Below are 56,865 nucleotides of genomic sequence, written 5' to 3'. Positions count from 1 at the left end.
AGGCACCGGTGATGAAGAGGGTCTTTCCGGAAAGGCTGGGCATTTCAGGCATCCGTCTTAAGCGATGGTCCTAGCGTACCCGTAGGGCGCGATAGCCGCTGCCAGCGGCGTATCGCGCCCTACGGTTTGGGCCCTTGGCCTTCGTTGTCTTCCCACATGAGGATGCGACGGGTGACGAACCGGTACACCGGCTTGCCGGTGGCGAACCAGAGTTCGCGCACCCAGGAGTGGCGCTTGAGCACGCGCCGCTCCACCGGGGTGAGCGCGTCCCGGCAGTAGGTGCGCTTGTGCTTGAGCAGGTGGCGCAGGTCCTCGCGGGCCAGCAGCCGCATCCAGCGCGAACGCGGATTTCCGCGCACGGCCAGCTGGAAGTCGATGATCGCCGGGGAGCCGTCCTCCAGCACCAGCCAGTTGGCCTCCTTGGCCAGATCGTTATGGGCCAGTCCGCGGCGGTGCAGGGCCTGCAGCTGCCGCCGGGCGCGCCGGAAGTACGCCAGGTCGCCATGCGGCGGGCGCTGGTACATCGCCGCGCCGGCCATGTAGCTCCGATCCAGGCAGCGCCCGTCCCAGCGCAGCAGCTGCGGCACGGCGGGCAGGCCACGCACGGCCTCCAGCGCGCGGGCCTCCCGGCGCGCGAGCAGCCAGGCGGGCAGCCGCAGCCACAGCGGGACATGGCGCAGGTCGCGGCGCACGAAAGTGCCATCGCCGTCGCGCATCAGGGCAATGCGGCCGAAGCTGTCGGCCTTGAGCGCGGCCACTTCCACGGGCGGGTCGGTCGTCGGTTGCATCGGCGCGCAGTCTACGCGAGCCGCCGGGGTGCGGCCGGCGCCCGAAGTGCCGCCGCGGCCCTGCATAATTGCCCGATGGACTCGGCCTGGATCGAAAGCGCGACCGCGTGGATCGGCGCGCACCCCGTTGCGGCCGGTGCGGTCATTTTCCTGATTGCCTTCTGCGACGCCCTGGTGGTGCTGGGCATCGTGGTCCCCGCCCTGCCGCTGCTCCTGGCCGCGGGTGCGCTGGTTGGGCTCGGGCACGTCAACGGACCCTATGCGCTCGCCGCCGCCGCTGCCGGCGCGTTCTGCGGCGACGCGCTCAGCTACTGGGTCGGCCGGCGGCTCGGGCCCGGCATGCGCGACCGATGGCCCTTCAGCCGCTATCCGCAGTGGCTCGACCGGGGCGAAACCATGTTCCGCCGCCACGACACCAAGGCGATCGTGATCGCCCGCTTCGTGGGCGCCATCCGGCCGTTCGTGCCGGCGATCGCCGGCATGCTGCAGATGCCGTTCCGCCGCTATGCGGTCCCCAGCTTCGTGGCGAGCATCGCCTGGGCGGCGCTGTTCCTGCTGCCCGGCTGGGTGCTGGGGGCGAGCTACGACGCAGTGGCGGCCGTCGCCGACCGGGTGGCGCTGGTGCTGCTCGCCCTGGCGGCGGCGCTGGCGCTGGCGTGGGCGCTGGTGCTCTACACCTGGCGCTGGTTCGCCGACAACACCGATGCGCTGCTCGGCCGTGCCCTGCACTGGACCCGGGCGCACCCGCGGCTGGGGCGCCATGCCGCCGCGCTGGTCGACCCCAATCGCCGCGGCGCCGCCTCGCTGCTGGTGCTCGCGGTGTGCCTGCTGGCGATCAGCTGGGCCTGGTTCGCCTGGCTGGCGATGCTGCTGGCCAACGGCGGCCCGCTGCGACTGGACCACTCCATCCACCAGGTGCTGCTGGAGCTGCGCCACCCGCTGGCCGACCGCCTGATGGCCGGGCTCGCCAGCCTGGCCGATCCGCTGGTGCTGGGCTCGGCGGCGCTGGTCGCGCTGGGCTGGCTGCTGTGGCGGCAGCGCTGGATGGCGGCGGCGCACTGGCTGGCGGCGCTGGGCTTCGGCGTGGCACTGACCGCCCTGCTGGAGGCGGTGGTGGAGCTGCCGCGCCCGCCGGGTGCACCGGCCGGCTTCGGCTTCCCCTCGATGTCGGTGACCATGGTCACCATCGCCTTCGGCTTCTTCGCGGTGCTGATCGCCCGCGAGCTCCCCGGCCGCAAGCGGGTGTGGCCCTACCTGCTCGCCGGCGTGGTGACGGTGACGGTCGGTTTCGCGCGGCTGTACCTGGGCGCGCACTGGCTCAGCGACCTGGTGGGCGGCACGCTGTTCGGGCTGGTGTGGCTGCTGGTGCTGGGCATCGCCTACCGCAGCCATGTCGCGCGCTCCTTCTGGATGCGCCCGCTGGCGGTGCTGTTCTACGGGACCTTCGCGGTGGCGGCGTTCTGGCAGGCACCGCGTGCCGCCGACCACCTGCTGCAGCAGCTGGAAGCCACCGCGCCGGCCCCGCGGGTGGTGCCGCTGGACTGGTGGCGCGAGGGCTGGGCCGACCTTCCCGCGCACCGCAACGAACGCGATGCGCGCCTGCGCTGGCCGCTGGACGTCCAGGTCGCCGGCCCGCTGCAGCCCTTGCAGGCTGCGCTGGAGGACGCCGGCTGGCGCACCCAGCCGCAGGCCGACTGGACCGACACGCTCGCCCTGCTCGACGAGGACGTCCCCGACGAGGACAAGGTCGTCCTGCCGGCGACCCTGGACACGCGCGCCGAGTCGCTGCTGATGCTTAGGGAGGGTCCCGTACCGGGCGAACGCTTCGCCCTGCGGCTGTGGCCGGCCCCGGTGGCGCTGGCCGATGGCACGCCGGTGTGGCTGGGGAGCACCCAGACGCTGCGCGTGGTGCGCCCGTTCGACATGGCGGTGCTGTGGCGGCCGGAGCCCTACGACGGCCGCGCGCACGAGCTGCTGCGCAACGACCTGCGCGGCCTGCACGCGATGGAGGGGTCGCACCCGGGGAGCGGACTGCCGGTGCTGCGCGTGCACACGGCGGACGAGACTCCCGTCGAAGGCATCCCCGTGGAAGGCACTCCGGTCGACGCCGACCGCGCCGACTGAGCTGTTCCTGCGGCGCGTCAGTCCGCGTCCGGCAACAACCCGAGCAGGCTGTCCAGGCGGACGTGGGGATCGTCTTCCTGCAGCAGCTGCTGGCGTTGCGTGTCGCTGAGCGGAAGCATCTCGGTCAGGCGCCAGCCGACCCAGGCGGCATCGTCCGAACGCTGGTCCAGGCTGTCGGCATGCTCGCCGCCGACCTGCTCGAGCAGGCCGCGCAGCAGCATCGCCAGCAGGCCGTGCTCGGGACGCAGGGGCTCGACCGGATCCGGCTCCAGCCACTCCACGGTCGCGACCTGCAGGCCATTGTCGCGCACGCGCACGGTGTCGGCGCGGAAGCGGCGCCGGCCACGCACGGTGATCGTCAGCAGGCCGTCGTCGCCGGTGTCGAAGTCCTCGATCACCGCCTCGGTCCCGAACGCCGCCGCCGCGGAAGCCTCGCCCGAGCCGTCATCGACCAGCAGGCAGATGCCGAAGCCGGACTGGTTGCGGCTGCATTCGCGCACCAGGTCCAGGTAGCGTGGTTCGAAGACCCGGAGGCCGAGCGCCGCACCGGGCACCAGCACGGTCGGCAGCGGGAACAGGGGCAAGGACTGGGATTGCATCGGGACGAGCCTAGCGCAGGCAGGTCGAGCCGTCAGTGAGCGTCGCGTCCATCGCGAAGCGCCTGCAGGAAGCGGCGCGGCGCACCATCGAAGCCGCCGTTCGACATGAACACCACGTGGTCGCCTTCGCGCGCGTGCTCGCATAGCCGGGCGACCAAGGCATCGCCGTCCGGGACGGTGAAGCCTTCGCCCGCCAGGGAGCCGACCACACGTGCCGCATCCCACGACAGTTCCGGACGATGCAGGAACACCACCAGGTCGGCCAGGTCCAGCGAAGGACCGAGCGCATCGGCATGCGCGCCCAGGCGCATGGAGTTGCTGCGCGGTTCCAGCGCGACCACGATCCGAGCGTCCCCCACCTTCGCGCGCAGGCCTTCCAGGGTGGTGCGGATGGCGGTGGGATGGTGGGCGAAGTCGTCGTAGACGGTGATGCCAGCATGGCTGCCGAGCAGTTCCATGCGGCGCTTGACGCTGGCGAAGTCGGACAGCGCCGGGAGCACGGTGGCGACGTCGACGCCGACGGCCGCCACCGAGGCGATCGCGGCCAGGGCGTTCATGACGTTGTGGCGCCCAAGCAGGGGCCAGCGCACTTCGCCGAGTGGCTTGCCACGGTGCAGTACCTCGAAGACGCTGCCATCGGCCTGGAGCAGGCGTGCCGACCAGTCGAAGGCCGCCCCATTTGCCCGGCACGGAATGTCCGCCGCTTCGGCGCCCTCGATGCCGAAGCTCTCCACCGGCGTCCAGCAGCCCATCGCCAGCACCGCCGCGAGGTTGTGGTCCTCGCCGTTTACGATGAGCCGCCCGCGGCGCGGCACGGTGCGGACGAAGTGGTGGAACTGGCGCTTGATCGCGTCCAGATCCTCGAAGATGTCCGCGTGGTCGAACTCCAGGTTGTTCAGCACCGCCACCAGCGGGCGGTAGTGCACGAACTTGCTGCGCTTGTCGAAGAAGGCCGTGTCGTATTCGTCGGCCTCCACCACGAACTCGCGGCCGCCACCGACCCGCGCCGACACGCCGAAGTCGTCCGGGACGCCGCCGATCAGGAAACCGGGCTCGCGTCCCGCCGCCTGCAGCAGCCAGGCGAGGATGGTCGTGGTGGTGGTCTTCCCGTGGGTCCCGGCGACGGCCAGCGTGTCGCGGCCGGGCAGCACGTTTTCGGCAAGCCACTGGGCACCGGAGGTGTAGCCGCGGTCGTCGTCGAGCACCTGCTCGACCGCCGGGTTGCCGCGCGAGAGCGCGTTGCCCACGACCACCTGGTCGCAGTCGGCGGCGATGTTCGCCGGGTCATAGCCCTGCGCGAGCGCGATGCCGAGCTTCTCCAGCTGGGTCGACATCGGGGGGTAGACGGCCTGGTCGCTGCCTTCCACCTGGTGGCCGAGTTCGCGGGCCAGGGCGGCGACGCCGCCCATGAAGGTGCCGGCTATGCCGAGGATGTGGATCTTCACGGTTGGCGGGCCCTCACCCCGGCCCTCTCCCGCAAGCGGGAGAGGGGGAAGAGCGGAGAAGCGGAGAAGCGGGTTAGCCGATGGGGGGGACGGGGCGCAGGGTTTCGATGATGCGGGAGAACACTTCGTCCATCGAACCCACGCCGTCGACGACGCCGAGCAGGCCTCGCTGGCGGAAGAAGTCCACGACCGGCGCGGTCTGGTCCTCGTAGACCTTCAGGCGGGTGCGCACGGACTCGGGCGTGTCGTCGGCGCGGCCCTCCGCCTGCGCGCGGCCGGCGATGCGCTCGACCAGCATCTCGGTCGGCACTTCGAGCTGCACCGCCTTGTCGACCGGCTGGCCGATGCGGTCCAGCAGCGCGCACAGCGCGTCGGCCTGGGCCAGGTTGCGCGGGTAGCCGTCAAGGATGAAGCCGTCCTTCGTGTCATCGCGCGAGAAGCGGTCCTCGAGCATGCCCAGCAGGATCGCGTCGGACACCAGCTCGCCGCGGGCCATGACTTCCTTCGCCTCCAGCCCCAGCTTGCTGCCGGCGGCCACCTCGGCGCGCAGCAGGTCGCCGGTGGAAATGTGCGGGACCTGCAGGTGCTCCTTCATCCGGGCCGCCTGGGTGCCCTTGCCCGAGCCGGGCGCGCCGAGTAGTACCAGTCGCATCAATGTCTCCTTGTTGGAACCCGGCGATCACCGGTGTGTATACCGTGCCTCGCCGGGCCGGCGCTACACTCGCAGCACCTGTCCATTGCCGGGGCAGAACGGCGGCAGCTTAACGCAAACCGCGTACCTGCCCGAAGCATCGCGCGGCGCGGTTTCCCGCCTCCCCGGCACCAATGCATGGAGCACCAATGCCCTCCGGAACCCTCCTGTACGCCCAGTCGGGCGGCGTCACCGCCGTCATCAACGCCACCGCCTCCGCCGTCATCCAGGCCGCGCGCGCGCGCCGGGTCAAGGTGCTCGCGGGGCGCAATGGCATCCTCGGCGCCCTGCGCGAGGAGCTGATCGACACCTCGAAGGAATCGCTCGCCACCATCCGCAGCCTGGCGCATACGCCCGGCGGCGCGTTCGGCTCGTGCCGGGTCAAGCTCAAGTCGCTGGACGAGGACCGCGCGAAGTACGAGCGCCTGCTGGAGGTGTTCCGCGCCCACGACGTGCGCTGGTTCCTCTACAACGGCGGCAACGACTCGGCCGACACCGCGCTGAAGGTGTCGAAGCTGGCGAAGGAGTTCGACTACCCGCTCACCTGCGTCGGCGTGCCCAAGACGGTCGACAACGACCTGGCGGTGACCGACTGCTGTCCCGGCTTCGGTTCGGCGGCCAAGTACACCGCGGTGTCGGTGCGCGAGGCGGCGCTGGACGTGGCGGCGATGGCGGACACCTCCACCAAGGTATTCGTCTATGAGGCGATGGGCCGCCACGCGGGCTGGCTGGCCGCGGCCGCCGGGCTCGCCGGCAACAGGCCGGACGAGGCGCCGCACATCATCCTGTTCCCGGAGCGCCCGTTCGACGAAGCGGACTTCTTCGCCCGGGTTAAGGCGGTGGTGGAGCGCGTCGGCTACTGCGTGGTGGTGGCCAGCGAGGGCATCCGCACGGCGGATGGCGCCTTCGTCGCCGACGCCGGCGGCGGCAAGGACTCCTTCGGCCACACCCAGCTGGGCGGCGTTGCCTCGCACCTGGCCGGCCGGGTCAAGGACGCGCTGGGCTACAAGGTGCACTGGGCCCTGCCCGACTACCTGCAGCGCTCGGCCCGCCACCTGGCGTCCAGGACGGACCTGGAGCAGGCGATGGCGGTGGGCGAGAAGGCCGTCGAGTACGCGCTGGAGGGCATGAACTCGGTGATGCCGGTGATCGTGCGCACCTCCGACAGCCCGTACCGCTGGAAGATCGAGCCCGCGCCGCTGTCAAAGATCGCCAACAAGGAAAAGACGATCCCGGCCAGCTACCTGCGCCGCGACGGCTACGGCATCACCGACAAGGCCCGCCGGTACCTGCAGCCGCTGATTGCCGGCGAGGCACCGCCGCCCTACGGCAAGGACGGCCTGCCGAAGTACGTCTCGCTGAAGAACGAAATGGTCACGCCGAAGCTGGACCCCTGGAACGCGTAGGGCGCCAATAGCCGCCCACCGGCGGCGTATTGCGCCGGATGGCGACTATCGCGCGGCGCAGGTGCCCACGGTTCGCAGGGTCGTAGCGTAGCGCTGCAGTCGGCTGGTGTCGGGGCGCTGGGCCTGCTGGCCTTCCTTGAAATAGATCCGCGCCTTGCCCTGGGCGTCGAGCTCGGGCGGCGCGGCGGTGCCCGGCAGGCGCCAGACCTCGACCATGGCGGTCTGGTCGGCGCAGGCGGCGCTGGGCACGGTGATGCGGTCGTTGAGGATCCAGCCCTCCCCCGCATCCGGTGCCGCCTCCCCATCGAAGCGCGCCCGCGGCTGGCACCCCGGCGCGCTCTGCACGGCGCGGATCGCGTACGGCGGCTCCTCCTTGCCGGTGAACACCCCCTCCAGCCGCGTGCACGCCTCGGTGATGGTCCGGAGCGTGTGCACGGCACCGACCGCCTGCGGCGCCGCGGCCGGCCGCTCGATCTCAGGCTGCTGGGCGAGAGCAGGCACGGGCACGACAAGAACCGCGGCGGCCAACGTAGTCAGGAGCTGCTTGTGCATAAAGGCATTCCGGTCCGGGGCGCCGCCAGCCTGAAACCCCACCCCTGAACGCCACGTCCACGCGCGCATCCGGGCCGACCGCCTGGGCCGCCGCCACCCCGCGCCACCGATCCACGGGGCCCCATCCGGCGCCCCGCGCCCTCCCGTTCCCTGTTCCCGGTTCCCCGTTCCCGCTCCTCTCTGCTCTTCATGCCATAGTCATACCCGTCGCCACAGGGGGCCACACGGCGACCACAACAGGTTCGTAACTCGGAAATTCCATGTAAGTCCACTTCTGCTGGGAGGGGTCCATGCTGGAGCAGTACGGTTTGTCCCTGGCGCTCGCCTGCGCCGTCATCGCGATCCTCTACGGGGTCGTCTCCACGCGCTGGATCAGCGCACAACCCGCCGGCAACGAACGCATGCAGGAGATCGCCGGCGCGATCCAGGTGGGCGCGCGCGCCTACCTCAACCGCCAGTACCTGACGATCGCGGTCGCGGGCGTGGTGCTGCTCGTGCTCGTTGGGCTGTTCCTGGACTGGTACACCGCGGGCGGCTTCCTGGTCGGCGCGGTGCTGTCGGGCGCGGCCGGCTACATCGGCATGAACGTCTCGGTGCGCGCCAACGTCCGCACCGCTGAAGCGGCGCGCCGCGGCATGCGCCCGGCAATGGACGTCGCGTTCCGCGGCGGGGCGATCACCGGGATGCTGGTGGTCGGCCTCGGCCTGCTGGGCGTGGCCGGCTACTGGTGGGCGCTGGGGGCGATGGGCATCGTCGGGGAGGAGGCGCTGCATGCCCTGGTCGGGCTGGCCTTCGGCTCCTCGCTGATCTCGATCTTCGCGCGCCTGGGCGGCGGCATCTTCACCAAGGGCGCCGATGTGGGCGCGGACCTGGTCGGCAAGGTCGAGGCCGGGATCCCGGAGGACGACCCGCGCAACCCGGCGGTGATCGCAGACAACGTGGGCGATAACGTCGGTGACTGCGCTGGCATGGCGGCCGACCTGTTCGAAACCTACGCGGTCACTGTCATCGCCACTATGCTGCTGGGCTACCTGATGGCCGACGTGGTGGGCACCAACGGGGTGCTCTACCCGCTGGTGCTGGGCGGGGTGTCGATCATCGCCTCGATCATCGGCGCGATGTTCGTGCGCGTGAAGGCCGGCGGCTCGATCATGGGCGCGCTGTACAAGGGCGTGATCGTGTCCGCGGTGCTGGCCGCGATCGGCTTCTGGCCGGTAACCATGGCGCTGATGGACGAGTTCTCCACCGGGCCGGTGAACCTGTTCCTGTGCGCGCTCATCGGCCTGGTGCTGACCGGGGCGATCGTGTGGATCACCGAGTACTACACCGGGACCCAGTTCAAGCCGGTCCGGCACATCGCCTCGGCCTCGACTACCGGCCACGGCACCAACATCATCGCCGGGCTGGGCATCTCGATGAAGTCGACCGCCTGGCCGGTGATCGCGGTCTGCCTGGCGATCTGGGGCTGCTTCGAGCTGGGCGGGCTGTACGGCATCGCCATCGCCGCCACTTCGATGCTGTCGATGGCCGGCATGATCGTGGCCCTGGACGCCTACGGCCCGATCACCGACAACGCCGGGGGCATCGCCGAGATGGCCGAGCTGCCGCCGGAGGTGCGCGACATCACCGATCCGCTGGACGCGGTCGGCAACACCACCAAGGCGGTGACCAAGGGCTACGCGATCGGCTCGGCGGCGCTGGCGGCGCTGGTGCTGTTCGCCGACTACACCCACAACCTGCAGGCCAACAACCCGGGCGAGGTGTTCGCCTTCGAGCTGTCCGACCCGGAGGTGATCATCGGCCTGCTGATCGGTGGCCTGATCCCCTACCTGTTCGGTGCCATGGCAATGGAAGCCGTGGGCCGCGCTGCAGGGGCGGTGGTGGAGGAAGTGCGTCGGCAGTTCCGCGAGATCCCAGGGATCATGCAGGGCACCGGCAAGCCGCAGTACGACCGCGCCGTGGACATGCTGACCCGCTCCGCGATCCGGGAAATGATCCTGCCCTCGCTGCTGCCGGTCGCGGTCCCGATCGTGGTCGGACTGCTGCTGGGCCCGCGTGCCCTGGGCGGGGTGCTGATCGGCACCATCGTCACCGGGCTGTTCGTCGCCATCTCCATGACCACCGGTGGCGGCGCCTGGGACAACGCCAAGAAGTACATCGAGGACGGCAACCACGGCGGCAAGGGCAGCGAGGCGCACATGGCGGCGGTGACCGGGGATACCGTGGGCGATCCCTACAAGGACACGGCGGGGCCGGCGATCAACCCGTTGATCAAGATCATCAATATCGTCGCGTTGTTGATGGTTCCACTCCTGTAACCGGAGACCTTTCCCCCTCTCCCGCTTGCGGGAGAGGGTTGGGGTGAGGGCCCGCGCATGGCAAGGGCGCCCGGTGCGCCACTCCTTGACCCCGATCAATGCCGGCAACCGATGGCGGGATCATCCTTCGCGGCATTCCCCTTCCGGCCACGAAGATGCCCAGTCCGCGCCGCGCGCCACTCCGCCCCCGATTGACGCCGGCGCGCCCCGCACGCTGGCTGCTCGCAAGTGCCTGCCTGATCGCGAGTCTCGGCGCCGTCGCCGGCGCAGCAGAACCAGGCGAATGGGCCTTCAGTGGTGACTTCCGCGGCGGCTGGTTTGCCAGCGAGCGCACTGCACGCGACGGTACCGAGTCCGACCAGGATGCGTTCAATGCCCGGCTTCGCCTCGCCCTGGAGCGCCAGCTGGATGAGCGCTGGAAGCTGCGCACCCGAGTCGCCGGGCGCTTCAGCTCCGACCAGGACGGCAGCGACGTCTACCTTCGTGCGTACGCGCCGACCCGCACCGGCGCCGCCTTCGGTGACGTCACCCTGGATGAGGCTTACCTGGGGTACCAGGCACCCGACGACGGATTGCGCCTGCGGGTGGGCCGGTTCCAGACCGCGTTTGCCTTGCCCGGCGTGGCCTCGAAGGGCCTCGACCGCAACGACAGCCCCAACATCGACATCAACTGGACTGACGGTATCCACCTGGACGTGCCGGTGGCCGAGGGCTGGCGCGCGCACCTGGTCGCGCAGTACCGGCACCGGGAGGGCAGCGGCAGCGTCGCCCATGCCCCGCTCGACTTCCACGACAGCGACAGCCGCACCACGCTGTTCGCCGGCCTGGAGAACACGCGTCCCCTCGGCCCGATCGTCCAACGGATGGTGTCGGTGACGTGGATGCCGGACAGCCTGGCCGACCAGGGCTTGGGCCACCCCTCCCGCAGTGACTACACCGCCGTGGACGCCCGCATTGCCGCGGAGTGGCCGTTGCGCGAGGGCGGCCCGCGACTGGTGGCCGGGGCGGAAGTGGCCTATGCGCTGGAAACGCCACTGGAGGTGGCCACCGGCACCGGGGGCACCGGCGATGCAGACGGCCTTGCGTGGCAGGTGCTCGGGAGCATTTACGACTTCGTGCCCGACCACAACATCGGCGTGGCGATCGGTCGCGCCGACGCCGGCTGGCTGCTGTCGCCGGACTACCGGCCCAACGACAGATCGGCAGAGATCCGCTACCAGTGGAAGTTCACGTCCGCTACCTCGATGGAGGCGCGGGTGCGCGAGCGGAGGGAAATCGGGCATCCGGTTGGCACGCGTGAGCGGGTGGACCGGGACGTGTATGTGCGGGTGACGCACAAGTTCTGATCTGGGGGAGCTTGGGGGGCGGGAGAAACGGAACGGGCGGCACGCGTCCTTGCGTGCCGCCCGTCTTTTCAGGGCGTCCTGCCCTGCCGTCCTTACAGTGCGTAGCTCGGGCGGTCCGGCAGGCCCATCTCGCGGCGGATGCCGTTCTCGGTCAGGTGGATCGGGTTGTGGGTGGTCGGCGGGGTGGAGGGGTCGCCGTCGAAGTCGAAGGGCTGGGCGGTGGTCTCCAGGCCTACCGCCTGGCGCTCGGCATTCGGCACGCGGGCCTGTGCGTCAGGACCTTCCCCGCTGTAGGTGCCCGGCAGGAAGGTGCCGTTCACGCCGTTATAGGCGTGGGACATCTCGTGGTAGAGCACCACCGAGGGGGCCGGGAAGGCGTCCATGTGGAAGGTGGGGTTGTAGGAGATGTCCACGTCACCGCCGGCGCCCGGACGGCCGTTCACGATGTCGGCGTCACCGCTGAAGGTCTGCGCATAGCCGTTGTGCTCGTTGGCCAGTTCCTTGATGGTCACCGAGTTGCCCTTGGCTTCGGCGGCCTTGTCGAACTCGGCCAGCATCTGTTGTCCAGCCGGGGAGGCACGGAAGAAGTCCATCTCCGCCTCGACGCGCTGGCGGAAGGCATCCGAGCCGGTCACCTCGACGCTGTGGCCCACGTCCGGGTCGATCTCCACGTTCACCACCGTCGGCTTATCGACGCCGAGGCTGTTGATCAGGTCCGAAACCTGGGCGTAGACCTTGTCGGCACCGGTGGCGCCCTCGACCGTGTCACCGCCCTGGCCGGTGTAGACGTGGCTGCTGCCGCCGTTGAGGTGGACCACGTCGTCGCCCAGGCCGGCGGAGATGATGTCCTCGCCGCCGGCACCGTGGATCACGTCGTTGCCGGCGCCGCCTTCGACGAAGTTGGTGCCCGTACCGGCGTGCAGCACGTCGTCGCCGTCACCGCCATGGATGATGTCGACGTGGCCGCCGCCGCGGATCTCGTCGTTGCCGGAGTTGCCGAACAGGTCGTTGCGGCCTCCTGCGCTGGCGATGTAGTCGTCCCCGCTGCCCCCGTCGACGCGGTCGTCGCCGTTGCCAGTGGTGATGCGGTCGTCGCCCGCACCGCCATCGACCACCATGTTGACGGTGACGTTGGGCGTGGCCTCGATCACGTCATTGCCGGCGCCGGTGCGCAGGGTCAGCTCCTGGCCCTGGGCCAGGCGGACCTCGTAGGTTTCGCCGTTGACGCTGATGTCCAGGGTACCGTCGTCACGCTGGTCGACCTGGACGGTGTCGTCGCCCTCGCCGGTGGTGAACACCACCTGGTCGTTGCTCACCGCCTGCTGCCAGGGGCTGTACTCGACGATGGTCTGCTCGCGGGTGACGGTCGCCTGCTCGCCCTGGTGCAGCTGGCCGCGCACGATCTCCTTGCCGTCGGGCGTCTCGCCCGAGGGGAGCCGGGTGCCGCTGGAGCTGCCGCTGATCTGCACCGCCTCGCCGGCCACCGGCGGGGTGTCGTCGATCGGCATCGGGCCCTCGACGTCGGGCAGCTGCGGGCGCTGCTGGAGGGCGTCGGCGGGATTGTCCCAGTACGCCCGCGTGTCGGGCTGCATCAGGGACTGGGAAACGGCGGCATCGAGGTTGAGGGACATGGGGGGCCTGCTGTCTGTTGCGGAAATGTGACCGCAATGGATACGCCAGCGGATGGAGCCGTCCAACTGGGGCATGCCCCACCCTCGGGTCCGCCCCAGCCCATGCCGTCGGGTAAAATGGCCGGCTTCCCCACAGAGCCGGGCCGCTGCCCGGCGCCACCGGAGCCGTACCCCCATGGGCCTGGACCACGTCAGCACCGGCAAGAACCCGCCGGAAGAAATCAACGTCATCATCGAGATCCCGAAGGACGCCGAGCCCGTCAAGTACGAGGTGGACAAGGAGTCCGGCGCGATCTTCGTCGACCGCATCCTGTCGACCCCGATGCGCTACCCATGCAACTACGGCTACGTCCCCAACACCCTGTGTGGCGACGGCGACCCGGCCGACGTGATGGTGGTGCTGCCGCTGTCGCTGATCCCGGGCTCGGTGATCCGCTGCCGCCCGGTCGGCGTGCTGAAGATGAGCGACGAGGCCGGCAGCGACGAGAAGCTGCTGGCGGTGCCGGTGGAGAAGGTGTTCGCGGGCTACGCCCACATCAACGACATCGACCAGGTCAGCCCGCACTGGCTCGAGCGCATCGGCCACTTCTTCGAGCACTACAAGGATCTCGAGAAGGGCAAGTGGGTGAAGCTGGAAGGCTGGGGCGATGCCGCCGAGGCCAAGTCGATCCTGGTCGACGCGATGACGCGCCACCAGCGTGCTCCGGAAGAGGAGCGCCACGGCCCCTGACGGGACCGTGGCAAGGGGCGGCCGTCAGGCCGCCTTGCGGAATTCCGGCTGCTCCGGACGCGGAGCGGCCGTCGCCTGCCCGCCCCGCAGCGCGTTGCGGTAGGCCGAGGCCGACGACCCGTGGCGCGTCCTGAACGCGCGAGCGAAGCTGCACGGGTTGTCGAAGCCGCAGGCCGCCGCGACCTCTCCGATCATCATGTCGGTCTCGCGCAGCAGGTCCGCCGCGTGCTCCAGCCGCAGCCGGGCGGAGGCCTCCTGCGGGCTCTCGCCATAGACCTGGTGGAAGGTCTTGGAGAAGTACCAGCTGGAGAAGGCGGTCAGCTCCGCCAGCTCGGCGATGCGGACCACGCGGTCGCGGTTGCCCTCCAGGTACATCCGGGCACGCTGCAGGCGTCCGAACACCTGCTGCTTGCGCCCGCGCGAACGACCCGGGCAGCGCGGCAGGTGCTCGGCAAATGCGTCCTGCAGCCCGGCGATATGGGTCACCAGCGGGCGCAGCGCCGCCGGGTCCATGGTCGCGCCCGGAGCCGACACCCGGCGCCACAGGCGGACCAGGGTGCGCCGGTCGCCGTGGGCGATGGTGCCCTGCCCCGCATACAGCTGCGGCCCACCCGCACGGGCGAGCTGGGCCAGCACCGACGGACCCAAGGCCAGGCCCACGCAGACCCCGCGGCGGTCGGCCTGCAGCTGCGGCCGCGAGTCGCGCTCGAATGCGATCCACTCACCGGCACGCAGGCGGAAACGCCCTTCCCGTGCCTCGATCCAGGAACTGCCACGCAGCTGCACCCAGAAGGTGAACAGGCCGGGCAGCGGCTGGACCGCTCCCATCCGGGAAACGCCCATTGCCTGGACGCGCCCCTCGGCGCCTGCCGGCACCGGCTGCAGCAACTGACCACGATCCGCCCAACGCATCTGTTCCATGTCCAACTCCGGGTTCGTGCTTGATGACCCGAGCCTCGCCCGGCCTGCAGGCCCTGTCCGGAAGTTGTGCGGAAACGGTGGCGAAAATTTGCCGAATCTGGCGGCGAAAAAGATCCGAAAGGAACTTTCCGTTAAGTATCAATCAGTTGTGCGGATGCGTCGCCCGGCGCTCCTGCACCGCCAGCGGCTCCGGAAGCGACAGGAACCCGATGTCCGCGCCGTCGCGGACGGCCATCGGCAGGTACAGCACCTCGCCGGACGGGTCGATGCTGAAACCGCTCGCCGAAGGCAGCCGGCCCAGCCCCAGGCAACGCGGCGCCTCGAGCGGGCCATCGCCGATGTAGCTCAGCCGGGTCCGGCAATACGGGCCCTGGTCGATGTAGGCGATGCGGCCCTCGCGGTCCACGTCCCACATCCGCTGGCGCGCCCGGGTGGGCAGGGACGGCTCGACCACGCCCACGCTCGCCGGGGCCAGGTCGAGTCCGGCCTGCCAGAGCCCATCCCCGGACTGGCGGGTGAACAGGATCCGCTCGCGGGTGGCGTCGACCCGGGTGTGGGCGACGTCCGGCAGGCGCGCGAGCTCGCGCCAGTCCGCCGTCTCGTTGCGTTCGAACAGGACCAGGTCGCGGGTCCCGTCCGCCTCGCGGGTGCCGACGAGCACCCTTCCCGGATCCGGGAGGTAGAGGGCCTGGGTGGGCTCGTCCACCGGGACCGGCAACTGCACCACCTGCCCGCTGGCGGCGACGACCTCGTAGACGCCCGGCTGCCCCGATGGGTCGAGCCCGACCAGCATCACCTTCCTGCTGTCCGGGGACCACTCCGGCAGGCGGCGCGCCTGCGGGTCAACGCCCTCGATCAGGCGCAGCGAGCCCGGCGAGCCGAGTTCGCCCCACCACAGCCGGTAGCTGCCTGAACGATCGGAGGCGAACACCAGCTGGCGGCCGTCCGGTGCAATCGAGGGCAGCATGTCGCGACCGCTGGAGGCGAACACCTGCTCCGCCGGCCGGCCCGGGATCTCCGCGCTGGCGCCGCGGTCGACCGTCTCGCCGAGCGTCGACACGTCCGCCGGCCCACCGCCTCCGGGCACCACCCCGCCCGCCCGGTCGATGGCGTAGATGCCGAACTGGGGATGCCGCTGGACGAACGCCAGCTTGCGCGCCGTGCGAGAGACCGCCGGCGAGTGGGCGTCCTCGATGCCGACATCGGTCATCACGCCGGTGGCCAGCTCCAGCCGGTACAGCCGCCCGCGCGCACCGGCGCGACCGGCGAACACCACGTTGCCCGCGTCCAGCCAGTCCCAGCCGCGGATCTCCAGGCTGCCGGAAGTCAGCGGCTCTGCGACGCCGCCGTCGACCGGAATCCGCCACAGCCCGCCGAGCTGGGCGTTGCGCGCGAACACGATCCACTCCCCGTCCGGCGAAACCCGCGGCAGGGTGTCGATGTCGCTGGGCGAGCGGGTGTACTCCAGGACCTCCCAGCGCCCGCTGTCCAGATCGAGGCGGCGGATGCCCGTGTTGCCTTCCGGGGTACGGGCGCTGGCGAACAGCAGGCCGTGCCCGTCGGGCGTCCAGGCGAACACCTGGGAGGCGCTGCGTTCGCAGTCGCCAACCGAGCGCGCGCCGGCGCCGCTGGCCGCCATGACGACGATCCGGCAGCGCTCGTCCGGGCCGGCGCGGATGAAGGCGATCTGACGGCCGTCGGGCGACCACTCGGGGTTGCGGTCGGCCTCGGTGATGCCGGGCCGGGTCAGCTGGCGCGGCGTCGACGGCCCGGTCGTCTGGACCAGGATCGCGGTGCCGCGGCGCCCGCTCAGGCTGGCCGCGTACGCGACCATCGACGCGTCCGGCGACAGCGTCGGGCTCAGTTCGAAGCCGGGCGCGGACGTGATCAGGGTGTAGCTGGGCGCCTGGGTGGCGGCGGGGAGCGTCGGGGCCGGGGCCGGCTCCGGCTCGGCCACCTCCTGCGGGGTGGTGTCGCCCGGGAGCAGCAATGCCCACAGCAGCGCCGCCAGGATCGCTGCCAGCGCCGCGGCGACCAGGCCGGGGAACCAGCGCGGTCGCCGGGTCGGTGCAGGTGACGCCGGGCGCGCGGGGCCCGGCGCCGTGGCCGGTCCCCCGGCGGCATCCACCGCCTCCGTAGCCGGAACGGGTGCGGCAGCCGGTTCGCGGGCGATCCACTCCACCGGCGCGAGCAGCCGGTAGCCGCCCTTGGCGATCGTCTCGATGTACGGCTCGCCCTCGGCACCCGCAAAGGCCTTGCGCAGCTGCGTCACCGCCTGCGTCAGCACGTCGTCGGTCGGGAAGGTGTCCGGCCAGACCCTCGACAGCAGCTGCTCGCGGCTGACCACCCGGCCCGGGCTCTCCGCCAGCATGCGCAGCACGCCGACCGCCTTGGGCGTGATGCGGCGGGCACGGCGCGTGCCGGGCACGTGGACCTCGCGCAGCGGCAGGTCGACCACGCACGCCCCCACCCGCAGTTGTTCTGCAGGCTGGCTGGTGCTCGGGTCGGGCCGTTCGGTCATTCTGCTCGCTTGCGACGCACGCGGCACCAGCGCCCGCGCGCGCCAGGGACGCTCACGGGCGGGCGGGCTGCGCACGCCGCCATTGGGTTCCCGGGGAACATCCCTCTCGGGAGGGTTCATACCGGACCCTCGCCCCCCTGTGAACCCCTATTACAGTCCAGAACGCCCCCTCCGCGCCTGCGCACGGAGGGTTCCCGTTCAGGGTGGACTCAGCGGCCTCTGCTAGCGCCCTAGGGTCAGCGCCAATGTTGCCGCGCCGGACCAGTCGCCAGACTTCCCGGACCTTTCCCCCTCGGAGTCCCTTCCCATGGACTTTGGATCCGTGCAATCCGGGCTGTCGATGCTGCAGTCGCCGGCCCAATCCGTGCTCTTCGATGCCCTGCGGGGCAACGGCGGCTTCGACCTGCAGGCCGCCTCCAGCCTCGCCCGCGAGGCGATCGACCTGCCCACCCACATCGGCCAGCTGGCCGAGAGCGGCCAGCTCGGCGAGTTCCTCGACGCGGTGCTGGACGCGGTGATCCTGGCCGACCGCAGCCCGGTCTTCTCCGAACAGCTCCTGCCGCTGCTCGGGGACGTTCGCAGCGCGCTGCAGGAGCTGCCGGCCGATTCCCTGTCGTACACCGATCGCGAGGCCGTCGAGGCGACCGTTGGCGAACTGGATGCCCTGCTCGGTCCCGTCGAAACTCCGGATGCCCCCGAGGTCCCCGGCGGCGGCCTGCAGGCCCATGAGGACGCCGGCGGCCACCTGATCGAGCGCCACGTCGGCAAGAGCGAGCAGTGGCTGGTCGACCGCGTCAACCGTGACAACATCAGCGCCGCATCCAGCTTCATCGACCTGCCCGAGGCCGAGCGCCTGGTCGCCGAGACCCTGATGGAGAACCAGGACCGCGTAGACGCCTGGCTTGACGGCGCCGGCGGCAACCGCCTGGTGATCGATGCCAGCTTCGACTCCAGCACCGGCATCTCGGTGGTGCGTGGCTCGGACTCGGCCCAGGACGTGTACTCGGTGAAGCTGGTCCTGGAGCGCTCGGACCGCATCGAGGACATCGGCTTTAGAATCGTCACCGGATACCCGACCACGCCGTGACCTACATGAGCGAATACCCCGCCCTGCAGAACTTCCTCTCCGCCTACTTCCACCAGGACTGGGCGATGGAGCACGACACCCCCGGGGCGGTGGCCGAGTACTACCGTGACAGCGAGAAGCCCGAGCTCGTGGCCGGCACCCGCAGGGAGCTGACGCAGCTGCTGGCCGCCGGGCACGACGAAGACGCCTTGGGCGCGCGGGTGCGTGCCCTGGGCGCGGAGTACGACCCGACCGCGAACGGCGGTACGTGGCGCGCCTGGCTGGAAGACGTTTCGGCGCGGCTGGAGGCCTGACCTCCCCCTCACCGTCACCCCCGCGTACGCGGGGGTCCAGGGACGTCCCTGTGTTCCCGCGTCCGCGGGAACGACGAAGCGGTGGATTCCCGCGTTCGCGGGAATGACGGGCTTGGGCGTTACAGGGGGTTGTAGACGTCCGCGCCAGTGGCGCGGAACTCCTCGGCCTTGGCCTTCATGCCGGCCTCCAGGGCGGTGGCATCGGTGAGGCCGTTCTCGGCCGCGTAGTCCCGCACGTCCTGGCTGATCCGCATCGAGCAGAACTTCGGGCCGCACATCGAGCAGAAGTGGGCGCTCTTGTGCGCTTCCTTCGGCATGGTCTCGTCGTGGTACTCCATCGCCCGCTCGGGATCGAGCCCGAGGTTGAACTGGTCCTGCCAGCGGAACTCGAAGCGCGCCTTGGACAGTGCGTTGTCACGCGCCTGCGCGCCCGGGTGCCCCTTGGCGAGGTCGGCCGCGTGGGCGGCGATGCGGTAGGCCATCAGGCCTTCGCGCACGTCGTCCTTGTTGGGCAGGCCCAGGTGCTCCTTGGGCGTGACGTAGCAGAGCATCGCGGTGCCGTACCAGCCGATCAGCGCCGCGCCGATGGCGCTGGTGATGTGGTCGTAGCCCGGCGCGATGTCGGTGGTCAGCGGCCCGAGGGTGTAGAACGGTGCTTCCCCGCACTCGGCCAGCTGCTTGTCCATGTTCTGCTTGATCAGGTGCATCGGCACGTGGCCGGGCCCCTCGACCATGGTCTGGACGTCGTGCTTCCAGGCGATCCGGGTCAGTTCGCCCAGGGTCTCCAGCTCGGCGAACTGGGCGGCGTCGTTGGCATCGGCGATCGAGCCCGGCCGCAGGCCGTCGCCGAGACTGAAGGCCACGTCGTAGGCCTTCATGATTTCGCAGATCTCCTCGAAGTGTTCGTAGAGGAAGCTCTCGCGGTGGTGGGCCAGGCACCACTTGGCCATGATCGAGCCGCCGCGGCTGACGATGCCGGTGACGCGCTTGGCCGTCAGCGGCACGTAGCGCAGCAGCACCCCGGCGTGAATGGTGAAGTAGTCCACGCCCTGCTCGGCCTGCTCGATCAGCGTGTCGCGGAACACCTCCCACGTCAGCGCCTCGGCGACGCCGCCCACCTTCTCCAGCGCCTGGTAGATCGGCACCGTGCCGACCGGCACCGGCGAGTTGCGGATGATCCACTCGCGGGTCTCGTGGATGTGCTTGCCGGTGGACAGGTCCATGACGTTGTCCGCGCCCCAGCGGATCGCCCAGACCAGCTTCTCCACCTCCTCGGCAATGCCAGACGACACCGCCGAGTTGCCGATGTTGGCGTTGACCTTGGTCAGGAAGTTGCGGCCGATGATCATCGGCTCGCTTTCCGGGTGGTTGATGTTGCACGGGATGATGGCGCGGCCGCGGGCAACCTCTTCGCGGACGAACTCCGGCGTGATGCGCATCGGGATGGCGGCGCCGAAGGACTGGCCGGGATGCTGGGCCAGCAGCCCGGCGTCGGTCAGCGCGTCCAGCCGCTGGTTCTCGCGGATGGCGATGTACTCCATCTCCGGCGTGACGATCCCGCGCCGGGCGTAGTGCATCTGGGTGACGTTGGTGCCCGGCAGCGCGCGGCGCGGACGCGGCCGGTTGGCGAAGCGGATGGCGTCGAGCTTCGGGTCCGCCTCGCGCTGGCGGCCGTAGTCGGACGTGGGGCCGTCCAGCTCCACCGTGTCGCCGCGCTCGGCGATCCACTGCGCGCGCAGCGGTGCAAGCCCGCGGTTGAGGTCGATGGCGACGTCCGGATCCGTATAGGGGCCGGAAGTGTCGTAGACCGCCAGCGGCGGATTGTCCTCGCCGCCGAACAGCGTCGGCGTGCGCTCGAGCACCACCTCGCGCATGGCCACGCGCAGGTCCGGCCGCGAACCGGCCACGTGGATCTTGCGCGAGCCCGGGATCGGGCGGACGACATCGGAGGAAAGCTGGTCGGCCTGACGGGCCAGATCGGAGGTCACTGCATTCATGGCGTGGTCCCGCTTCAAGAGGAGAGCCGCAAACTGCGGACGCACGAAGCAGGAGCGCACGGACCTCGGGCATGCCGTGGCCACGCGAAGCTTCCCTACGGCGGTATCAACCGCATCAGGTTCGAAGGGTGTGTCTCAACCGGGCGCCGGACAGGCGCGCGGTACCCCCGCTTCGGGGCGTATTGGAGCATGGGGGTGGGAGGAAGGCCAGTGCGGAGCCCCGCGGCTCGGGCGTGGCTCCGTGGATATCACCCGACTTTTGGGGTGATAAGACATAGCACCCAAAAAGTCGCACAATCGCCGGAGGGGTGCCTGCGGGGGCGGGCGGACAAGGGTGAAGCAAGTGGCTGATCTTGCGGTCGTTTTCCGTGCCGGGAGTCCCTAAGGGGGGGCGCGTGCCCGGTGTTTATACGCCAATTTTTACATCTACTAAGTGTTAGAGCTCTGTCCATGACATCCAAGGCAATTGAAACATTCGAGCATGCAATTCAGGATGCCATCGACTTGCTCAACCACTTCGATGCACTGAACACCAAACCGCCACCGCCGCAGATTGAGGTCCTGAAGCGAGCCAGCTTGGTTATGGCATTGGCGGCCCTCGAAACCTACTTTGAAGACAGGCTAGTTGAAGCCTGCGAGGCCATTTGCGGGAAGAGCAAAGGTGATTCGTTTCTTGCGCAGTTCATGAAAGACTCGCTCACCAGGGATCTCAAGTACTTTCACACGCCGAGCACCGACCGAGTCCGCTCAATTTTTCAGAAGTACCTTGGCGTTGACGTGACGGAAGGCTGGCAGTGGAACAATGTGGAGCCTTCCGCGGCGCGTGCAGAACTCAATCGCCTCGCCAAAAAGCGAGGGGACATTGCACATCGTTCATGGCGCCCTACGAGTGGCGAGCCGCAACCCCAGGGGCACGCCGTCACTCGCGACAACCTACGTAAGCACATTCATTTCGTTCGTCAGCTGGTGCAAGCAACCGACACCTATCTCGCAGCAGAGCTCTAACAATTCGTTCAAGCCGAACTTGCTTCGCTACACCAACAACATGGCAGGTTAAGCTTGCCATGTTGTCGGCTACGCTACGCAAGTCGGCTTAACTCAGGCGTTAGGCCTCTCCATGGACCCAGACCGCCTCTTTGCCAGTCTCGAGCGACACCTGCGCACGAAAGACGACATTGAGATGATCCTGCTAAAGGGTCATCTAATCCTTGAGCAGGCTCTGAATCAGATGCTTCTCGGCTACATCAAGAGCGAGAAAGGTCTCAGCGAACTAAATCTCATGTTCGCCAAAAAGCTCGACTTGCTCGTCGCCCTTTCTGGTCAGTCATACGGTGCGGATGAGATTGCACAGCTCCGAGAGATCAACAGAATCCGTAATAAGCTCGCTCACCAGCTGGATTTCACAGATTTCCATGGGGATCTAAAGCGCTGGGCGTGCCACGTAGTTGGCTACACTCCAAAGACTATCGACCGTAAGCAGACCTATCGCAGCACGCTCATGAAGGCGTTCTACCTACTTGCGGGCATGCTTTCCGGCATGGCCCAAGGCCGCGCGGACGCGCTACGGGCAGAGAGGTCTAACAATTCGTTCAAGCCGAAGCCGCTTCGCGGCTCGGCTTAACTCAGGCGTTAGGCCGCTAGGGAGAGATCATGAATTGGTTCGACAAGGAGTTACTGCTGCCGCTCGTCATAGCAACAGGAATCATCATTGGTGGCGCCTGTTTTCTCAACGTAAAGAACGCATCGCTTGTAACCAGGGTCGCATTAGGCGTCACTCTTCTGGGCGCTGGCGTTGGCTGCGGTTACTACCTCATCTACGTGGCGGAGTATCTTCAAAAGTATCCGTGGTTGCTTGGGTTTGGGGCAGGCGCGGCTGGACTCGGCATAAATCAAGTGGCTGCGCCCCTTAGAGTTGCTGCGGGCGGCGCGGCCTAGGTGTTGATGGACCGCTGCACCTTCTGTTCATTCTCCCCGGCGCGCAGGCGTGCGCGAGGTATCGATGACCCCAACGCCTGAGGCGCCCAGGCTCCGTGCGCCGGAATGGTTCGTCTTCGGCCTGATGGCCAGCGTCACCTTCGTCGGGCTGCTGTCCGAGCTGATCCCCTCGGGGATCCTGCCGCAGATGTCCGAGGACCTGGGCGCCTCCGAGTCCCGCATCGGCATGCTGGTGGGCGTATACGCGCTGGCCTCCGCGCTGGGCACCATCCCGCTGGTCAGCGCCACCCTCTCGGTCAACCGCAAGCACCTGCTGTTGGTGCTGCTGGCTGGGTTTGCCGTTTCCAACATCCTGGTGGGGCTGACGTCTTCCTACGCGGTGATGGTGGCTGCGCGCATCGTCGGCGGGGTGTGCGCCGGGGTGATGTGGCCGATGATCGCGGCCTATGGCACCCGTCTGGTCCCGCCCGACCGGCATGGCCGGGTGATCACCGTGATCATGGCCGGCAGCACCCTGGGCATCAGCATCGGCCTGCCCGCAATGACCCTAGTGGGGCTGCGGTTCGGCTGGCGCGCCGAGTTCCTGGCGTTCGGGCTTGGGGTGGCGCTGATCGCGGGGCTGTGCCACCTGTACCTACCGGCGGTCCCGGGCGAGCGGCGCACCCGCAGCAACTCGCCGCTGACGCTGCTGAAGAACCGGACGATCCTGGTCGTGATCCTGCTGACCTTCCTGTCGGTCACAGGGCACTACGCGGTGTACACCTACATCGCGCTGCTGGCGGAGACGGTGGCACTGGCCGGCGGCACCGGCATGGCCCTGCTGGTGTTCGGCGCCGGCTCGGTGATCTCGGTCGTGGCTTCGGCCCGCATCATCGACGCGTGGCTGCGGCCGCTGGTGGTGTCCATGCTGGTACTGGCCGCGGTATCGATGCTGCTGTTCCTGGGATTCGCCCGCACGCCCGGGATTGCCCACTTCACGTTCTTCCTGTGGGGCGTTTCCTTCGGTCCGCTGGGCGCGATGTACCAGACCGCCATCGCCCGCCAGGTGGACCGCGGCCGGGACGTGGCCACGTCGCTCCAGTCCAGCGTGTTCAATTTCTCCATCATGCTCGCCGCGGGGATGGGCGGCGTGCTGCTGGTGCGGCTGGCCGATGCAGGAGTGAAAGGCATCGTCTGGCTGGCGCTGGGATGCTTCGTGCTGGCGACCATGGTGGCGGTGCTGGCCACGCGGGCGTTGCGCCGGCAATGACGACATCGCCGGCACCCCTTCCCAGCGCGCTCGCGCTGTTCGACTTCGACGGCACGATCACCACGCTGGAGACGATGCCCGTGTTCCTGCGACGATCGATCCCGCGGCACCGCCTCGTGGTCGGCTGGGTCGTGCTGGCGCCGCTGATCCTTGGCTACCAGCTGCGCCTGGTGTCCGGCACGCTCGTGAGACGCGCGATCGTGTGGTTCGGCTATGCCGGACTGTCGTGCTCGGCGGTGACGGCTGCAGGGGAGGTGTTTGCCCGCGACTACCTGCCAACTGTGCTGCGGCCGGAAGCGGTAGAGCGTCTTGCCTGGCACAAGGCCCAAGGGCATCGGGTAGTGGTCGTCTCCGGGGGCTTGGATGTCTATCTCGCACCCTGGTGCAAGGCGGAGGGCGTGGAGCTGCTCGGCTCTTCACTCGAGTGTCGGCACGGCGTCCTGACCGGGCGCTACGAAGGCCGGCAGTGCGTCCGCGGCGAAAAGGTTCGCCGCGTGCATGAGTTGTGCGCGCCTCACGACTACGCGCTCGTCTACGCCTATGGCGACACGCCCGAGGATGACGCGCTGCTCGCCATGGCAGACCGGAAGTACTATCGCTGGCGGGAGCTGGTTCGCGTGGACTGAGCACACAAAGACGAGGTGCGGCATGGTGCCCGGTCAGGAGGAAGGGATGGAGGCGGCGCGGCCAATCAGCTTTTCAGTCCGCTACCGGCTGTTCGAGTACCTGCGCTTTGTCACCGCGCATGCCTTCCACACGGACGCTTCGCTGCGTGACCTCCGCGGAGCAAGACGCATCGCGGCGCACCTGACCTTGCTGCTGGTCGGCACGGTAGGGTTCGCCTGGAAGACAGCACGCGTAGGCCGTTGTGATTTCGTGCTGGATGTCCAGGGGGTCAGGCGGCGTACGCGGCGCGGTTCGGGTTCCGTGTCCTGGTCGGGGGTCAAGGCGATCCACGCCTACGCGCCCGGGCTTCTCGTTGAGCTTGGGGAGGGCGCGCTACCGCTTCCTCTCCGCGTCCTGACGGATGCGCAGCGCGCGGAGATCCTGCATGTGGCTTCTGCCGCGGGCGTGCCTTGCCCATCCGCAAACCCGTTGACCTTGCGCACTCATCCGGACGAACGCGAGGCGGTTACGGCTAACGTGCGCGATTGGCGATGAGCGCCGCGTCGGGCACACTCCGCGTGCCGCCCGGCACGGGCAGATCGCGGCAGATCCCGATGGGAACACCAATCCGCCTGGCAGGCCGGATCACCGACTGGAACGACGAGAAGGGGTTCGGCTTCGTCGTGCCCAACGGCGGCGGTGATCGCGCCTTCGTCCACATCAAGGACTTTGAGCGTGGGTCACGCCGCCCGATGACCGGCGACCTGATCTCCTACCTGCCGGCCCGCGATGCAAAGGGTCGGCTCGGTGTTCGCGGCGCGCGCCATTCGGGCCCAGGCCGCCCTGCACGGGCCAAGACGTCGCGCGCTCCCGGTGGGGCACTTGCATGGATCGCCCTGCTGGTCGTCGCGCTGCTTGTCGTTTTCGCCGACGTTCCACCCATGCTCGCCTGGGGCTACGCCGTCCTGAGCGTTGTGGCCTTCCTGATGTACTGGGCGGACAAGTCCGCGGCACAGCGGAATGCCCGGCGCACCCCCGAGAACACGCTGCATCTCGTTGCGCTCCTCGGCGGCTGGCCGGGGGCCCTGCTCGCCCAGCATCGCTTCCGCCACAAGACCGTGAAGCAGCCCTTCCAGTCCGTTTTCTGGATGACGGTCGTGGTGAACGTCGCGGCTGCCAGCTGGCTCGTGCTGTCCGGGCGTGCGGCCGAGCTGTTCGGCGCCTAGGCCCGCATGCAGGACATCAGGAACGCTGGCCGGACTGTTGAAGCCTTCTGCCCCGCGGGCGTGGGCAACATCGGCGTCGGGTTCGATCTGCTGGGTCATACGATCGACGGGCCCGGCGACCGTACCGTGGTCAGGCGGGTGGAAAGCCCCGGGGTCCACCTGATCAGGATCCATGGCGACGCGGATGGAATCGGCGACTTGCCGAAGGAGGCCTCGCGGAACACCGCGGGTCGCGCGCTCCAGTCGCTGCTCCAGGCTACCCGCGCGGAGCACGGGTTCGAGCTGGTGCTGCACAAAGGCATCGCGCTCGGCTCGGGCATGGGCGGGTCTGCCGCTTCGGCCGTTGCGGCCGTAATCGCAGGCAACGCGCTCCTCGACACCCCGCTTCCGCGCGAGGCCCTCTACCGCCATGCACTCGCCGGTGAGTCCGTCGCCACCAACAGCGTGCAAGGCGACAACGTCGGCCCAATGCTGGTCGGTGGCGTCGCGCTCGCCACGCCGGACCGCCTGTTGCGGCTCGACGCTCCGGACCTCTGGAGCGCCGTCGTCCATCCGCACTTCGTGCTGGAGACGCGCCGCGCGCGTGCCGTGCTGACCGAGCCCTACCCACTTGCCGAGGTCGTGCGCCACGGTACGCACCTGGCGCTGTTCCTCACCGGCCTGGCACGTGGTGACCTGGAGCTCATTGCCGCGGGCCTGCGCGACATCCTTGTCGAACCGCGGCGCGCTTCGCTGGTGCCCGGCTTCGCGCAGGTGAAGGCGGCGGCCCTGGACCGCGGTGCCTTGGGGGCCAGCCTGTCGGGCGCCGGCCCGAGCGTGTTCGGCTGGTTTGCCACGCGAGAGCAGGCCACGGGTGCGATGGCCGCGATGCGGGAGGCATTCGCCCTCGCCAGCCTGGACAGCGAGGGCTGGGTCAGCCCGGTGAACGGGCCGCGTGCGGAGCTCCTGTCCGTCGAGTGACCTTCCGGCGGCTGGCGCCGGCGCACGTGAACGGCTAGCTTCGACCGGATGAACAAGCCATTCACCTTCCGTACCGCATCCGGCGCCCTGCTCGCCGGCCCCCTCGCCCTGGCGCTCGCCGCGTGCTCGCCGGACTCCGCCCCGGCACCCGCTGCCACCGACGCGGCGCCTGACCCCGCGGCGACCGAAGCCCCGGCCGCTACCGCCCAGGACGCCTTCTTCGACAATCTCGCCGCGCTGTGCGGCAACGCCTACGCGGGTGAGGTCGAGGTCGACCGTCCCGAGTCGCCGGGCAACAACGCCTTCGCCGGCCAGGAGCTGGTGATGCACGTGCGCGAGTGCAGCGACGAGGAAATCAGGATCCCGTTCCACGTCGGCGAAGACCGCTCGCGCACCTGGATCGTCACCCGCACCGACGAGGGCCTGCGCCTGAAGCACGACCATCGACTGGAAGACGGGACCGACGACCCGGTGACCATGTACGGCGGCGACACCGCCAGCGAGGGCACCGCCAACCGGCAGGAGTTCCCGGTCGATGCGTTCTCGCAGGAGATGTTCACCCGCGAAGGCATGCAGGTGTCGAACACCAACGTGTGGGCGATCGAGATCGAGCCGGGCGAGCACTACACCTACGAGCTGGGCCGCACCGACCAGGATCGGTTGTTCCGGGTGCGCTTCGACCTCACCAATCCAATCGAGGCGCCGCCGGCACCCTGGGGCCACGAGTAAGCCGATACGCGATCGCCGCCCCCCGAGGGCGGCGATCTGCCTTACGGCATCCGCACCCGGAACCACGCCGCATACAACGCCGGCACGAACACCAGCGTCAGCACGGTTGCGAACAGCAACCCGCCCATGATCGCGGTGGCCATCGGGCCGAAGAAGTCGCTGCGCGACAGCGGCACCATCGCCAGGATGGCGGTCATCGCGGTCAGCACGATGGGGCGGAAGCGGCGCACGGTCGCCTCCACGATCGCCTTCCACGGCTCGGCGCCGTCGGCGCGGTCCTGCTCGATCTGGTCCACCAGAATCACCGAGTTGCGCATGATCATGCCGGCCAGGGCGATGGTGCCCAGCATCGCCACGAAGCCGAACGGCACGCGGAACACCAGCAGGAACACGACCACTCCGATCAGGCCCAGCGGCGCGGTCAGCAGCACCATGAAGCTGCGCGAAAAGCTGCGCAGCTGGATCATCAGCAAGGTGAACACCACCAGCAGGAACATCGGCACGCCGGCGGCGATCGACGCCTGGGCGCGGGCGGAGTCCTCCACCGAGCCGCCGATGGCGACCTCGTAACCCGGCGGCAGGTCGGCGCGGATCGGGTCCAAGGTCGGATCGATCTGCGCGGTCACTTCGGCGGGCAGCAGCGCGTCGCTGACGTCCGCACGCACGGTCATGGTCGGCACGCGGTCGCGGTGCCAGATGATGCCGTCCTCGAAGCCGGGCTCGATGTCGGCCAGCTGCGCCAGCGGCACCGGGCCGCCCGGCGTCTGGATCATGAGGCTGGCCAGCTGCTCCGGTGACTGCCGCTCCTGCTCACCGCCGCGCAGCATGATCGAGATCAGCTGGTCGCCCTCGCGGAACACGCCGACCTCGGCACCGGTCAGGGTCGCCTGCAACGTCTGCGCGAGCTGGGTCGAGCTGATGCCCAGCGCGCGGGCGCGGGCCTGGTCCAGCTCCAGGCGGATCACCTTGGACGGCTCGTCCCAGTCGAGGTTGACGTTGGCCACGTGCGGGTTGGCGCGCACCTGCTCGCGCACCCGGTAGGCGATCTCGCGCACCTGGTCGATGTGTTCGCCGGAGATGCGGAACTGCACCGGGTACCCCACAGGCGGACCCATCTCCAGCCGCGTGACGCGCAGTTGCAGCTGCGGGAACCGGGGCGCAACTTCGTCAAGCAGCCACTCGCGCACGACCTCACGCGACTCGGTGTCCTTCGCCAGCAGCACGAACTGGGCGAAGTTGGCGGCGGGCAGCTGCTGGTCCAGCGGCAGGTAGAAGCGCGGCGCACCGGTGCCGACCCAGGCGGTGTAGTTCTCCAGGTCGTCGCGGGTGGCCAGCATCTCCTCCAGCCGCAGCGCCTGCTCGCGGGTGGCGCGCAGCGAGCTGCCCTCGGCCAGTTCCATGTCGATCATCAGCTCCGGCCGCACGGACTCGGGGAAGAACTGCTGCGGGATGAAGCGGAACAGCAGCACCGAGGCGGCGAAGGCGGCCACGGTCAGCACGATCACCAGGCCGCGGCGATGGACGCTCCACCCCACCAGCCGGCGGAAGCTGCGGTAGAAGGGCGTGTCGTACGGATCGTGCGGCTGGCCGTCGATGTGCTGCTGGCGAGGCCGAACCAGGTTCGCCAGCGCCGGGTTGCGATCGGCCCAGCGCTCGCGCCGTGCCCGCCAGCGCGCCGCCAGCGAGCCCGGCCGTGGCGCTGCATCGTCCTTGTGCGGGTCCGGCAGCAGCTTGTCGCCCAGGTACGGGATGAACACCACCGCGGCGACCCAGGACAGCAGCAGGGCGAAGGTCACTACCTGGAACAGCGAACGCGTGTACTCGCCGACGCTGGAGGCCGCGGTCGCGATCGGCAGCAGGCCGGCTGCAGTGATCAGGGTGCCGGTGAGCATCGGGAACGCGGTCGACTCCCAGGCGAAGGCCGCGGCGCGGGTGCGCTCGAAACCCTGCTCCAGCTTCACCGCCATCATCTCGATGGCGATGATCGCGTCGTCCACCAGCAGCCCCAGGGCCAGCACCAGCGCGCCCAGCGAGACCTTGTGCAGGTTGACGCCGAACGCCTCCATGGCGACGAAGGTCATCGCCAGCACCAGCGGGATCGACAGTGCCACCACCAGCCCGGTGCGCCAGCCCAGCGACAGGAAGCAGGTCAGCAGTACGATCGCCACGGCCTCGGCCAGCACCCGCACGAACTCGCCGATCGACACCCGCACCGCGGCCGGCTGGTCGGACACCTTGCGCAGCTCCATGCCGACCGGCAGCGAAGCCTGGAGGCGCTCGATCTCGGCCGCTAGGTTCTCGCCGAGGGCGATGATGTCGCCGCCCTTCTGCATCGCCACGCCGATCGCGATGCCGTCCTCGCCCATGAAGCGCATGCCCGGGTCGCGCGGGTCGGCGTAGCCGCGGCTGACGGTCGCGATGTCGCCGAGCGCGAGGGTGCGCTCACCGGCGCGGATCGGCAGCGCGCGCACCTGCTCGACGGTCTCGAACTGGCCGCTCACCCGCACCGGCACGCGCAGGTCCGCCAATTCGAAGTAGCCGGCCGGCATCATCGCGTTCTGCTGCTCGAGCTGTTCCTGCACCTCGGCCGGGGAGATGCCCAGCGTCGCCAGCCGGGTGTTGTCGAGCTCGACCCAGATGCGCTCGTCCTGCACCCCGAACAGCGCCACCTTGCCCACGTCGGGCACGCGCTCGATCTGCAGTTGCAGGCGCTTGGCCCAGTCGTGCAGCAGGGCGTGGTCGAAGCCTTCGCCGGTGAGCGCGTACAGGTTGCCCCAGGTATCGCCGAACTCGTCGTTGAAGAACGGCCCAACGATGTCGCGCGGCAGCTGCGGGCGCAGGTCGCCGACCTTCTTGCGGATCTGGTAATTGAGCTCGGGGATCTCGCCCGATCGCATGGAGTCGCGGGCGGCGAAGATCACCTGGGACTCGCCGGCGCGCGAGTACGAGCGCACGAACTCATAGTCGCCGGTCTCCATGATCTTGCGTTCGATCGGCTCGGTGACCTGTTCCGCGACCTGGGCGGCGTCGGCGCCCGGCCACAGGGTGTGGATCACCATCACCTTGAAGGTGAACTCGGGATCCTCGCTGCGGCCCAGGCCGAGGTAGGAGTACGCGCCGGCGACCGCGGCCACCAGCATCGCGTACAGGACCAGGCTGCGATGGCGCAGTGCCCACGCCGAAAGGTTGAAGCCCATGCTCAGGAGGCCCCGCCCGCGTCCGTCGCCGCGGCGCGGCCCTCCGCGTCGATCGGCCGCACCGGCTCGCCTTCGCGCAGCAGGTGCCCGCCGGCGGCGACCACGTGTTCTCCGGACTGCAGCCCCGAGGTGACCTCGACCGTCGTACCGCCGTACCCGGCGATCTGGACCGGCCGCAGTTCAAGCGTGCCATCGCTGGCAACCACGAACACCCCATGGCCTCCATCCGGACCCGGGAGCAGTGCCGCCAGCGGTACCGACAACGCGCCGTCCGGGGTGGACGGCAGGAACACCCGCGCACTCTGCCCCAGCTCGAAGGCGCCCGGCTCGGCATCGATCGTCGCGCGCACCTCGAAGGTGCGGCTCACCGGGTCGGCGGCGGGCGCGACCTCGCGCACCTGGGCATCCCAGCGTTCGCCCTCCCCGCTCCACGGCTCGACCTGGACCGGATCGCCCGGGGCGATCGCGTCCACCTGTCCTTCGGCGACGGCGAACACGACCTCGCGCCCGCCGTCCGCGGCCAGGGTGAAGACGGGTTGCCCGGCGCCGAGCACCTGGCCGGCTTCGGCATGGCGCGCGGCGATCACGCCGTCCGCAGGGGCAACCAGCCGCGTGTGCGCGGACTGGTTGCGGGCGAGTTCAAGTTCGGCGCGGGCCGCGTCCACCTGGCCCTGCGCGGCGGTGGCGGCGGCCTCCTGCGTGTCGAGGGCGGACCGGCTGACCAGCTGGTCCTCGGCCAGTACCCGGAACCGCTCCTGGTCGGCCCGGGCGCGCCCGAGCTCGGCCTCCGCCGCGGCAAGGCGGGCGCGTGCAGCGCGTTCGCGGGCCTGCAGGTCATCCGGCTCCAGCCTGGCCAGCAGGTCGCCGCGGGCGACGCGGTCGCCCACGTCCACCTGCCGTTCGACCAGACGCCCGGCGACCTGGAAGCCGAGCTGGGTCTCGTGGCGGGCACGGATCTCGCCGGCGAACGAGGGCGCCGCCGCCTCCGCACTGCCGACCGTCGCCACCAGGACGGTGCGCCGTGGCGCCTGGGGCTCCTCCGCGCCACCGCAACCTCCGGCCAGCGCGAGCGCCAGCAGCGCCATCGCGGCGCCGCTGCGTACCAGGCGGGACGGGGCGGATTCGCGCATTGGAGGCCTCCGGGGCCGGTTGTGCCGATGTCGGCGCACTCTAATACAGAACCCGGTGGTACGGTATTGCGCATGGACCCCCAATCCGACAGCCCGCCTGCTGCCGACGTCACCGCCACGGCACTCCCGCCGGAAGCCACTATCCGCGGCCCGGGGCGGCCCAAGGACATGGCCAAGGGCGCCGCGATCCTCGAGTCCGGCACCACGCTCTTCGTCGAGAACGGCTACGCGGGGACGAGCATGGAGGCGGTCGCCGCGGCGGCGGGCGTGTCCAAGCTCACCGTCTACAGCCACTTCGGCAGCAAGCAGGGACTGTTCGTCGCCGCGGTGCGGGCGCACTGCGACCGGATGCTGCCTGGCGCCCTGTTCGAACGCTCGCCCGGCACGCCGCTGCCCGAGCGCCTGCACGCGGTCGCGCGGGCGGTGCATGCGCTGTGCACCAGCCGCGAGGCGATCGCCGCCAATCGCGTCCTGTCCGCCCCGGGCATGGCCGGCTCGGAGGAGGCGCGGCTGTACTGGGAGGCGGGCCCCGCACGCCTGCAGTCCCACGTCGAAGCCCTGCTGGCCCGCCGTGCCCAACGCGGGGAGCTGCGGATCGACCCGGACGACGCGGCCACCATCACCCTGGCGGCGACCCAGTTCATCGCCCTGCTCACCGGGCCGCCGCAGGTGCGCCTGGTGCTCGGCTGCGAGCCGTCGCCCATCGCCCCCGAAGCCCAGGTGGAGGGCGCCGTCGCCACCTTCCTGCGCGCCTGGGCCACCACGCCGCCGGCCAGCTGAACACCGCCGCCCATGACGCCGGTCCTGGTGACCAATGGCACTGAACGCGGGCGCGGCCGGCGGCGATGCTTGGCCCCGTCGCGACAGCCTCCCCGCCCCGCGGGACCGGTAGAATAGGCGGTTGTCCGCGAACCCCGAGATCCCCCATGAGCACCTTTGACTTCACCACCGCCCGCAATGTGATGGTCGAACAGCAGATCCGTCCGTGGAACGTGCTGGACGCCCGTGTCCTGGAGGTCCTGAACGAGGTCCCTCGCGAGGAGTACGTCCCCGCGGAACGACGCGAGCTGGCCTATGCCGACCTGGTGCTGCCCCTGGCGCACGGCGAGGTGGTGATGAAGCCGGTGGTGCAGGCGCGTGCGCTGCAGTCCATGCTGGTCGGCCCGGAGGAGGACGTGCTGGAGATCGGCACCGGCAGCGGTTACATGACCGACTGCCTGTCACGGCTGGGCCGCGAGGTGGTGAGCATCGAGCGCCACGCCGACCTGGCCGAGGCCGCGCGCGAGCGCCTGGTCCGCCAGGGACGCACCAACGTGCGCATCCAGCACGCCGACGCGTTCGGGTTTGACCCGGGCCGCCAGTTCGACGTGGTCTGCGTGACCGGCGCCGTCGCCGAGGTGCCCGAGGCGTTCCTGGAGTGGCTCAAGCCCGGCGGCCGCATGTTCATCGTCCGCGGCAACGCCCCGGCGATGGAAGCCATCCTGGTCCGCAAGACGGCCAACGGCCCGCACATCGAATCGCTGTTCGAAACCGAAGTCCCGTACCTCGCCGGCGCCGAGCCGGTACCTGCCTTCCAGTTCTGACCCGGACGCCCGCCGCCCGGTCGGCGTGGCCCGTCACCACAAGGATCCGCGATGACCCTGCGCCCGCTTGCCCTCGCCACCGCCCTTGCCGCCCTGCTGCCGCTCCAGGCGGGAGCCACCGACCTGATGGACACCTGGGAGCTGGCGCGCCTGGGCGACCCGCAACTGTCGATCGCCGAGTCCAGCCGCCTGGCCACCCGCGAGGGCGCGGTGCAGGCGCGCGCGGCGATGCTGCCGCAGCTGTCGGGCAGCGCCCGGCTGTCGCGCAGCGAGAGCGAGGGCCCGGCCAGCACCACGCAGTTCGATCCGGTCACCGGCGAGCCGGTCACCTACACCGGCAACACCGACCGCGAGACCACCACCCGCAGCTACGGGGTGGACCTGTCGCAGATGGTCTATGACCGGGCGCGCTTCACCAACCTGCGCAGCGAGCAGGCGCTCAGCCGGGCCAGCGACTTCGACCTCGAGGCCGCCAGCCAGAACCTGATCACCCGGACCTCGGCCGCCTACTTCAACGTCCTGGTGCAGCTGGAGACCCTGGCCGCCGCCGAGGCCGCCGAGACCGCGCTGCAGCGGCAGTTCGACTTCGCCTCGCGCAGGCTGGAAGTGGGCCTGGCCCCGATCACCGACGTCCACGAGGCCCGTGCGCAGTACGACGAGGCGCGCGCCAATACGATCCTGGTCCGCAACGCGGTCGCCGACGCCTACCAGGCGCTGGCGGAGATCACCGGCACCGAGGTGCGCAACCTCCAGGGCCTGCCGGAGGACTTCCAGCCCCGGCTGCCGGTGACCGGCGACATCGACGAGTGGGTCGCGACCGCCGTCGGCAACAACCCGTCGCTGCAGGCCGCCGAGCTGGCGCTGCAGTCGGCCGAGGCCAACGTCGACACCGCGCGCGCCGCCCACTGGCCGTCGCTGTACCTGTCCGGCGGCTACTCGGACTCGGCGACCTGGGGCAACCAGACCTTCAGCGCCGACGGCCTGCCGGCGGACGTGAACAACCCGATCAATTCCGAGAGCCGCGGCCCCAGCGTCTCCCTGAACCTGGAGGTCCCGATCTTCCAGGGCGGCGCGATCCGCTCGCGGGTCCGCCAGGCCGTCGCCCGCCGCGACATCGCCGGCGACCAGGTGGTGCAGGAGCGCCGCCAGCTGGAGCGCAATACCCGCAACGCCTACCAGACCCTGGTCGCGGGCGTGGCCGAGGTCGAGGCGCGCCGGCTGGCGCTGGTCTCGGCGCAGGCGGCCTACGACGCCTCGCAGGTCGGGCTGGAAGTCGGTACCCGCACCGTGCTGGACGTGCTCAACAACCAGCGCAACCTGTTCCAGGCCCAGCAGGCCTACGCCCAGGCCCGCTACAACCACCTGCAGCAGCGCCTGCTGCTGGAGCAGGCCGCCGGCACCCTCGACGTGGAGGACCTGCAGGAGATCAACCGCCTGCTGACCGCCGACGCCGAGGCCCGGATCGAGGGCACCCTGCCGCGCTGACGGCTGGCCTGGGCGCTCAGGCCTCCGGCAACACCGGGCGCAGCAGCACCAGCGTCTGCGCCAGGGCGCCCCGCCCGCCTTCGATCAGTTCCCGCCCCGCATCGACCATGCGGGCGCGGGCATCCTCATCCCCAAGCAGCGCGGCCAAGGCCAGACACACCTCGTCCTGGTCGGCACCGATGCGGACCGCACCGTGCTTGTGCAGGTGCCGGGAGATTTCCGCGAAATTGTGCAGGTGCGGCCCGGTGACGATCGCGGTGCCCGCGGCCGCCGGCTCCAGCAGGTTATGCCCGCCCACCGGCTGCAGGCTGCCACCGACGAAGGCGACGTCGGCCGCGGCGTAGAACGGCACCAGCTCCCCGAGCGTATCGACCACGAACACCGCGTCCGTCGGCGCCGGCCAGCGTGCGCGCGAGCGCGTCGACACCTTCCAGCCACCGGCGCGGGCCTGCCCGGCCACGACGCTGAAACGCTCCGGGTGGCGCGGCGCCCACAGCAGCAGCAGGTCCGGGAACTGCTCGCGCAGGCGGCGGTGGATCGCCAGAACCGCGGCCTCTTCCTCTTCGTGGGTGCTCGCGGCGATCCACGCCAGCCGGTCGCCCGCGGTCGCACGGCACTCGGCGGCGAAGGCGTCCAGGCCATCCGGCACGGCGACGTCGTACTTGAGGTTGCCGACCTCCACCACCTGCTCGCTGCGCGCGCCCAGCCGCACGAAGCGCACCGCGTCGGCCAGTGACTGCGCCGCCACGGTGCGGACGGTCCGCAGCGCCCGGCCCACGAGCGGGGCGAGCACCCGGTAGCCGCGCAACGAGCGCTCCGAAAGCCGGGCGTTGAGGATGAACACCGGGACCTCGCGGTCGCGGCAGCCGAACAGCAGGTTCGGCCACAGCTCGGTCTCCATGATCAGCGCCGCATGCGGGCGGTAGTGGTCGAGGAAGCGGCCGACCGCGCCGGGCAGGTCGTAGGGCAGGTAGACGTGCTCGATGTCGTGGCCCCACAGCGCGCGCACCCGCTCCGAGCCGGTCGGGGTGATCGTGGTGACCAGCAGCCGCAGGTCCGGCCGCCCGCGGCGCAGCGCGTTGACCACCGGCACCGCCGCGTTGACCTCCCCGACGGAGACCGCGTGCAGCCACAGTACCCGTGGCCCCGGGCGCCGGTGGTAGCGCGCATAGCGCTCGCCCCAGCGGTGCAGGTAGGCCTGCTGCCGGAAGCCGCGCCAGATCAGGTGGTACACGGTCACGGGCACCAGCAGGTACAGCACCGCCGAATACAGGCCGCGCAGCAGGCGCTCGATGGGGTCTCTCCGCATGGCGGGCAGGATACTTCAGCCGGGCATGCATCCCCGTACCGGGGCTGCCGCCTAGAATGGCGGCGATGGATGAGACCGATTCCCCGACCTCGCCGGGGCCGGCCCCGACCGGCCCGCGACACTGGCCGCACTGGCTGGCGCTCGGCGCCGCCGTCGCGGCCGCCCACCTGCCCTGGGGCCTGCAGCGGTTCCTGGGTGGACTGCTCGGGCGGCTCGCCTTCCATGTCGCCAGCAGCCGCCGGCGCGCGGCGCGCACCAACCTCGAACTGTGCTTCCCGGACATGCCGGCCGGGGAGCGCGAGGCACTGCTGCGCGCGAGCTTCGTCGACCTGGGCATCGGGCTGTTCGAATTCGCCCGCGCGTGGTGGGGCAACGTCGAACCGATGCGCCGCACCGCCCGCATCGAGGGGCTGGAGGCGGTCGAGGCGATCCGCGCCAGCGGCCGCGGCGTGCTGCTGGTCTCCGGCCATTTCATGACCCTGGAGATGTGCGGCCGGCTGATGTGCGACCACCTGCCGCTGGCCGGCATGTACCGGCGCCACCGCGGCGCGGTGATGGAATGGGCGGTCAAGCGCGGGCGGCTGCGCTACGCCACGGCGATGTTCGGCAACCACGAGCTGCGCCCGGCCATGCGCCACCTCAAGAAGGGCGGGATGCTGTGGTACGCGCCCGACCAGGACATGCGCGGCAAGGAGACGGTGTTCGTGCCGTTCTTCGGCGTGCCGGCGGCGACCATCACCGCCACCCACCAGTTCGCCCGGATGACCGGCTGCGCGGTGGTGCCGTTCTTCCACCGGCGCGAGGGGGCGGACTACGTGCTGCGCCTGGGCGAGCCGCTGGCGGACTTCCCTTCCGGCGACGTGGTCGCCGACACCGCCCGGGTCAACCAGGCGATCGAAGAGATGGTGCGGCGGGCGCCGAGCCAGTACCTGTGGATCCACCGCCGCTTCAAGCGGCGCCCCGAGGGGCTGGACGCGCCCTACCGCTGAGCTTCGACCGCGGGCAAGGTGCCTTCGCGCGAGAGCAGGCTGCCGGCGTACAGCGCGGCCAGCAGCAGGGTGAACCCGCCCCAGAAGGTCGAGTAGAACGCCAGGTGGGTGTTGAACGGGAACACCGTCACCACCAGCGCCCACATCGCCGGCCGGGCACGCTCGCGCGCGGCGGCATCGGCGAAGCGCCAGGCGCGCCACGCCAGTGCCGCGCCGGCCAGCCACAGCAGCAGGCCGAAGAAGCCGGTTTCGCTGACGACCTCCAGCACGATCTGGTGGGCGTGGTAGGCCGGGCCCTCGCCCCAGGCCGGGGCCACGTCGGGGTCCGGGTCGCAGGCCGGGAACGCCTCCCGGAACCCCCGCGCGCCCACGCCGTTGAACGGATGCTCGCGCGCCATGCACAGCGCCGCGCCCCAGATCCGGCTGCGGCCGGAGAGCGCCTGGTCGACGCCCTCGTCGCCCTGCACCAGCTGCGTGGTCCGCACCACGCGCTCGCGCACGTCCGGCGACCCCACGGTCAGTGCGCCCAGCAGGACCGCGCCGACCCCGAACACCACCAGCAGTCGGCGCCAGCCGAGCAGCCGCCAGCCGGAGATCGCCAACACCAGCGCATAGGTGACCCAGGACGCACGCGAGCCGGCCAGCAGCACCACGATCCCGATCGCCGCTGCGGCCGCCACCCAGCCCAGCGTGCCCAGCCGGCGCCCGGTCCAGAACAGGGCGAACGGCGACAGGCTGGCCAACACGATGCCCAGCTTTAGGTTGCACGGGCCCAGGATCCCGCTCAGCCGGTCGACGGCGGCGACGTCCTCGGCGCTGCACATCGGCCGGCCGCTGATGACCTGCTTGATCGCGTCGATGCCGAAGAACACCGGGCTGGTCCCGGTGACCGCCTGCAGCAGCGCGTCGACGGTCCACACCGCCACGATGATCGCCAGCCCGCCGAAGGTGGTCCGCCGCCCCGGCCGGTTCGCCACCGCCGAGGCCACCAGCCACAGGAACGGCAGGTAACGCAGGTCGACCGCGGCCTCGCGCAGCGCGCGCCCCGGGTCGACGGAGTCGAACGCGGACACCAGCTCGGGCAACCAGTAGGCGAAGAACAGCACGCTGGTCAGCGCCCAGGCCTGGTGGCTCAGCAGGGAGATGCCGCCGCGGAAGCGGGAGGCCACCAGCTTGTAGATCGCCAGCAGCGCGCCCAGCACCAGCACGCCCTCGGCGTAGCCGGGCGCCGGCCACAGCGCGACGTGGGCAAGGATCCACGCCGGGGCCCAGCGCCAGCCCTCGCCAGGCGCCTGGTCGTGCGCGGGGGCGACGGGCGCCAGGTTCGGGTCAGTCTGCGAGTTCGGCATAGACGGCCAGCGTGGCGCGCTGCATCGCTTCCATGGAATAGGGAATGCTACCCGGCAGCGCCGGCGGGGTGTCGGCCAGCTCCCGCGCGCGGCGCGCGAGCGCATCTGCATCGAAGGACGCGACGGCGCCGACGGGCAACAGTTCGCGCAGCAGCTCGCCGACCCCGCCATGGTCCCAGCCCAGCACCGGCCGTCCCACCGACAGCGCCTCGACCACGGTGCGGCCGAAGGCCTCCGGCTTGCGCGAGAGCTGCAGGACCAGGTCGCTGGCCGCGTAGGCGCGGGCGATGCAGTCGGTCGCTTCGCTGAAGACCACGGCCTCGCCCAGTCCCCGCCTGGCTGTTTCGCCTTCGAGTTCGGCCAGGTAGTCCTCGCGCCCGGCCTGCCGGCTGCCGGGCAGCCACAGTCGCGCGTCCAAGCCCCCGGCACGCAGCGAGGCCAGCAGGTCGAGCGCGTCGACGTGGCCCTTGAGCCGGGTGCCGCGGCCAGGCAGCAGCAGCAACGGGCCCTCGCCCGCCAGCGCGGGGAACAGGCCGGCGGCCCACGCGCGTGCCGCGCGGTCCGGGGCGGGCACGCGCGGGAACGCCGCCGGGTCGATGCCGCGCGGGATCACCCGCAGCTTCGACGGGTCGGTCTCCGGGTATTGCTCCAGGACGTAGTCGCGCACCGTGCCGGAGACGCAGACCACCCGCTCGCCACGGGTCATCACCCGGCTGTAGCGCGAGGGCGAGTTGAGGCCGTGGACCGTGGTGACCAGCCGCGGGCGTTCCGCCGGCCGGATGCCGCGCAGCGCCAGCAGGGCGACCCAAGCCGGCAGCCGGGAGCGGACGTGGAGGATGTCCGGTCGCTCACGCTCCATCAGGCGTCGCAGGGCGCCGGCCTTCAGCAGGGTGGCCGGCGACTTGCGGCCGGTATCGAGCTGCACGTGGCGTGCGCCGGCCGCTTCCAGCGCCGGCACCAGCCGGCCACCCGCGGAGACGACCAGCGCCTCATGCCCGGCGGCCACCAGCGCGGCGGCGATCTCCAGGGTGGAACGTTCGACGCCCCCGGACTCCAGCGCCGGCAGCAGCTGCAGGACCTTCAGCCGGCGCACGGGCGGCGCGGTCTCAGTCCTTCAGGGTGAAGTGCGCGCTGCAGTAGGGGCACTCGGCCTCGCCGGTCGCCTCGATCGGCAGGTAGACCCGCGGGTGCGAGTTCCACAGCGCCATCTCGGGCAGCGGGCAGCTCAGCGGCAGGTCGGCGCGGCTGACGGTGTAGCGGCGCTCGGCATTGGCCTGGATCGGACGTTCCTGGGTGGCGCTCATGTGGGGGCTCGCAAACAGAAGGACGAACGCGGCCATTGTAGGGCGCAATAGCCGAAGGCGTATTGCGCCGAACGTGGATCGTTCCGGCGCGAAACGCCGCCCAAGGGGCGGCAGTTCCGCCCTACGCGGCCGGCAGTTCGAACAGGAGGACCTCGCCGCCGTCCGCACCACCCGCCAGCACCAGGCCGCCTTCCTCGTCGACCAGGCCCACCGCATCCCCCGCACCCAGCGCCTGCCCGCCCGACTCGACCCCGCCCCTGGCCACGTGCAGCCAGTAGCGCTCCGCGGCGTCCAGGTCGAAGGCGGCTTCCTCGCCGGCCTGCAACGCCAGTCGGTACAACCGCGCCTGCTGGCGGATCGCGATGCTGCCGGCGGCACCGTCGGGGGACGCCAGCAGCTGCCAGCCCGGGGCATCACTGGCCGGCCGGTGTGCGTAGGCGGGGGGGGCATTGACCCGGTCGGGCTGGATCCAGATCTGCAGGAAGTGCACCGGCTCGTCCCTGGAGCCGTTGTATTCGCTGTGCGCCACGCCATGCCCGGCGCTCATCCACTGCAGCTCGCCGGGGCCGATTACGCCTTCGGCGCCACTGCTGTCGCGGTGCGCCAGCTTGCCGGACAGCACGTAGCTGAGGATTTCCATGTTGGCGTGCCGGTGCGGGGCGAACCCCGCGCCCGGCGCGACCCGGTCCTCGTTGATCACCCGCAGCACCCCGAAGCCCATCCACTGCGGGTCGTAGTACTGGCCGAAGGAGAAGCTATGGCGGCTGTCGAGCCACTCCACCCCGGCCGGGCCGCGGCCGCGGGACGCCGCGGGACGCTGGAGGATCATCGCTGCGCCTACTCGCCTTCCGGCGCCGGGACGGTGGCCTCGGTGGTGATGCGCAGCTTGATCTCGTCGCTGACGGTCGGCGCGTACATGTCCAGGCCGAAGTCGCTGCGCAGGATCGTCGCCTCCGCATCGAAGCCCGCCGCCGGCTGGCCGGTCATCGCATGGGTGCCCACGCCGTTGACGGTCACCGCCAGGTCCACGGGGCGGGTGATGCCGTGCATGGTCAGGTCGCCGGTGACGCGCATGCGGTCGGCGCCCAGCGCCTTCACCGAGGTGCTGCGGAAGGTGACCTCCGGATGCTGGGCGATGTCGAAGAAGTCCGCCGTGCGCAGGTGCTCGTTGAACGCTTCCACGCCCGAGTCCATGCCGGACAGCGGGATCGTCACCTGCACCGAGGAGGCCTCGACGTTCTCCGGATCGTAGGTCACGGTGCCGTCGACCTGGCCGAAGTGGATGGTCGGATTGGAGAACCCGAAGTGGTTCCACTGGGCGACCACCTGGGTGTGGGCGGGGTCCATGGTGTAGGTGATGGATTCCGCGCTGGCGGCGGTGGCGAAGCCGGCAACGGCGGCGGCGAGGATGAGCTTCTTGTACATGGTGATCTCCTTTGGGTCCGGGTCCCGTTGGATACGGGATCAGACGATCCGCGCGGCCTCGTCGAACGGCAGGCGCGGGGAACGGGGGAACAGGGCCGAGGCGTCGCCGTGGCCCAGGTTGACCAGCAGGTTGGACCGTACGCGGGTGCCGGCGAAGAACGCGGCATCGACGGCCGGGGCGTCGAAGCCGGTCATCGGGCCGGTATCCAGGCCCAGCGAGCGCGCGGCCAGGATCAGGTAGGCGCCCTGCAGGCTGGAGTTCTGCAGCCCGATGCGGTCCAGGGCGGCGTCGTTGGCGCCGGCGAACCACGACTGGGCATCGGTATGCGGGAAAAGGAACGGCAGCTTCGCGGCGAAGTCCAGGTCGTGGCCGACAATCACGGTGACCGGGGCCTTCATGGTCTTCTCGCGGTTGCCTTCGCTCAGCGCCGGCTCCAGCTTCGCCTTGGCCTCCGGCGAGCGGACGAACACGAACCGCGCAGGGCTCATGTTGGCGCTGGTCGGTCCCCACTTCAGCAGGTCGTACAGCTGGCGCAGGGTCTCGTCGCTGACTTCGCCGCCGAGCACGTTATGGGTCCGGGCAGTGCGGAAGAGCTGGTCGAGCGTGGCGTCGCCAAGGGCGGTGTGCGGGTTCATCTGGTCTCCATGTGGGTTGCCGGGCGAATGCCGCGGTGAGGTTGGGAAGTGTAGGGTCGCAATGACGGGCGCCAAGGGGGCGCTCCGCAACGCATTACCGACACTGGCGGAACAATAGATGCCCGGATCACCTGTTTGGACCATCACTGACGGCAATGCAGGGAACGTGCGGCAGGCGCACGCGCTTGCGGCGGCGCTGGGTCGTCCGATCCGGGACTGGCGGCTGGAGCCGCGCACGCCATGGAGCTGGGTGGCGCCGCGCCGCCTGCCGGGGGCCGCCCGGGCGTTCGGGCCGTCCTTTGCCGACGCCCTGTCGCGCCCGCCGCGGCTGGCGATCGGCTGCGGCCGGCAGTCCGCGCTCGCAACACGGCTGCTGCGGGCACGCGGTGCGCGGGTGGTGCAGCTGCTCGACCCGCGCCTGGATCCGCGCCATTGGGACCTCGTGGTCGCGCCGGAGCACGACCGGCTGGACGGACCGAACGTGGTCCGGCTGCTGGGCAGCCTGCACCCGGTCGACTCCGCCTGGCTCGCCGAGGCGGCCGGGCACTACGCCGCCCTGGCCACCCTGCCCCGGCCCCGCACCGCCCTGTTGCTGGGTGGCAACAGCGGCCACGCCCGGCTGGACACCGCGTTCCTGCACGCCACGCTGGACGTGCTGGTCCGCCACCTGGAGGACGAAGGCGGCAGCGTGCTGGCGACAACCTCGCGGCGCACCCCGCCAGAATTCACGGGCGAGCTGCGCAAGCGCCTGGCAGGCCATGAGAGCCTGGTGTGGAGCGGACCCGCCGACGGGGGGAATCCCTACCCCGGGCTGCTGGCCCATGCCGACCGGATCGTATGCACCGGCGACTCGGTGAACATGCTGTCCGAGGCCTGCGCGACCGCGGTGCCGGTCCACATCGCGGGTGTCGACCGGGTCGGCGGGCGTCCCCGGCGCTTTATCGACAGCCTGCTCGGGATGGGCCGGGCCCGGCCGCTGGACGGGCGGATGGAGTCGTTCCCAGTCACCCCGCTGCGGGAGACGGCGCGGGTGGCGGCGGAGGTGAAGCGGCGGCTTGGAGCCTGAGCGGCCCCGAGGCCAGTGCCTGCTCGACTAGTTCGCGAGCCGCGGCGACGTCCGCATCGGGAACGATGACGCGGGTCCTGCGATCGAGCGAGCACTCCAGCGCGCGGTGCAGGAGGGTGGCGTGGGCCTGTCGCAGCTGCTCCCCGGCATCCGGGCCCAGCAGGCCTTCGCCCACGCAGGCGGCCAGCAGCCCGGCGCTGTCGCGGGGCACCAGCAGCCCGCGATGGCGCCCCGCGTGGAGCAGCACCTGCGCCTGCAGGGCGAACTCCAGGTCCACCAGCCCGCCGCGCCCGTGCTTCAGGTCGAATCGCCCTTCCGGCGTGCCTGGGCGGTCGCTCCGGTCCAACTCGCCGCGCACCCGTTCGCGCATGTTCCCGACCTCGGTGGCGACCTGTCCCGGGTCGCGCGTGCGCGACAGGATCCCGGCGCGGATCTGCTCGAAGTCCGCGCGCAGCGACGCATCCCCGGCGACCCCGCGGGCGCGGACCAGGGCCTGGTGCTCCCAGGTCCACGCGCGCTTGGCCTGGTAGTCGGCGTAGCTGGCCAGCGAGGACACCAGCAGCCCCGTGGCACCGTCCGGGCGCAGGCGCACATCGACCTCGTACAGGTTGCCGGCGGCGGACGGAGTGCCCAGTAGCGCCACCAGCTTCTGCGCCAGGCGGGCGAACCAGCGCTGCGCCTCCAGCGGACGCGACCCGTCGGACGCGGCGCCCTCCGGCGCGTCATAGAGGAAGACCAGGTCCAGGTCGGACCCGAAGCCCAGCTCCGCAGCGCCGAGGCTGCCGTAGCCGAGCACCGCGAACCGGGCCTGCGCGATCGTGCCGTGTGCGGCCTCCAGCTCCCGCCAGGCGAGCGCCAGCACCCGGTCCACCACCCCGTCGGCCAGCCAGGCCAGCTGGTGGGAGGTCTCCACCGCGCCCTGGCGGCCATCGCGCAGGGCCATGGCGATGCGGAACCCCAACGCCTGGCGGGTCTCGTTGAGCGCCTGGAGCACCTTCTCGACATCGTCGTCGACGCCGCGGCCGGCGCGTTCGCAGGCCTTGCGCATCTCCTCGCGGTCGGGCAGCGGCCCGGACACGCGGCTGTCGAGCAGTTCATCGAGCAACAGCGGATGGGCGGCCAGCCGCTCGGCGAGCAGGGCACTGTGCGCCACCACGTCGACCACCCGCTCCAGCGCATCCGGCTGCTCGTCCAGCAACGCCAGGTAGGCGCTGCGGCGCAGGATGTTCTGCAGCATCGCCAGCAACCGGCGGAGCGCGAGCAGCGCCTGCCCGGAGTCGGCCGCCCCCTGCAGCAGTGCGGGCAGCACGCGATCCAGCCGGGCGCGGCTTGCGTCCGACAGAGCCTTCACCGCGGGACCGCGGGCGAAGTCGCGCAGCAGCGCATCGGCCGCCTCCGGCTCGTCGAATCCCGCCGCCGCCAGCTCGCCGGGGCTGCCGGCTTCCGGCAGCGCGCGCCAGTAGACCGCCAGCGCGGCCGGGGCCTGGCCCTGCTCGCGCCCGCCCAGCAGGGCGGCGAACTCCGCCGTGACCTGCTCGCGATGCTGGTCGAGTGCCGCCCGCAGCGTCTCCCAGTCCGGGTAGCCGAGGCCACAGGCGATGCGCGCCTGGTCCAGCGGGTCGTCCGGGAGCGCATGCACCTGGTCGTCGCGCAGCATCTGCAGGCGGTTCTCGAGCCTGCGCAGGAACCGGTAGGCCGAGCCGAGCGCCTGTGCCGCCTCCTCCTCCAGGTGGCGGGCCTGCCGCAATGCCGCCAGCGCCGGCAGCACGCCGCGACGACGCAGGGCCGGCTCGCGCCCGCCGCGGATCAGCTGCAGCGCCTGGACCAGGAACTCGATCTCGCGGATCCCGCCCGGGCCCCGCTTGATGTCGTCGGCCAGTTCACGCCGGGCGACCTCGGCGCTGACCGCGGCCTTCATGTCGCGCAGCCCTTCCAGGGCTCCGAAGTCCAGGTAGCGGCGGTAGACGAAGGGGCGCAGCACTTCCAGGAATGCCGCGCCCCCGTCCAGGTCGCCCGCGACGGGGCGCGCCTTCTGCCAGGCATAGCGCTCCCAGTCCCGGCCTTCCTGCTGGAAGTACAGCTCCATCGAGGCGAGCGACCAAGCACTGCGGCCGGCGCTGCCGTAGGGGCGCAGGCGCAGGTCGACGCGGTGGCAGAACCCGTCGGCGGTGTGCTCGCCGAGCAGCCGGGCGAGCTGCTGGCCCAGGCGCGAGAAGTACGGTTCGGCCGCCAGCGGACGCGGGCCGTCGCTGGCCTCGGCCAGGTCGTCGGAGTCGTAGCCGTAGACCAGGTCGATGTCGGAGCTGAAGTTGAGCTCCCCGCCGCCGAGCTTGCCCAGGGCGAAGACGATCAGGCGCCGCACCTCCCCGCCGGTGGTGCGCATCCAGCCGTGGCGGGTGGCGAAGTCGCGCTCGCAGGCCTCCAGCGCCAGCGCCAAGCATTGCTCCGCCAGCACGGTGCTGCCCGCCAGCGTGGTTTCGACGTCGTCCAGGCCGATGATGTCGCGCCAGGCCAGGCGGGTGGACTCGGCGGCACGGTAGCGGCGTAGCACCGCCGGCCACTCCGCCGGCTGGTCCGGGTCCAGTACCGGCGCCGGGATGGGGAGCGGCCCGTCGGACTCGAGCAGGTGGCGAAGCAGGTCCGGCTGGCGCTCCAGGGTGTCGGCGGCGAAGTCGCTCGCCGCCACGACACGCCGCAGGCGCGGGTCGTCAACCGGCCCGCCGGCCGCGGCGCCGAGGCGGGCCAGGCTGCGCTCCACGAGCGATTGCAGCTGCGGATCGGGCGTTGCGCTCATCGCGCCGGATCATCGCACGGGCCGCGGCGGACAAATAAAAAGCCCGCCGCGGTCGAAACCGGTCGGCGGGCCTGCTCCCTCCCCCACGTCGGGATGCGGGTCGATCGTGAACGAAACGTAAGTAGAGATGCACGCTGCAGTGCACAACTGTACCGCTGGGGTCAGGAATGTGCTCCACGGCGCGACCCGCGTACACCGTGCCGTGCCGCCGCTACCTGCACGCTGCTCGCGGTCCACGGCAATCATCCACGGAGGCATCGGTGCTCAAGCGCGCGGTCGGAATCGGCATGGCCTTCATCGGCCTGATCGTGGGGGCGGGGTTCGCCTCCGGCCAGGAGATGCTGCAGTTCTTCGTGGCCTTCGGCATCCGCGGCGTGATCGGCGCGGTGATCGCATCGGTCCTGATGATCGTCAGCGGCATCGCCGCGCTGCAGCTGGGCAGCTACCTGCTGGCCAAGGAACACACCGTGGTGTTCCGCCGGGTCAGCAATCCCTGGGTGGCCTGGTTCCTGGACGCCACGACCATCATCACCCTGTTCTCGATCGGCTTCGTGATGTTCGCCGGGGGCGGCGCGAACATGGCGCAGCAGTTCGACTGGCCGGTGTGGGTCGGCGCGGGCCTGACCCTGGCCGCGGTGCTGGTGGCGGGCATGTTCGACGTCAACCGGGTGTCGGCCATCATCGGAGCGATCACCCCGTTCATCATCATCTTCATGGTGGGGATATCCGCCTGGACCCTGCTGACCTCGGACTACGACGTGGCGGCGCTCGACCTGGCGGCACGACAAGTGCAGACCAGCCTGCCGAACTGGTGGGTGGGCGCGCTCAACTACCTCGGCCTGACCGCGATCACCGCGGTCTCGATGACCATCGTCATCGGCGGGAACATGCTCGACACCCGCACCGCCGGACTCGGCGGGCTGATCGGCGGGGGCATGTACCTGGCACTGCTGGTGCTCGCGGTGGTCGCGCTGTACCTGCAGGTCGGCACCGTCGGCGACGACGAACTGCCGATGCTGACGCTGGTCAACGGCGTGCACCCCTTCCTCGGCGTGGTGATGTCGGTGGTCATCTTCGGGATGATCTTCAACACCGCGCTGGGGATGTTCTATGCCCTGGGAAAGCGCCTGACCCGCGATCGCCCGGAGCGGTTCCGGGCGGTCTACGTGGCCACCGTGCTGGTCGGCTTCGCCCTGAGCTTCGTCGGCTTCCGAGACCTGGTGTCCTACGTGTACCCGGCGCTGGGCTACCTGGGACTGGTGCTGATCGTGGTCATGGGCGTGGGCTGGCTGAAGCGGCGCAAGCGCATCGCGGCGGAAATCGAGCGCAGGCACCGGCTGCACCGGTTGGCCCGGCGCCGCCTGGACCCGGCACGGGCGTTCAATGAGGAGCACGCCGCCGAGGTCCGGCGGATCGCCCGCGACTCGGTGCTGCCCGACGCGGAGCTGCGCCAGGCCATGCTGGACGAGGTCGATGCGGTGCTGACGGCGGATCCCACGGTCGACTATCCCGCGGCGGGCGTGGAGGAGCCGCGGACGTCGCCCGACGGGAAGCGCCCGCCCCCGGCCGGGAAGCCGGAGGCGTGATCCCGCCGGACGCGCGTGTCCGCATGAGGTGTCGTTTCGCGTAAACCGCAGGCACACTGTCCGCGGGGGCGCCCCCGGGGGGCGCGGGGGCGGCACGGATGGCCGAAACGGAAGAAATCACGCGACTGCTCGTGCTCGCCCGCGAAGGCGGGCCCGACCGGCTGGGCGCGGTGTTCGAAGCGCTTTATCCGGAGCTGGTGCGCCTGGCGAGCAGCCGCCTGCGCGGCGGCGAGGCGACGCTCACGCCCACGGTGCTGGTGCACGAGCTCTACCTGCGCATCAGCCAGGGCCGGCAGCTCCAACTAAATGACCGCCAGCACTTCTTTGCCGCGTCGGCCAAGGCGATGCGCTGGATCCTGGTCGAACATGCCCGCGCCCGCTCCGCCTGCAAGCGCGGCGGCGACCAGGTGATGATCAGCCTGGACGAGCAGATCCCCGACGGCGCGCCCGGGCTGACCAACGTCCTGGCGCTCGACGAGGGGCTGCAGGCACTGGAGGCCATCAGTCCGCAGAGGCGGCACGTCGTCGAGCTGCGCTGCTTCGGCGGCATGGAGTTCAGCGAGATCGCGGGCCTGCTCGATGTCTCCGAGCGCACCGTGTACCGCGAGTGGGAGCGCGCCCGCGCATTCCTGCAGGCCATGTTCGAGGAGGGCGGGACATGATGGACGTGGAGCAGCTGGAGGAGTGGCGCGCGGCGGATGCGCTGTTCGACCAGTGGCTGGACCAGGCGGAACCCGACCGGGAAGCCTGGCTGGCGGCGCAGGACATGCCCGACGCGGTCCGCCGCCGGGTGCAGCAACTGATCCGCGCGCACGAACGCACCGGCAACGCACTGGACAGCGCCGCCGGCGACCTGGCCGGCCGGAGCCTGGGCGACTGGACGTTGGAGTCCGAACTCGGCCGCGGCGGCATGGCAGTGGTCTACCTGGCGCGGCGCGAGCAGGGCATGGCGAGCCAGCGTGCCGCGGTGAAGGTCCTGACACTGGCGGCCCTGGGCGCCGGCGGGCGCGAGCGCTTCCAGCGCGAGGCCGGGATCCTCGCCCGCCTGGGCCACCCCAACATCACCCGCCTGATCGACTCCGGCGTCGCTGACGACGGCACCTGCTGGCTCGCCATGCCGCTGGTGGAAGGCGAACGCATCGACCAGTGGTGCCAGGCCCGCGGCCTGGATGCACGCGCGATCGTGCAGCTGTACCTGCAGGTGTGCGCCGCGGTGGCGTACGCGCACCGCAACCTGGTGATCCACCGCGACCTGAAGCCGTCCAACGTACTGGTCGACACGGACGGCAACGTGCACCTGCTCGACTTCGGCATCGGCCAGTTCGCCGACGTGCCGGCCGAGCGCACGCGCACCCAGTGGCGCGCGCTCACCCCCGGGTATGCGGCGCCCGAGCAGTTGAGGGGTGACCCGCCCACCACCGCGATCGACGTATATGGGCTGGGCGCACTGCTGCACCGGCTGCTGACCGGCCGCACGCCGGGGACCACGACCACGGGCACCAACACTACGCGCCCATCAGTGCTGGTACGCAGCACTGCAGACGCCTATCACCGCCACTATGCTCCCCTGAAGAATGACCTCGACCTGGTCCTGCTGAAGGCGCTGGCAGAGGAACCGGAACGCCGCTACGAGTCCGTCGAGGCATTCGCGCTCGACCTGCGGCGCTGGCTCGACGGCCAGCCGGTTCTCGCAGAGAAGCCGCGACTGGTCTATCGCGCCCGCAAGTTCGTTGCACGCAACAAGGCAGGCGTCGGCGCTGCGGCGTTGCTCGTCGCCAGCCTCGCCGGAGGCGTCGGGGCGACTCTGTGGCAGGCGGACGAGGCGCGCCACCAGGCGGAACTGGCCGAGCGCCAGGCGGCGATGGCGCGGGAGGAGGCGGAAAAGGCGAGCGTCCGGGCACATCGGGCGGAGGCCGTGCGCGACTTCCTGGGCAGCATGATGATCACCGTCCGCGGCGAGGATGGAGGACTCGCCCGGGTCACCGACGTGATCGATGCCGCCGCGGAGGGAGCACGCGGGGAGTACCACGGCGCCGTGCAGCCAGAACCGTTGATCGCGGCCGAGGTGCTGTTGCTGACCGGCATCGTCCGCTACAACCTGGGTGACCACGATCGCTCCCTGGCCGACCTGCAGGACGCGCTGGCGCTCCTGCAGCCGTACCGGGACTCGGCCGCCGGGGAGCTTTCGCGCGTCCATTGGGAGCTCGTTCGGCACGCAAAGCGCCAGGGTCGCCTCGAGGACATGCTGATGCACGCCCGCGAGTCGGTGGCTCTCAACGACCTGTGGGACGCGCCGCCCACCGAGCGCACGCGCGCACTCCTCTCCCTGGGTGAGGCGTACCTCTACTCCGACAGGGAAGAAGCAGCGCGGATCTTCCACTCCCTCATCGCGGAGATCGAGGCTGGCGAGCTGAAGGACACGGTCCGGCACATCAATGCACTGAACGGCCTGTCGATCGCCCTTTCGGGTCCGGAACATGACCCACGGCTGCGCCTGCCCATCCAGGAGGAGCGGCTGCGCATCGCGGAACTGATCTACCGGCCGGACAGCGGAGGGCTCGCGCACACACTGACGGACGTCACCCACACATTCCGCGCCCTCGGGATGCTGGAACGCGCGGAACAGCTGGCGCGTGACGCAGTCGCGGTCGCCGACCGTACTCTGCAGAACCCCCTGATGTTCCAGGCGACGACGCGCTGCAATCTCGGCTTGGTGCTGCAACAGCAGGGCCGCCACGAGGAGGCCCTGGAAGTTTTCGAGAAGGGCAGTTCGCTGTTGCGGGAATCCGGCGACATGCACCTTTCAAATGAGCGCTGCTGGACAGGCCTCGCCTATTCCGCCGCTGTCCTTGGCCGTTACACGCAAGCCCTGCAGGCGACCGGCAGCAGCGAGGAGATTCTCGCGACCAATGGCCGCAGCGGGCACTCCGACGCAATCACGTCGTGCGGGCTTCGCGCGTCGGTGGAGCTGAGACGGGCGGGTCCCGACGCTGCGCGGCGGGTGCTGGACTCCTGTCCCCCCACCGAAACCGCGGAATCCATGCCGTCCGGCTGGATGCTGGCCAAGGCCGAGTTGCTTCTGGAGGAACAGGACCCGGGCACTGCTGTCGCGCTGCTGGAAACGCTGCGCACCCGTCACATGCCAGAAGAGAATCATCGCGAATGGATGAGGCCGTGGATGCTGTCCGTGCTGGCAGCGCATTCCGCGGGTGATACGGAGGGCCTCGCTGCACTGGAAAGCAGCATGAGCGCCTTTTCCACGCTTGAGCCAGTGTCGCAATGCCTGGCTGCCCCCGGGCCGTCGACCTGCCTCGCGTTCCCGTAGCGAGGCTGTCAGTTCCCGCCGCCCGATCTCGTGGATGGAGGGTCCGGAAGTACCGGGCCCGGTTATTGGCCGCCGTTCCGGCCTGCAATCCACGAGTACATGAAGATGAAGTCCAACCTCCTCCTCACGGCGTCCCCGCTGGCCCTTGGCCTGGCGCTTGCCGTCTCGTTCCCCGCGGCCCACGCCGCCACCGACGGCCCTGCCTGCTGGGTGTACAACACCACCACGGAAGAGTGGGAACAGGTCTCGGCGACCGATCGCACCCAGGGCAACGAGCACGGTAACGCCAACAGCACCTGTGCCACCAACGCAAGCGCCTACGGCGAACGCAACAATGCGAGTGCCGGCAGCAGTACCGCGGTCGGCGTCGGCAACATCGCGCGCGGCAGCAGCAGCACGGCCATTGGCGACCGCAACACCGCAAGCGGCGTGCAGTCCTCCGCCATCGGCCACCGCAATACCGCCGTAGCGCAGAACAGCGCTGCCGTAGGCACCTCGAACACCGCCGAGAGCGGCTCCGCCTTCGGCCATGCCAATACCAGTGCCGGCTTTTACGCCAACGCGTTCGGCGGATCCAACACAGCCGGCGGGGACAACGCGAATGCCTTTGGACATGGGAACACCGCCAGTGGCGCCGGCAGCGTCGCCTTCGGCAGCAGCAACACCGCCGCGGGGGGTTCGTCCTCTGCTGTCGGGTACAGGAACGAGGTCACGGGCTCGCTCGCAAGCGCGTTCGGCTACATGAACGAGGTCACCGGGAACAACGCGGTCGCGGTCGGCTACCAGAACACCGCAGGCGGCGGGGCAAGCCACGCGTTCGGCACCTTCAATGAAACGGCGGGCAACGCCGCCAGTGCGTTCGGATCTTCCAACAGTGCCGCTGGTGAGCGCAGCCTCGCGGTCGGACACTCCAACTCCGCCGCGGGCGTCCGCAGCGCCGCAATCGGGTATGAGGCGTCTTCAGCCGGCTACCAGAGCCTGGCAATCGGACTCAAGGCGGATGCCACGGGCTATGAAGCCATTGCGATCGGTCGGGGGGCAGCGGTTCTCGCGGATGGCGCCACCGGTGCCAGCCCCACCGGAAGCATCGCGATCGGCGTGAGCGCGCTGGTCGAGGAGGACGCTACAAACTCCGTGGCGATTGGCGCACGGTCCGTCGCGGACCAGGCCAACACCGTCTCCGTCGGCAGCGCAGACAACCTGCGTCGGGTCACCAACGTGGGCGACGCCGTCGGCGCCACCGACGCGGTCAACCTGCGCACCCTGCAGGCCGCGCTGGAAGGCGTGGAAGGCGGCGGTGGCGTCAGCGAGGCGCGGGTGCGCGAGATCGCCGATGCGGGCGACGCGACCACGCTGACCGCGGCGAACGACTACACCGACGCGCGGATCGCCGAGATCGACGCCGTCACCGAAGCCGAGGTCCGCGAGATCGCGGCCGCGGGCGATGCGGCGACGCTCACCGAAGCCAACGGCTACACCGACACCCGCGAGGTGGCCATCCGCGCGGACATGGAAGCCGGTGACGCGGAAACGCTCACCGCCGCCAACGAGTACACGGACGGGCGCGAAGTGGAGGTCCGTTCCGACATGCAGGCCGGCGACGCGGCCACCCTTACTTCGGCCAACCAGTACACCGACGCCGCGATCCAGCAGATCGTGGGCTTCGACGTGGGCGGGTTGAACGACCGCTTCGATGCCATCGATGACCGCTTCCGCGACGTGGACCGCCGCCTGCACCGGCAGGACGAGCGGATCGACCGCCAGGGCGCCATGGGCGCGGCGATGCTGAACATGGCGATCAACGCCGCTGGGACCCAAAGCCCGCGCGGGCGCATCGCGGTCGGCGCCGGCTTCCAGGGCGGCGAGAGCGGGCTGTCGGTGGGCTACGGGAAGCGGATCGGGAAGACCGGGTCGTTCTCGCTTGGTGCGGCGTTTGCGGATGGGGAGTCGTCGGCGGGTATTGGTTTTGGTGTGGATCTGTAAGGGCTGCCGCAGTACCGATTGACGGAAATGAAGAACCCCGCCGGATTGGCGGGGTTCTTGTTTTGCGCGGGGCGGTTGGAAGGCCCTCACCCCGGCCCTCTCCCGCAAGCGGGAGAGGGGGTGGGGCGGGGGCTCCGCCGGGGGCTTCTTAGAAGCCCATGCCGCCCATGCCGCCCATGTCACCCATGCCGCCGGCCGGCATTGCGGGCTCTTCCTTCTTCGGCAGCTCGGCCACCATGGCCTCGGTGGTGATCATCAGGCCGGCGATCGAGGCGGCGTTCTGCAGCGCGGTGCGGGTCACCTTGGTCGGATCCAGGATGCCCAGCTCGAGCATGTCGCCGAACTGGCCGGTGGCGGCGTTGTAGCCGTACGCACCGGTGCCCTCGAAGACGCTGTTGAGGATCACGGACGGCTCCTCGCCGGCGTTGCTGACGATCTCGCGCAGCGGGGCCTCCATGGCGCGCAGGGCGATGGTGATGCCGTGGTTCTGGTCCTCGTTGTCGCCCTTGAGGTCCTTGATCGCGGCCTTGGCACGCAGCAGCGCGACGCCGCCGCCCGGGACGATGCCCTCCTCGACCGCCGCACGGGTGGCGTGCAGGGCGTCCTCGACGCGGGCCTTCTTCTCCTTCATCTCGACCTCGGTGGCGGCACCGACCTTGATGACGGCCACGCCGCCGGCCAGCTTGGCCACGCGCTCCTGCAGCTTCTCGCGGTCGTAGTCCGAGGAGGTCTCCTCGATCTGCGCCTTGATCTGCTTGATGCGCGCCTCGATGCCGCCGGTGTCGCCAGCGCCGTCGATGATGGTGGTGTTCTCCTTGGAGACCTGCACCTTCTTGGCGCGGCCCAGGTCGTCGATGGTGGCCTTGTCCAGCTGCAGGCCGACTTCCTCGCTGATCACGGTGCCGCCGGTCAGCACGGCCATGTCCTCGAGCATCGCCTTGCGACGGTCGCCGAAGCCCGGGGCCTTCACGGCCACGACCTTGACGATGCCGCGGATGGTGTTGACCACCAGGGTCGCCAGGGCCTCGCCCTCGACGTCCTCGGCGATGATCAGCAGCGGCTTGCCGGCCTTGGCCACGCCCTCGAGGATCGGGAGCAGGTCACGGACGTTGGAGATCTTCTTGTCGTGCAGCAGGATGTACGGGTCATCCAGCTCGGCCTGCATCGACTGCTGGTTGTTGATGAAGTACGGCGACAGGTAGCCGCGGTCGAACTGCATGCCCTCGACCACGTCCAGCTCGTTGTCCAGGCCCGAGCCGTCCTCGACGGTGATCACGCCTTCCTTGCCGACCTTGTCCATCGCCTGGGCGATCAGCTCGCCGATGTTCGCGTCGGAGTTGGCCGAGATGGTGCCGACCTGGGCGATCTCGCGCGAGGTCTCGGACGGGCGCGACAGGCTCTTCAGCTCGGCGACGGCGGCGGAGACCGCCTTGTCGATGCCGCGCTTGAGGTCCATCGGGTTCATGCCGGCGGCGACCGCCTTCATGCCCTCGCGGATGAAGGCCTGGGCCAGCACGGTCGCGGTGGTGGTGCCGTCACCGGCGTTGTCGGAGGTCTTGGAAGCGACTTCCTTGACCATCTGCGCGCCCATGTTCTCGAACTTGTCCTGTAGTTCGATCTCCTTCGCCACGGACACGCCGTCCTTGGTGATGGTCGGGGCGCCGAAGCTCTTGTCGAGCACGACGTTGCGGCCCTTCGGGCCCAGGGTTGCCTTGACGGCATTTGCGAGGATGTTCACGCCGCGCACCATCTTGGAGCGCGCGTCCTCACCGAAACGGATTTCCTTGGCAGCCATTTGGATCAACTCCGGAAAATGCTAGTGGATTGGATGTCTGGGATTGCGGGCCGTCAGGCCAGGGTCGCGAAGATGTCGTCCTCGCGGACCACCAGGTACTCGACGCCATCGAGCTTGACCTCGGTGCCGGAGTACTTGCCGAACAGGACCTTGTCGCCGACCTTGACCTTCGGCGCACGCAGGCTGCCGTTGTCCAGCGCCTTGCCTTCACCGACCGCGACGACCTCGCCCTTGATCGGCTTCTCGGTGGCCGAATCGGGGATCACGATGCCGCCGGCAGACATCTTTTCTTCTTCCATGCGCTTGATGACCACGCGGTCGTAGAGCGGCTTGATGTTCATTGCATAGCCTCGCAATTGACTGGATTGGGGAACGTTGTGTGCTTTCCGCAGGGGCCGCGGGACCGCCTGCGTGCCCGGATGGACCGGGACTGGCTCCCCAGATGGGGCACCCCCGGCGGCTTTCAAGGGGCGGATGCGAGCGAATTGCACCGGCGCCCCCCGCCCCCGACGAAAAAGGGTGCGCCCCTCGCGGAACGCACCCTTCTGGAATCCGGGACGGCATCCGTTGCGCGGCGCGATCCTGCGCCCTCCCCCGATACCCAACCCCCTTGGCAGGGCCGATTCCTGTCGGCCCACGTCGATTATGGACGCCTCGCGTCACCTTTGCCATCGGGCGCACGCGCGGCGCGGCGGTACAATCGCGTCCATGAGCGTCCTCGTTGCCTATTGCACCTGCCCGGACGCGGACAGCGCCGCCCGGGTCGCCCGCGCCCTGGTGGACGAACGGCTGGCCGCCTGCGTCACCCGCCTCCCCGGCACCCGCTCCTGCTACCGCTGGGAGGGCAAGGTGGAGGAAGCCACCGAAGAGCTGCTGATGATCAAGACGACGGCGGCACGGCTTGAGGCGCTGGAGCGCCGGCTGCACGAGCTGCATCCCTACGACGTGCCCGAGTTCCTGACCGTGCCCGCAGGGGGCAGCCGGGCCTACCTGGACTGGGTCGCCGACATGACCGGAGCGCCGTCGCCTTGAGCCGATCCTTCTTTGGCCGGGCGGCCGCCGCGCTGCTCGCCCTGTGCGCCGCGGCGATGGCGCCCACCGCGGGCGCCGTCAATCCGGAGGACCTGCTGCCGGTCGACGAAGCCTTCCAGCTGGAGGCGCGCGCGCAGGCGGACGGGATCGCGCTGCACTGGGACATCGCCGACGGCTACTACCTCTACCGCCACCGCACCTCGGCGCAGGCGGGACCCGGGTTCAACGCGGGCGAGCTGCAGCTGCCCGACGGGATTCCCCACGAGGACGAGTTCTTCGGCGCGGTGGAGACCTATCGCGGCGAGCTGGCCGCCCTGTTGCCCGGGACCGCGGAGGGCCCTCGCACGACCCTGACCGTCAAGTACCAGGGCTGCGCGGACCTGGGGATCTGCTACCCCCCGCAGACCCGCACGCTCGAGGTGGCACTGCCCGCGGCGGGCGGCGGCACCAGCGGTCCGGCCGCGGGCCTGCTGTCCGGCGGACTGGGCACGAATCCGCTGCTGCGCGGGCTGGGCGTGGGCGGTGCCGACGCGCTGCCGGAGGAGCAGGCGTTCACGATCGACGCGATCCCCGACGGCGGCAACGGGCTGCTGGTGCGGCTGGCGCCCACGCAGGGCTATTACATCTACCGCGACCAGACCTCCTTCGAGCTGCGCGGCGAGGGACTGCAGACTGGCGCGGTCGAGTGGCCCGCCGGCGTGGACCACAACGACGAGTACTTCGGCGACACCGTCGTCTACATGCAGCCGGTCGACGTGCCGGTGCAGGTGCTGCGGGAGCATCCGGACCCGGTCGAGGCGACCCTGGTGGTGTCCTTCCAGGGCTGCCGGGACGAGGGCATCTGCTATCCGCCGATGACCCGCAGCATCCCGGTCTCCATGCCGGCCGGGCAGGTGCTGGAGGCCGCCCGCACGCCGCCTCCGCAGGGAGTGCGCGGCTCGCTCGAGGAAGGCGGGCCGGGCATCGTCGCGGTCCTGCTGCTGGCGCTGATCGGCGGCCTGATCCTCAACCTGATGCCTTGCGTGCTGCCGGTGCTCTCGCTCAAGGCGCTGTCGCTGGCGGAAGGCAGCGCGAGCCGCGCCGACGCGCGCCGCCAGGCGCTCTGGTACACGGCGGGCGTACTGGTGAGCTTCGCCGCGCTGGGCGCGCTTGCGCTCGCGCTACGCGGTGCCGGGCTGGCGCTGGGCTGGGGCTTCCAGCTGCAACAGCCGCTGGTGGTCGGTCTGCTCGCGCTGGTGATGTTCGCCCTGGGGCTGAGCCTGTCCGGGGTGTGGCACTTCGGCGGGCGCTGGACCGGCGTGGGCCACGGCTTGGCGAGCCGTTCCGGCCCGAGCGGGGATTTCTTCACCGGCGTGCTGGCGGTGGTGGTCGCCACGCCCTGCACCGCGCCCTTCATGGGGGCGGCCCTGGCCTGGGCGTTCGCCGCCCCCGCCGGACTGGCGATGCTGGTGTTCGTCGCGCTGGGACTCGGTCTCGCCCTGCCCTTCCTGCTGATCGGCCTGGTGCCGGCGCTGGCCGACCGGCTGCCGCGCCCCGGCGCCTGGATGGACACCTTCAAGCAGTTCCTGGCCTTCCCGCTGTACCTGACCGCGGTGTGGCTGGTGTGGGTGCTGGCGCGCCAGCGCGGAGCCGACGCGGTCGGGCTGTGGATGGTGGCCGCGGTGCTGCTGGCGCTGGTGGCCTGGGCGTGGACCCGCTCGCGGATGGGCGCGCCGCGGCGTTG

49 protein-coding genes and 1 riboswitch (2 of these 50 cut by a window edge) are annotated in these 56,865 nt (G+C 70.3%); of the genes, 27 read left to right on the top strand and 22 right to left on the bottom strand.

All coding sequences use genetic code 11. From position 1 onward, the window contains the following. Together G545_RS0109165 and G545_RS0109160 are read right to left on the bottom strand one after the other, a co-directional pair. On the bottom strand, positions 1-43 hold the beginning of the coding sequence (locus G545_RS0109165) for an SDR family oxidoreductase (protein WP_027070112.1). It extends 770 nt beyond the left edge of the window; only the first 43 of its 813 coding nucleotides appear in the window; the start codon lies at positions 41-43; its stop codon lies beyond the left edge, outside the window. Positions 44-119: 76 nt separating this feature from the next. After that, positions 120-788, bottom strand: a complete 669-nt coding sequence (locus G545_RS0109160; RefSeq protein ID WP_027070111.1) for a protein kinase family protein — start codon at positions 786-788, stop codon at positions 120-122. Positions 789-863: 75 nt separating this feature from the next. Here G545_RS0109160 and G545_RS14300 point away from each other — a divergent pair, with 75 nt between their 5' ends. After that, positions 864-2,912, top strand: a complete 2,049-nt coding sequence (locus tag G545_RS14300; protein ID WP_052347307.1) for a bifunctional DedA family/phosphatase PAP2 family protein — start codon at positions 864-866, stop codon at positions 2,910-2,912. A gap of 17 nt (positions 2,913-2,929) precedes the next feature. On the opposite strand, the gene G545_RS0109150 is transcribed toward G545_RS14300, so the two are convergent. The 3 genes from G545_RS0109150 to G545_RS0109140 form a co-directional block, all read right to left on the bottom strand. Next, on the bottom strand, positions 2,930-3,511 hold the full coding sequence (locus G545_RS0109150; RefSeq protein WP_027070110.1) for an LON peptidase substrate-binding domain-containing protein: 582 nt from the start codon (positions 3,509-3,511) through the stop codon (positions 2,930-2,932). A 32-nt stretch (positions 3,512-3,543) separates the two neighbouring features. Beyond that, positions 3,544-4,956, bottom strand: a complete 1,413-nt coding sequence (gene mpl, locus G545_RS0109145) for a UDP-N-acetylmuramate:L-alanyl-gamma-D-glutamyl-meso-diaminopimelate ligase (protein WP_027070109.1) — start codon at positions 4,954-4,956, stop codon at positions 3,544-3,546. 73 nt (positions 4,957-5,029) lie between these two features. After that, positions 5,030-5,608, bottom strand: coding sequence for an adenylate kinase (locus G545_RS0109140; RefSeq protein ID WP_027070108.1), 579 nt, complete (start codon positions 5,606-5,608; stop codon positions 5,030-5,032). 188 nt (positions 5,609-5,796) lie between these two features. Between G545_RS0109140 and G545_RS0109135 the strand changes: the two genes are divergently transcribed. Then, the gene (locus G545_RS0109135; RefSeq protein ID WP_027070107.1) at positions 5,797-7,053 is read left to right on the top strand and encodes a 6-phosphofructokinase; all 1,257 of its coding nucleotides are present in this window, start codon (positions 5,797-5,799) and stop codon (positions 7,051-7,053) included. A 45-nt stretch (positions 7,054-7,098) separates the two neighbouring features. Here G545_RS0109135 and G545_RS0109130 read toward each other — a convergent pair whose 3' ends face one another. Further along, positions 7,099-7,605, bottom strand: coding sequence for a hypothetical protein (locus G545_RS0109130; RefSeq protein WP_027070106.1), 507 nt, complete (start codon positions 7,603-7,605; stop codon positions 7,099-7,101). Between the two features lie 290 nt (positions 7,606-7,895). Between G545_RS0109130 and G545_RS0109125 the strand changes: the two genes are divergently transcribed. Further along, a complete protein-coding gene (locus G545_RS0109125; protein ID WP_027070105.1) occupies positions 7,896-9,923 on the top strand; it encodes a sodium-translocating pyrophosphatase in 2,028 nt (675 codons plus the stop codon). Positions 9,924-10,078: 155 nt separating this feature from the next. Further along, positions 10,079-11,269 carry a putative porin gene (locus tag G545_RS0109120; protein ID WP_154656558.1) on the top strand — a complete coding sequence of 397 codons (1,191 nt, stop codon included), beginning with the start codon at positions 10,079-10,081 and terminating at the stop codon, positions 11,267-11,269. A 92-nt stretch (positions 11,270-11,361) separates the two neighbouring features. On the opposite strand, the gene G545_RS0109115 is transcribed toward G545_RS0109120, so the two are convergent. Then, positions 11,362-12,900, bottom strand: coding sequence for a M91 family zinc metallopeptidase (locus tag G545_RS0109115; RefSeq protein WP_027070103.1), 1,539 nt, complete (start codon positions 12,898-12,900; stop codon positions 11,362-11,364). Positions 12,901-13,075: 175 nt separating this feature from the next. Between G545_RS0109115 and ppa the strand changes: the two genes are divergently transcribed. Further along, the gene (ppa, locus tag G545_RS0109110) at positions 13,076-13,630 is read left to right on the top strand and encodes an inorganic diphosphatase (RefSeq protein WP_027070102.1); all 555 of its coding nucleotides are present in this window, start codon (positions 13,076-13,078) and stop codon (positions 13,628-13,630) included. 24 nt (positions 13,631-13,654) lie between these two features. On the opposite strand, the gene G545_RS14295 is transcribed toward ppa, so the two are convergent. Further along, entirely contained in the window at positions 13,655-14,551 is an 897-nt protein-coding gene (locus G545_RS14295; RefSeq protein ID WP_081677820.1) for a helix-turn-helix transcriptional regulator, read from the bottom strand. 142 nt (positions 14,552-14,693) lie between these two features. Continuing rightward, complete coding sequence (locus G545_RS14290) at positions 14,694-17,072, bottom strand: winged helix-turn-helix domain-containing protein (protein WP_043711579.1); 2,379 nt, start codon at positions 17,070-17,072, stop codon at positions 14,694-14,696. A 307-nt stretch (positions 17,073-17,379) separates the two neighbouring features. Here G545_RS14290 and G545_RS15025 point away from each other — a divergent pair, with 307 nt between their 5' ends. Together G545_RS15025 and G545_RS0109090 are read left to right on the top strand one after the other, a co-directional pair. Then, entirely contained in the window at positions 17,380-18,159 is a 780-nt protein-coding gene (locus tag G545_RS15025) for an RNase A-like domain-containing protein (RefSeq protein ID WP_052106705.1), read from the top strand. 5 nt (positions 18,160-18,164) lie between these two features. After that, positions 18,165-18,452 (top strand): contact-dependent growth inhibition system immunity protein, encoded by a 288-nt coding sequence (locus G545_RS0109090; RefSeq protein ID WP_036136884.1) that lies wholly within the window; start codon positions 18,165-18,167, stop codon positions 18,450-18,452. 119 nt (positions 18,453-18,571) lie between these two features. On the opposite strand, the gene thiC is transcribed toward G545_RS0109090, so the two are convergent. After that, positions 18,572-20,449 (bottom strand): phosphomethylpyrimidine synthase ThiC, encoded by a 1,878-nt coding sequence (gene thiC, locus G545_RS0109085; protein WP_027070100.1) that lies wholly within the window; start codon positions 20,447-20,449, stop codon positions 18,572-18,574. 74 nt (positions 20,450-20,523) lie between these two features. Then, a riboswitch (TPP riboswitch) is annotated at positions 20,524-20,628 on the bottom strand. Positions 20,629-20,899: 271 nt separating this feature from the next. Here thiC and G545_RS15380 point away from each other — a divergent pair. The 9 genes from G545_RS15380 to G545_RS0109050 all read left to right on the top strand — a co-directional run bounded on the left by G545_RS15380 (position 20,900) and on the right by G545_RS0109050 (position 27,154). After that, positions 20,900-21,454, top strand: coding sequence for a HEPN domain-containing protein (locus tag G545_RS15380; RefSeq protein ID WP_081677818.1), 555 nt, complete (start codon positions 20,900-20,902; stop codon positions 21,452-21,454). Between the two features lie 112 nt (positions 21,455-21,566). Further along, positions 21,567-22,070, top strand: coding sequence for a hypothetical protein (locus G545_RS0109080; protein ID WP_027070099.1), 504 nt, complete (start codon positions 21,567-21,569; stop codon positions 22,068-22,070). 29 nt (positions 22,071-22,099) lie between these two features. Next, positions 22,100-22,384, top strand: coding sequence for a hypothetical protein (locus G545_RS15655; protein WP_154656557.1), 285 nt, complete (start codon positions 22,100-22,102; stop codon positions 22,382-22,384). 64 nt (positions 22,385-22,448) lie between these two features. After that, entirely contained in the window at positions 22,449-23,633 is a 1,185-nt protein-coding gene (locus tag G545_RS14280; protein ID WP_036136873.1) for an MFS transporter, read from the top strand. Further along, complete coding sequence (locus tag G545_RS0109070) at positions 23,630-24,259, top strand: HAD family hydrolase (protein WP_027070098.1); 630 nt, start codon at positions 23,630-23,632, stop codon at positions 24,257-24,259. The genes G545_RS14280 and G545_RS0109070 overlap by 4 nt, the downstream gene beginning before the upstream one ends. 22 nt (positions 24,260-24,281) lie before the next feature. Then, entirely contained in the window at positions 24,282-24,794 is a 513-nt protein-coding gene (locus G545_RS0109065) for a hypothetical protein (protein ID WP_027070097.1), read from the top strand. Continuing rightward, entirely contained in the window at positions 24,791-25,465 is a 675-nt protein-coding gene (locus G545_RS0109060) for a DUF1294 domain-containing protein (protein ID WP_407059638.1), read from the top strand. The genes G545_RS0109065 and G545_RS0109060 overlap by 4 nt, the downstream gene beginning before the upstream one ends. Before the next feature lie 6 nt (positions 25,466-25,471). Continuing rightward, the gene (locus G545_RS0109055) at positions 25,472-26,425 is read left to right on the top strand and encodes a homoserine kinase (RefSeq protein ID WP_036136876.1); all 954 of its coding nucleotides are present in this window, start codon (positions 25,472-25,474) and stop codon (positions 26,423-26,425) included. Positions 26,426-26,473: 48 nt separating this feature from the next. After that, positions 26,474-27,154: a hypothetical protein gene (locus G545_RS0109050; protein WP_052106709.1), complete on the top strand. Its 681-nt coding sequence runs from the start codon at positions 26,474-26,476 to the stop codon at positions 27,152-27,154. Positions 27,155-27,195: 41 nt separating this feature from the next. Here the strand turns inward: G545_RS0109050 and G545_RS0109045 are convergent, their stop codons facing one another. After that, positions 27,196-30,351 carry an efflux RND transporter permease subunit gene (locus G545_RS0109045; RefSeq protein ID WP_027070093.1) on the bottom strand — a complete coding sequence of 1,052 codons (3,156 nt, stop codon included), beginning with the start codon at positions 30,349-30,351 and terminating at the stop codon, positions 27,196-27,198. A gap of 2 nt (positions 30,352-30,353) precedes the next feature. Then, positions 30,354-31,481, bottom strand: a complete 1,128-nt coding sequence (locus G545_RS0109040; protein WP_043711575.1) for an efflux RND transporter periplasmic adaptor subunit — start codon at positions 31,479-31,481, stop codon at positions 30,354-30,356. A 72-nt stretch (positions 31,482-31,553) separates the two neighbouring features. Here G545_RS0109040 and G545_RS0109035 point away from each other — a divergent pair, with 72 nt between their 5' ends. From G545_RS0109035 to G545_RS0109025, 3 genes are all read left to right on the top strand, one after another. Then, positions 31,554-32,261 carry a TetR/AcrR family transcriptional regulator gene (locus G545_RS0109035; protein ID WP_081677816.1) on the top strand — a complete coding sequence of 236 codons (708 nt, stop codon included), beginning with the start codon at positions 31,554-31,556 and terminating at the stop codon, positions 32,259-32,261. A 146-nt stretch (positions 32,262-32,407) separates the two neighbouring features. Then, on the top strand, positions 32,408-33,064 hold the full coding sequence (locus tag G545_RS0109030; protein ID WP_027070090.1) for a protein-L-isoaspartate O-methyltransferase family protein: 657 nt from the start codon (positions 32,408-32,410) through the stop codon (positions 33,062-33,064). A 51-nt stretch (positions 33,065-33,115) separates the two neighbouring features. Continuing rightward, a complete protein-coding gene (locus G545_RS0109025) occupies positions 33,116-34,549 on the top strand; it encodes a TolC family outer membrane protein (protein ID WP_027070089.1) in 1,434 nt (477 codons plus the stop codon). Positions 34,550-34,565: 16 nt separating this feature from the next. Here the strand turns inward: G545_RS0109025 and waaA are convergent, their stop codons facing one another. Continuing rightward, complete coding sequence (gene waaA / locus G545_RS0109020) at positions 34,566-35,858, bottom strand: lipid IV(A) 3-deoxy-D-manno-octulosonic acid transferase (RefSeq protein ID WP_027070088.1); 1,293 nt, start codon at positions 35,856-35,858, stop codon at positions 34,566-34,568. Positions 35,859-35,923: 65 nt separating this feature from the next. On the opposite strand from waaA, the gene lpxL reads away from it, so the two are divergent. Then, entirely contained in the window at positions 35,924-36,847 is a 924-nt protein-coding gene (gene lpxL, locus G545_RS0109015; protein WP_027070087.1) for an LpxL/LpxP family Kdo(2)-lipid IV(A) lauroyl/palmitoleoyl acyltransferase, read from the top strand. Here the strand turns inward: lpxL and G545_RS0109010 are convergent. The 6 genes from G545_RS0109010 to G545_RS0108985 form a co-directional block, all read right to left on the bottom strand. After that, the gene (locus tag G545_RS0109010) at positions 36,838-38,196 is read right to left on the bottom strand and encodes an O-antigen ligase family protein (RefSeq protein WP_027070086.1); all 1,359 of its coding nucleotides are present in this window, start codon (positions 38,194-38,196) and stop codon (positions 36,838-36,840) included. The two genes, lpxL and G545_RS0109010, sit on opposite strands and share 10 nt — an antisense overlap. Then, a complete protein-coding gene (locus G545_RS0109005; protein ID WP_027070085.1) occupies positions 38,177-39,289 on the bottom strand; it encodes a glycosyltransferase in 1,113 nt (370 codons plus the stop codon). The genes G545_RS0109010 and G545_RS0109005 overlap by 20 nt, the downstream gene beginning before the upstream one ends. A 13-nt stretch (positions 39,290-39,302) precedes the next feature. Beyond that, on the bottom strand, positions 39,303-39,500 hold the full coding sequence (locus G545_RS0109000; RefSeq protein ID WP_027070084.1) for a zinc-finger domain-containing protein: 198 nt from the start codon (positions 39,498-39,500) through the stop codon (positions 39,303-39,305). 121 nt (positions 39,501-39,621) lie between these two features. Next, a complete protein-coding gene (locus G545_RS0108995; protein ID WP_027070083.1) occupies positions 39,622-40,329 on the bottom strand; it encodes a pirin family protein in 708 nt (235 codons plus the stop codon). An 8-nt stretch (positions 40,330-40,337) separates the two neighbouring features. Further along, the gene (locus G545_RS0108990) at positions 40,338-40,925 is read right to left on the bottom strand and encodes a YceI family protein (RefSeq protein WP_036138939.1); all 588 of its coding nucleotides are present in this window, start codon (positions 40,923-40,925) and stop codon (positions 40,338-40,340) included. Between the two features lie 39 nt (positions 40,926-40,964). Continuing rightward, positions 40,965-41,561 (bottom strand): malonic semialdehyde reductase, encoded by a 597-nt coding sequence (locus tag G545_RS0108985; RefSeq protein WP_027070081.1) that lies wholly within the window; start codon positions 41,559-41,561, stop codon positions 40,965-40,967. A gap of 118 nt (positions 41,562-41,679) precedes the next feature. Between G545_RS0108985 and G545_RS0108980 the strand changes: the two genes are divergently transcribed. Continuing rightward, complete coding sequence (locus G545_RS0108980; protein ID WP_027070080.1) at positions 41,680-42,627, top strand: mitochondrial fission ELM1 family protein; 948 nt, start codon at positions 41,680-41,682, stop codon at positions 42,625-42,627. Here G545_RS0108980 and glnE read toward each other — a convergent pair. Next, positions 42,566-45,421: a bifunctional [glutamate--ammonia ligase]-adenylyl-L-tyrosine phosphorylase/[glutamate--ammonia-ligase] adenylyltransferase gene (glnE, locus tag G545_RS14275; RefSeq protein ID WP_052347303.1), complete on the bottom strand. Its 2,856-nt coding sequence runs from the start codon at positions 45,419-45,421 to the stop codon at positions 42,566-42,568. The genes G545_RS0108980 and glnE overlap by 62 nt on opposite strands. A gap of 260 nt (positions 45,422-45,681) precedes the next feature. On the opposite strand from glnE, the gene G545_RS14270 reads away from it, so the two are divergent. From G545_RS14270 to G545_RS14265, 4 genes are all read left to right on the top strand, one after another. Next, positions 45,682-47,007, top strand: coding sequence for a YkvI family membrane protein (locus tag G545_RS14270; protein WP_154656555.1), 1,326 nt, complete (start codon positions 45,682-45,684; stop codon positions 47,005-47,007). Between the two features lie 98 nt (positions 47,008-47,105). After that, positions 47,106-47,669 (top strand): ECF-type sigma factor, encoded by a 564-nt coding sequence (locus G545_RS0108965; RefSeq protein ID WP_027070079.1) that lies wholly within the window; start codon positions 47,106-47,108, stop codon positions 47,667-47,669. Between the two features lie 5 nt (positions 47,670-47,674). After that, on the top strand, positions 47,675-50,332 hold the full coding sequence (locus G545_RS0108960) for a serine/threonine-protein kinase (RefSeq protein WP_161625784.1): 2,658 nt from the start codon (positions 47,675-47,677) through the stop codon (positions 50,330-50,332). A 99-nt stretch (positions 50,333-50,431) separates the two neighbouring features. Beyond that, entirely contained in the window at positions 50,432-52,315 is a 1,884-nt protein-coding gene (locus G545_RS14265) for a hypothetical protein (protein ID WP_052106549.1), read from the top strand. A gap of 148 nt (positions 52,316-52,463) precedes the next feature. Here G545_RS14265 and groL read toward each other — a convergent pair whose 3' ends face one another. Both groL and groES read right to left on the bottom strand, forming a co-directional pair. Continuing rightward, positions 52,464-54,110 (bottom strand): chaperonin GroEL, encoded by a 1,647-nt coding sequence (groL, locus tag G545_RS0108950; RefSeq protein ID WP_027070077.1) that lies wholly within the window; start codon positions 54,108-54,110, stop codon positions 52,464-52,466. Positions 54,111-54,163: 53 nt separating this feature from the next. Further along, the gene (gene groES, locus G545_RS0108945) at positions 54,164-54,451 is read right to left on the bottom strand and encodes a co-chaperone GroES (protein ID WP_027070076.1); all 288 of its coding nucleotides are present in this window, start codon (positions 54,449-54,451) and stop codon (positions 54,164-54,166) included. Positions 54,452-54,818: 367 nt separating this feature from the next. Between groES and cutA the strand changes: the two genes are divergently transcribed. Both cutA and G545_RS0108935 read left to right on the top strand, forming a co-directional pair. After that, positions 54,819-55,142, top strand: coding sequence for a divalent-cation tolerance protein CutA (gene cutA / locus G545_RS0108940; protein ID WP_197050184.1), 324 nt, complete (start codon positions 54,819-54,821; stop codon positions 55,140-55,142). Positions 55,143-55,198: 56 nt separating this feature from the next. Beyond that, positions 55,199-56,865, top strand: the 5' portion of a protein-coding gene (locus tag G545_RS0108935) for a protein-disulfide reductase DsbD family protein (RefSeq protein WP_052106551.1). The gene runs 460 nt beyond the window's last position; the window shows 1,667 of its 2,127 coding nt (coding positions 1-1,667); the start codon lies at positions 55,199-55,201; its stop codon lies beyond the right edge, outside the window.

Origin of the sequence: Lysobacter defluvii IMMIB APB-9 = DSM 18482 (assembly GCF_000423325.1) — a bacterium.
In the GTDB taxonomy this organism is placed as follows: Bacteria; Pseudomonadota; Gammaproteobacteria; order Xanthomonadales; family Xanthomonadaceae; genus Novilysobacter; species Novilysobacter defluvii.
Note: the sequence above shows the minus strand (reverse complement) of the source record. Positions and strands in the feature narration are given on the sequence as shown.

Coding starts and splice junctions, on each gene's coding strand:
- G545_RS0109035 (WP_081677816.1), top strand. CDS start 31,554: ATGGACCCCCAATCCGACAGCCCGCCTGCTGCCGACGTCACCGCCACG.
- G545_RS14280 (WP_036136873.1), top strand. CDS start 22,449: ATGACCCCAACGCCTGAGGCGCCCAGGCTCCGTGCGCCGGAATGGTTC.
- G545_RS0109030 (WP_027070090.1), top strand. CDS start 32,408: ATGAGCACCTTTGACTTCACCACCGCCCGCAATGTGATGGTCGAACAG.
- G545_RS0109080 (WP_027070099.1), top strand. CDS start 21,567: ATGGACCCAGACCGCCTCTTTGCCAGTCTCGAGCGACACCTGCGCACG.
- G545_RS0108995 (WP_027070083.1), bottom strand. CDS start 40,329: ATGATCCTCCAGCGTCCCGCGGCGTCCCGCGGCCGCGGCCCGGCCGGG.
- G545_RS0109055 (WP_036136876.1), top strand. CDS start 25,472: ATGCAGGACATCAGGAACGCTGGCCGGACTGTTGAAGCCTTCTGCCCC.
- G545_RS0109050 (WP_052106709.1), top strand. CDS start 26,474: ATGAACAAGCCATTCACCTTCCGTACCGCATCCGGCGCCCTGCTCGCC.
- G545_RS0109130 (WP_027070106.1), bottom strand. CDS start 7,605: ATGCACAAGCAGCTCCTGACTACGTTGGCCGCCGCGGTTCTTGTCGTG.
- G545_RS0109120 (WP_154656558.1), top strand. CDS start 10,079: ATGCCCAGTCCGCGCCGCGCGCCACTCCGCCCCCGATTGACGCCGGCG.
- G545_RS0109125 (WP_027070105.1), top strand. CDS start 7,896: ATGCTGGAGCAGTACGGTTTGTCCCTGGCGCTCGCCTGCGCCGTCATC.
- G545_RS15655 (WP_154656557.1), top strand. CDS start 22,100: ATGAATTGGTTCGACAAGGAGTTACTGCTGCCGCTCGTCATAGCAACA.
- G545_RS0109025 (WP_027070089.1), top strand. CDS start 33,116: ATGACCCTGCGCCCGCTTGCCCTCGCCACCGCCCTTGCCGCCCTGCTG.
- G545_RS0109065 (WP_027070097.1), top strand. CDS start 24,282: ATGGTGCCCGGTCAGGAGGAAGGGATGGAGGCGGCGCGGCCAATCAGC.
- G545_RS0109150 (WP_027070110.1), bottom strand. CDS start 3,511: ATGCAATCCCAGTCCTTGCCCCTGTTCCCGCTGCCGACCGTGCTGGTG.
- G545_RS0109070 (WP_027070098.1), top strand. CDS start 23,630: ATGACGACATCGCCGGCACCCCTTCCCAGCGCGCTCGCGCTGTTCGAC.
- G545_RS14265 (WP_052106549.1), top strand. CDS start 50,432: ATGAAGATGAAGTCCAACCTCCTCCTCACGGCGTCCCCGCTGGCCCTT.
- G545_RS0109140 (WP_027070108.1), bottom strand. CDS start 5,608: ATGCGACTGGTACTACTCGGCGCGCCCGGCTCGGGCAAGGGCACCCAG.
- G545_RS0109045 (WP_027070093.1), bottom strand. CDS start 30,351: ATGGGCTTCAACCTTTCGGCGTGGGCACTGCGCCATCGCAGCCTGGTC.
- G545_RS0109060 (WP_407059638.1), top strand. CDS start 24,791: ATGAGCGCCGCGTCGGGCACACTCCGCGTGCCGCCCGGCACGGGCAGA.
- G545_RS15025 (WP_052106705.1), top strand. CDS start 17,380: ATGGACTTTGGATCCGTGCAATCCGGGCTGTCGATGCTGCAGTCGCCG.
- G545_RS0109040 (WP_043711575.1), bottom strand. CDS start 31,481: ATGCGCGAATCCGCCCCGTCCCGCCTGGTACGCAGCGGCGCCGCGATG.
- G545_RS0108965 (WP_027070079.1), top strand. CDS start 47,106: ATGGCCGAAACGGAAGAAATCACGCGACTGCTCGTGCTCGCCCGCGAA.
- G545_RS0109115 (WP_027070103.1), bottom strand. CDS start 12,900: ATGTCCCTCAACCTCGATGCCGCCGTTTCCCAGTCCCTGATGCAGCCC.
- ppa (WP_027070102.1), top strand. CDS start 13,076: ATGGGCCTGGACCACGTCAGCACCGGCAAGAACCCGCCGGAAGAAATC.
- G545_RS0108985 (WP_027070081.1), bottom strand. CDS start 41,561: ATGAACCCGCACACCGCCCTTGGCGACGCCACGCTCGACCAGCTCTTC.
- G545_RS0109135 (WP_027070107.1), top strand. CDS start 5,797: ATGCCCTCCGGAACCCTCCTGTACGCCCAGTCGGGCGGCGTCACCGCC.
- G545_RS0109010 (WP_027070086.1), bottom strand. CDS start 38,196: ATGCCGAACTCGCAGACTGACCCGAACCTGGCGCCCGTCGCCCCCGCG.
- glnE (WP_052347303.1), bottom strand. CDS start 45,421: ATGAGCGCAACGCCCGATCCGCAGCTGCAATCGCTCGTGGAGCGCAGC.
- G545_RS14295 (WP_081677820.1), bottom strand. CDS start 14,551: ATGGAACAGATGCGTTGGGCGGATCGTGGTCAGTTGCTGCAGCCGGTG.
- groL (WP_027070077.1), bottom strand. CDS start 54,110: ATGGCTGCCAAGGAAATCCGTTTCGGTGAGGACGCGCGCTCCAAGATG.
- thiC (WP_027070100.1), bottom strand. CDS start 20,449: ATGAATGCAGTGACCTCCGATCTGGCCCGTCAGGCCGACCAGCTTTCC.
- groES (WP_027070076.1), bottom strand. CDS start 54,451: ATGAACATCAAGCCGCTCTACGACCGCGTGGTCATCAAGCGCATGGAA.
- waaA (WP_027070088.1), bottom strand. CDS start 35,858: ATGCGGAGAGACCCCATCGAGCGCCTGCTGCGCGGCCTGTATTCGGCG.
- G545_RS0109000 (WP_027070084.1), bottom strand. CDS start 39,500: ATGAGCGCCACCCAGGAACGTCCGATCCAGGCCAATGCCGAGCGCCGC.
- G545_RS0108990 (WP_036138939.1), bottom strand. CDS start 40,925: ATGTACAAGAAGCTCATCCTCGCCGCCGCCGTTGCCGGCTTCGCCACC.
- G545_RS15380 (WP_081677818.1), top strand. CDS start 20,900: ATGACATCCAAGGCAATTGAAACATTCGAGCATGCAATTCAGGATGCC.
- G545_RS0109160 (WP_027070111.1), bottom strand. CDS start 788: ATGCAACCGACGACCGACCCGCCCGTGGAAGTGGCCGCGCTCAAGGCC.
- G545_RS14300 (WP_052347307.1), top strand. CDS start 864: ATGGACTCGGCCTGGATCGAAAGCGCGACCGCGTGGATCGGCGCGCAC.
- G545_RS14290 (WP_043711579.1), bottom strand. CDS start 17,072: ATGACCGAACGGCCCGACCCGAGCACCAGCCAGCCTGCAGAACAACTG.
- lpxL (WP_027070087.1), top strand. CDS start 35,924: ATGGATGAGACCGATTCCCCGACCTCGCCGGGGCCGGCCCCGACCGGC.
- G545_RS0108980 (WP_027070080.1), top strand. CDS start 41,680: ATGCCCGGATCACCTGTTTGGACCATCACTGACGGCAATGCAGGGAAC.
- G545_RS0109090 (WP_036136884.1), top strand. CDS start 18,165: ATGAGCGAATACCCCGCCCTGCAGAACTTCCTCTCCGCCTACTTCCAC.
- cutA (WP_197050184.1), top strand. CDS start 54,819: ATGAGCGTCCTCGTTGCCTATTGCACCTGCCCGGACGCGGACAGCGCC.